General features: G+C 63.8%; 58 protein-coding genes, 1 tRNA gene and 2 pseudogenes (2 of these 61 only partly in view). 39 read left to right on the forward strand and 22 right to left on the reverse strand.

Annotation, left to right across the window (positions count from 1 at the left end; translation table 11 throughout):
• From ACVMIM_RS19665 to ACVMIM_RS19685, 5 genes are all read left to right on the forward strand, one after another.
• On the forward strand, positions 1-302 hold the final stretch of the coding sequence (locus tag ACVMIM_RS19665) for a riboflavin synthase (RefSeq protein ID WP_476114018.1). It extends 316 nt beyond the left edge of the window; the window shows 302 of its 618 coding nt (coding positions 317-618); its start codon lies off the left edge, out of view; its stop codon occupies positions 300-302.
• Positions 303-406: 104 nt separating this feature from the next.
• Positions 407-1,411: a methyltransferase gene (locus ACVMIM_RS19670; protein ID WP_476114019.1), complete on the forward strand. Its 1,005-nt coding sequence runs from the start codon at positions 407-409 to the stop codon at positions 1,409-1,411.
• A gap of 138 nt (positions 1,412-1,549) precedes the next feature.
• Positions 1,550-2,044: a 6,7-dimethyl-8-ribityllumazine synthase gene (gene ribH, locus ACVMIM_RS19675; RefSeq protein WP_476114021.1), complete on the forward strand. Its 495-nt coding sequence runs from the start codon at positions 1,550-1,552 to the stop codon at positions 2,042-2,044.
• Entirely contained in the window at positions 2,041-2,535 is a 495-nt protein-coding gene (gene nusB, locus ACVMIM_RS19680) for a transcription antitermination factor NusB (protein ID WP_476114022.1), read from the forward strand. Before ribH ends, nusB begins: the two co-directional genes overlap by 4 nt.
• Complete coding sequence (locus tag ACVMIM_RS19685; protein ID WP_476114023.1) at positions 2,532-3,752, forward strand: MFS transporter; 1,221 nt, start codon at positions 2,532-2,534, stop codon at positions 3,750-3,752. Before nusB ends, ACVMIM_RS19685 begins: the two co-directional genes overlap by 4 nt.
• 59 nt (positions 3,753-3,811) lie before the next feature.
• On the opposite strand, the gene ACVMIM_RS19690 is transcribed toward ACVMIM_RS19685, so the two are convergent.
• On the reverse strand, positions 3,812-4,384 hold the full coding sequence (locus ACVMIM_RS19690; protein WP_476114024.1) for an NADPH-dependent FMN reductase: 573 nt from the start codon (positions 4,382-4,384) through the stop codon (positions 3,812-3,814).
• A gap of 297 nt (positions 4,385-4,681) precedes the next feature.
• On the opposite strand from ACVMIM_RS19690, the pseudogene osmF reads away from it, so the two are divergent.
• The 4 genes and pseudogenes from osmF to ACVMIM_RS19710 form a co-directional block, all read left to right on the forward strand.
• Positions 4,682-5,533: pseudogene (gene osmF, locus ACVMIM_RS19695) on the forward strand (glycine betaine ABC transporter substrate-binding protein OsmF); the annotation flags it as partial.
• 145 nt (positions 5,534-5,678) lie between these two features.
• Positions 5,679-6,842: an ABC transporter permease gene (locus ACVMIM_RS19700; protein ID WP_476114026.1), complete on the forward strand. Its 1,164-nt coding sequence runs from the start codon at positions 5,679-5,681 to the stop codon at positions 6,840-6,842.
• Positions 6,839-7,774, forward strand: coding sequence for an ABC transporter ATP-binding protein (locus ACVMIM_RS19705; protein WP_476114027.1), 936 nt, complete (start codon positions 6,839-6,841; stop codon positions 7,772-7,774). Before ACVMIM_RS19700 ends, ACVMIM_RS19705 begins: the two co-directional genes overlap by 4 nt.
• Positions 7,771-8,520, forward strand: coding sequence for an ABC transporter permease (locus ACVMIM_RS19710; protein ID WP_476114029.1), 750 nt, complete (start codon positions 7,771-7,773; stop codon positions 8,518-8,520). Before ACVMIM_RS19705 ends, ACVMIM_RS19710 begins: the two co-directional genes overlap by 4 nt.
• Positions 8,521-8,536: 16 nt before the next feature.
• Here the strand turns inward: ACVMIM_RS19710 and ACVMIM_RS19715 are convergent, their stop codons facing one another.
• Positions 8,537-8,872, reverse strand: a complete 336-nt coding sequence (locus ACVMIM_RS19715) for a hypothetical protein (RefSeq protein ID WP_476114030.1) — start codon at positions 8,870-8,872, stop codon at positions 8,537-8,539.
• On the opposite strand from ACVMIM_RS19715, the gene ACVMIM_RS19720 reads away from it, so the two are divergent.
• Positions 8,844-9,344 (forward strand): DUF2165 family protein, encoded by a 501-nt coding sequence (locus tag ACVMIM_RS19720; protein ID WP_040999917.1) that lies wholly within the window; start codon positions 8,844-8,846, stop codon positions 9,342-9,344. The genes ACVMIM_RS19715 and ACVMIM_RS19720 overlap by 29 nt on opposite strands.
• A gap of 230 nt (positions 9,345-9,574) precedes the next feature.
• Positions 9,575-11,716: a sodium-translocating pyrophosphatase gene (locus tag ACVMIM_RS19725; protein ID WP_040999916.1), complete on the forward strand. Its 2,142-nt coding sequence runs from the start codon at positions 9,575-9,577 to the stop codon at positions 11,714-11,716.
• Positions 11,717-11,801: 85 nt separating this feature from the next.
• Here ACVMIM_RS19725 and ACVMIM_RS19730 read toward each other — a convergent pair whose 3' ends face one another.
• The 3 genes and pseudogenes from ACVMIM_RS19730 to ACVMIM_RS19740 form a co-directional block, all read right to left on the reverse strand.
• The gene (locus tag ACVMIM_RS19730) at positions 11,802-12,791 is read right to left on the reverse strand and encodes a glycosyltransferase family 2 protein (RefSeq protein WP_476114032.1); all 990 of its coding nucleotides are present in this window, start codon (positions 12,789-12,791) and stop codon (positions 11,802-11,804) included.
• A gap of 1 nt (position 12,792) precedes the next feature.
• Entirely contained in the window at positions 12,793-13,338 is a 546-nt protein-coding gene (locus tag ACVMIM_RS19735; RefSeq protein ID WP_476114034.1) for a dTDP-4-dehydrorhamnose 3,5-epimerase family protein, read from the reverse strand.
• 125 nt (positions 13,339-13,463) lie between these two features.
• Positions 13,464-13,989: pseudogene (locus tag ACVMIM_RS19740) on the reverse strand (outer membrane protein assembly factor BamE).
• 117 nt (positions 13,990-14,106) lie between these two features.
• Here ACVMIM_RS19740 and ACVMIM_RS19745 point away from each other — a divergent pair.
• The 7 genes from ACVMIM_RS19745 to ACVMIM_RS19775 all read left to right on the forward strand — a co-directional run bounded on the left by ACVMIM_RS19745 (position 14,107) and on the right by ACVMIM_RS19775 (position 18,900).
• Positions 14,107-14,649: a ubiquinol-cytochrome C chaperone family protein gene (locus tag ACVMIM_RS19745; protein WP_476114035.1), complete on the forward strand. Its 543-nt coding sequence runs from the start codon at positions 14,107-14,109 to the stop codon at positions 14,647-14,649.
• A gap of 11 nt (positions 14,650-14,660) precedes the next feature.
• The gene (locus tag ACVMIM_RS19750) at positions 14,661-15,209 is read left to right on the forward strand and encodes a YceD family protein (protein WP_476114037.1); all 549 of its coding nucleotides are present in this window, start codon (positions 14,661-14,663) and stop codon (positions 15,207-15,209) included.
• 130 nt (positions 15,210-15,339) lie between these two features.
• The gene (plsX, locus tag ACVMIM_RS19755; RefSeq protein ID WP_040999912.1) at positions 15,340-16,410 is read left to right on the forward strand and encodes a phosphate acyltransferase PlsX; all 1,071 of its coding nucleotides are present in this window, start codon (positions 15,340-15,342) and stop codon (positions 16,408-16,410) included.
• A gap of 9 nt (positions 16,411-16,419) precedes the next feature.
• Positions 16,420-17,391 carry a beta-ketoacyl-ACP synthase III gene (locus ACVMIM_RS19760; protein ID WP_476114039.1) on the forward strand — a complete coding sequence of 324 codons (972 nt, stop codon included), beginning with the start codon at positions 16,420-16,422 and terminating at the stop codon, positions 17,389-17,391.
• 103 nt (positions 17,392-17,494) lie between these two features.
• Positions 17,495-17,818, forward strand: a complete 324-nt coding sequence (locus tag ACVMIM_RS19765; RefSeq protein ID WP_040999910.1) for an integration host factor subunit alpha — start codon at positions 17,495-17,497, stop codon at positions 17,816-17,818.
• A 145-nt stretch (positions 17,819-17,963) separates the two neighbouring features.
• Entirely contained in the window at positions 17,964-18,503 is a 540-nt protein-coding gene (locus ACVMIM_RS19770; RefSeq protein ID WP_040983239.1) for a MerR family transcriptional regulator, read from the forward strand.
• A gap of 94 nt (positions 18,504-18,597) precedes the next feature.
• Positions 18,598-18,900: a glycine zipper domain-containing protein gene (locus tag ACVMIM_RS19775; RefSeq protein WP_476114040.1), complete on the forward strand. Its 303-nt coding sequence runs from the start codon at positions 18,598-18,600 to the stop codon at positions 18,898-18,900.
• Positions 18,901-18,977: 77 nt separating this feature from the next.
• Here the strand turns inward: ACVMIM_RS19775 and ACVMIM_RS19780 are convergent, their stop codons facing one another.
• The 3 genes from ACVMIM_RS19780 to ACVMIM_RS19790 all read right to left on the reverse strand — a co-directional run bounded on the left by ACVMIM_RS19780 (position 18,978) and on the right by ACVMIM_RS19790 (position 20,784).
• Positions 18,978-19,238, reverse strand: a complete 261-nt coding sequence (locus ACVMIM_RS19780; protein WP_476114041.1) for a hypothetical protein — start codon at positions 19,236-19,238, stop codon at positions 18,978-18,980.
• A gap of 525 nt (positions 19,239-19,763) precedes the next feature.
• Positions 19,764-19,952, reverse strand: a complete 189-nt coding sequence (locus ACVMIM_RS19785; protein WP_476114042.1) for a hypothetical protein — start codon at positions 19,950-19,952, stop codon at positions 19,764-19,766.
• 223 nt (positions 19,953-20,175) lie between these two features.
• Entirely contained in the window at positions 20,176-20,784 is a 609-nt protein-coding gene (locus ACVMIM_RS19790) for a hypothetical protein (protein WP_476117303.1), read from the reverse strand.
• Positions 20,785-20,993: 209 nt separating this feature from the next.
• Here ACVMIM_RS19790 and ACVMIM_RS19795 point away from each other — a divergent pair, with 209 nt between their 5' ends.
• From ACVMIM_RS19795 to ACVMIM_RS19825, 7 genes are all read left to right on the forward strand, one after another.
• Positions 20,994-21,347 carry a helix-turn-helix domain-containing protein gene (locus ACVMIM_RS19795; protein ID WP_476114043.1) on the forward strand — a complete coding sequence of 118 codons (354 nt, stop codon included), beginning with the start codon at positions 20,994-20,996 and terminating at the stop codon, positions 21,345-21,347.
• 148 nt (positions 21,348-21,495) lie between these two features.
• Positions 21,496-21,954 carry a YbaK/EbsC family protein gene (locus ACVMIM_RS19800; RefSeq protein ID WP_476114044.1) on the forward strand — a complete coding sequence of 153 codons (459 nt, stop codon included), beginning with the start codon at positions 21,496-21,498 and terminating at the stop codon, positions 21,952-21,954.
• A 258-nt stretch (positions 21,955-22,212) separates the two neighbouring features.
• On the forward strand, positions 22,213-23,541 hold the full coding sequence (locus ACVMIM_RS19805; RefSeq protein ID WP_476114045.1) for an NAD(P)H-dependent oxidoreductase: 1,329 nt from the start codon (positions 22,213-22,215) through the stop codon (positions 23,539-23,541).
• Positions 23,542-23,543: 2 nt separating this feature from the next.
• Positions 23,544-24,572 carry a thiamine pyrophosphate-dependent dehydrogenase E1 component subunit alpha gene (locus ACVMIM_RS19810; protein ID WP_476114046.1) on the forward strand — a complete coding sequence of 343 codons (1,029 nt, stop codon included), beginning with the start codon at positions 23,544-23,546 and terminating at the stop codon, positions 24,570-24,572.
• Complete coding sequence (locus ACVMIM_RS19815; protein WP_476114047.1) at positions 24,572-25,570, forward strand: alpha-ketoacid dehydrogenase subunit beta; 999 nt, start codon at positions 24,572-24,574, stop codon at positions 25,568-25,570. The genes ACVMIM_RS19810 and ACVMIM_RS19815 overlap by 1 nt, the downstream gene beginning before the upstream one ends.
• A 3-nt stretch (positions 25,571-25,573) precedes the next feature.
• Positions 25,574-26,959 (forward strand): pyruvate dehydrogenase complex dihydrolipoamide acetyltransferase, encoded by a 1,386-nt coding sequence (locus tag ACVMIM_RS19820; RefSeq protein WP_476114049.1) that lies wholly within the window; start codon positions 25,574-25,576, stop codon positions 26,957-26,959.
• A gap of 127 nt (positions 26,960-27,086) precedes the next feature.
• Positions 27,087-28,253 carry a DUF930 domain-containing protein gene (locus ACVMIM_RS19825; RefSeq protein WP_476114050.1) on the forward strand — a complete coding sequence of 389 codons (1,167 nt, stop codon included), beginning with the start codon at positions 27,087-27,089 and terminating at the stop codon, positions 28,251-28,253.
• A gap of 1 nt (position 28,254) precedes the next feature.
• Here ACVMIM_RS19825 and ACVMIM_RS19830 read toward each other — a convergent pair whose 3' ends face one another.
• The gene (locus ACVMIM_RS19830; RefSeq protein WP_476117304.1) at positions 28,255-28,911 is read right to left on the reverse strand and encodes an HAD family hydrolase; all 657 of its coding nucleotides are present in this window, start codon (positions 28,909-28,911) and stop codon (positions 28,255-28,257) included.
• 99 nt (positions 28,912-29,010) lie between these two features.
• A complete protein-coding gene (locus ACVMIM_RS19835; protein WP_476114051.1) occupies positions 29,011-29,652 on the reverse strand; it encodes a hypothetical protein in 642 nt (213 codons plus the stop codon).
• A gap of 191 nt (positions 29,653-29,843) precedes the next feature.
• Here ACVMIM_RS19835 and ACVMIM_RS19840 point away from each other — a divergent pair, with 191 nt between their 5' ends.
• Genes ACVMIM_RS19840 through ptsP form a run of 5 tightly spaced genes read left to right on the forward strand, consistent with a single transcriptional unit; the run spans position 29,844 to position 34,562 of the window.
• Positions 29,844-30,281, forward strand: coding sequence for a transcriptional regulator GutM (locus tag ACVMIM_RS19840; RefSeq protein ID WP_224509260.1), 438 nt, complete (start codon positions 29,844-29,846; stop codon positions 30,279-30,281).
• 53 nt (positions 30,282-30,334) lie between these two features.
• Entirely contained in the window at positions 30,335-31,102 is a 768-nt protein-coding gene (gene srlA / locus ACVMIM_RS19845; protein WP_476114053.1) for a PTS glucitol/sorbitol transporter subunit IIC, read from the forward strand.
• Positions 31,103-31,117: 15 nt separating this feature from the next.
• Positions 31,118-32,122 carry a PTS glucitol/sorbitol transporter subunit IIB gene (gene srlE, locus ACVMIM_RS19850; protein WP_476114055.1) on the forward strand — a complete coding sequence of 335 codons (1,005 nt, stop codon included), beginning with the start codon at positions 31,118-31,120 and terminating at the stop codon, positions 32,120-32,122.
• Between the two features lie 26 nt (positions 32,123-32,148).
• The gene (locus ACVMIM_RS19855) at positions 32,149-32,529 is read left to right on the forward strand and encodes a PTS glucitol/sorbitol transporter subunit IIA (RefSeq protein WP_278050774.1); all 381 of its coding nucleotides are present in this window, start codon (positions 32,149-32,151) and stop codon (positions 32,527-32,529) included.
• A 47-nt stretch (positions 32,530-32,576) separates the two neighbouring features.
• Positions 32,577-34,562, forward strand: coding sequence for a phosphoenolpyruvate--protein phosphotransferase (ptsP, locus tag ACVMIM_RS19860; RefSeq protein WP_476114057.1), 1,986 nt, complete (start codon positions 32,577-32,579; stop codon positions 34,560-34,562).
• 16 nt (positions 34,563-34,578) lie between these two features.
• Here ptsP and ACVMIM_RS19865 read toward each other — a convergent pair whose 3' ends face one another.
• Positions 34,579-35,364, reverse strand: a complete 786-nt coding sequence (locus ACVMIM_RS19865; RefSeq protein WP_476114059.1) for a hypothetical protein — start codon at positions 35,362-35,364, stop codon at positions 34,579-34,581.
• 152 nt (positions 35,365-35,516) lie between these two features.
• Here ACVMIM_RS19865 and ACVMIM_RS19870 point away from each other — a divergent pair, with 152 nt between their 5' ends.
• From ACVMIM_RS19870 to ACVMIM_RS19885, 4 genes are all read left to right on the forward strand, one after another.
• Entirely contained in the window at positions 35,517-36,536 is a 1,020-nt protein-coding gene (locus ACVMIM_RS19870; protein WP_476114061.1) for a sugar-binding transcriptional regulator, read from the forward strand.
• A 66-nt stretch (positions 36,537-36,602) separates the two neighbouring features.
• The gene (locus ACVMIM_RS19875) at positions 36,603-37,031 is read left to right on the forward strand and encodes a putative toxin-antitoxin system toxin component, PIN family (RefSeq protein ID WP_476114063.1); all 429 of its coding nucleotides are present in this window, start codon (positions 36,603-36,605) and stop codon (positions 37,029-37,031) included.
• Positions 37,028-37,279, forward strand: coding sequence for a toxin-antitoxin system HicB family antitoxin (locus ACVMIM_RS19880; protein ID WP_127237916.1), 252 nt, complete (start codon positions 37,028-37,030; stop codon positions 37,277-37,279). Before ACVMIM_RS19875 ends, ACVMIM_RS19880 begins: the two co-directional genes overlap by 4 nt.
• 181 nt (positions 37,280-37,460) lie before the next feature.
• Positions 37,461-37,537, forward strand: a tRNA-Pro gene (locus tag ACVMIM_RS19885).
• Positions 37,538-37,567: 30 nt separating this feature from the next.
• Here the strand turns inward: ACVMIM_RS19885 and ACVMIM_RS19890 are convergent.
• The 4 genes from ACVMIM_RS19890 to ACVMIM_RS19905 form a co-directional block, all read right to left on the reverse strand.
• A complete protein-coding gene (locus tag ACVMIM_RS19890; protein ID WP_476114065.1) occupies positions 37,568-38,851 on the reverse strand; it encodes an O-antigen ligase family protein in 1,284 nt (427 codons plus the stop codon).
• Positions 38,848-40,383 (reverse strand): undecaprenyl-phosphate glucose phosphotransferase, encoded by a 1,536-nt coding sequence (locus tag ACVMIM_RS19895; RefSeq protein WP_476114066.1) that lies wholly within the window; start codon positions 40,381-40,383, stop codon positions 38,848-38,850. The genes ACVMIM_RS19890 and ACVMIM_RS19895 overlap by 4 nt, the downstream gene beginning before the upstream one ends.
• A 99-nt stretch (positions 40,384-40,482) precedes the next feature.
• The gene (locus tag ACVMIM_RS19900) at positions 40,483-41,613 is read right to left on the reverse strand and encodes a glycosyltransferase (protein WP_476114068.1); all 1,131 of its coding nucleotides are present in this window, start codon (positions 41,611-41,613) and stop codon (positions 40,483-40,485) included.
• Between the two features lie 10 nt (positions 41,614-41,623).
• Positions 41,624-42,187, reverse strand: coding sequence for a polysaccharide biosynthesis/export family protein (locus tag ACVMIM_RS19905; RefSeq protein WP_040983193.1), 564 nt, complete (start codon positions 42,185-42,187; stop codon positions 41,624-41,626).
• A 262-nt stretch (positions 42,188-42,449) separates the two neighbouring features.
• On the opposite strand from ACVMIM_RS19905, the gene ACVMIM_RS19910 reads away from it, so the two are divergent.
• Positions 42,450-44,690, forward strand: coding sequence for a GumC family protein (locus ACVMIM_RS19910; protein WP_476114070.1), 2,241 nt, complete (start codon positions 42,450-42,452; stop codon positions 44,688-44,690).
• 58 nt (positions 44,691-44,748) lie between these two features.
• Here ACVMIM_RS19910 and ACVMIM_RS19915 read toward each other — a convergent pair whose 3' ends face one another.
• A complete protein-coding gene (locus ACVMIM_RS19915) occupies positions 44,749-45,978 on the reverse strand; it encodes a GNAT family N-acetyltransferase (RefSeq protein WP_476114072.1) in 1,230 nt (409 codons plus the stop codon).
• Positions 45,979-46,069: 91 nt separating this feature from the next.
• On the opposite strand from ACVMIM_RS19915, the gene ACVMIM_RS19920 reads away from it, so the two are divergent.
• Complete coding sequence (locus ACVMIM_RS19920; RefSeq protein ID WP_476117306.1) at positions 46,070-47,128, forward strand: polysaccharide deacetylase family protein; 1,059 nt, start codon at positions 46,070-46,072, stop codon at positions 47,126-47,128.
• Positions 47,129-47,218: 90 nt separating this feature from the next.
• On the opposite strand, the gene ACVMIM_RS19925 is transcribed toward ACVMIM_RS19920, so the two are convergent.
• Both ACVMIM_RS19925 and ACVMIM_RS19930 read right to left on the reverse strand, forming a co-directional pair.
• Entirely contained in the window at positions 47,219-47,545 is a 327-nt protein-coding gene (locus tag ACVMIM_RS19925; RefSeq protein ID WP_476114074.1) for a hypothetical protein, read from the reverse strand.
• A 95-nt stretch (positions 47,546-47,640) separates the two neighbouring features.
• On the reverse strand, positions 47,641-47,856 hold the full coding sequence (locus tag ACVMIM_RS19930) for a DUF2842 domain-containing protein (protein ID WP_040999884.1): 216 nt from the start codon (positions 47,854-47,856) through the stop codon (positions 47,641-47,643).
• A gap of 151 nt (positions 47,857-48,007) precedes the next feature.
• Between ACVMIM_RS19930 and ACVMIM_RS19935 the strand changes: the two genes are divergently transcribed.
• Positions 48,008-49,099, forward strand: a complete 1,092-nt coding sequence (locus ACVMIM_RS19935) for a COX15/CtaA family protein (protein WP_476114076.1) — start codon at positions 48,008-48,010, stop codon at positions 49,097-49,099.
• Here the strand turns inward: ACVMIM_RS19935 and ACVMIM_RS19940 are convergent.
• From ACVMIM_RS19940 to speB, 3 genes are read right to left on the reverse strand one after another with little or no spacing between them, the layout of a single operon-like run.
• A complete protein-coding gene (locus ACVMIM_RS19940) occupies positions 49,089-49,943 on the reverse strand; it encodes an aminoglycoside phosphotransferase family protein (protein WP_476114077.1) in 855 nt (284 codons plus the stop codon). The two genes, ACVMIM_RS19935 and ACVMIM_RS19940, sit on opposite strands and share 11 nt — an antisense overlap.
• A 6-nt stretch (positions 49,944-49,949) precedes the next feature.
• Positions 49,950-50,882: an N-acetyl-gamma-glutamyl-phosphate reductase gene (gene argC / locus ACVMIM_RS19945; RefSeq protein WP_476114079.1), complete on the reverse strand. Its 933-nt coding sequence runs from the start codon at positions 50,880-50,882 to the stop codon at positions 49,950-49,952.
• A gap of 29 nt (positions 50,883-50,911) precedes the next feature.
• Complete coding sequence (speB, locus tag ACVMIM_RS19950) at positions 50,912-51,913, reverse strand: agmatinase (protein ID WP_476114081.1); 1,002 nt, start codon at positions 51,911-51,913, stop codon at positions 50,912-50,914.
• Positions 51,914-52,038: 125 nt separating this feature from the next.
• Between speB and ACVMIM_RS19955 the strand changes: the two genes are divergently transcribed.
• Positions 52,039-53,253, forward strand: a complete 1,215-nt coding sequence (locus tag ACVMIM_RS19955) for an acyltransferase family protein (RefSeq protein ID WP_476114082.1) — start codon at positions 52,039-52,041, stop codon at positions 53,251-53,253.
• A gap of 95 nt (positions 53,254-53,348) precedes the next feature.
• Positions 53,349-54,404 (forward strand): glycerophosphodiester phosphodiesterase family protein, encoded by a 1,056-nt coding sequence (locus ACVMIM_RS19960; RefSeq protein WP_476114084.1) that lies wholly within the window; start codon positions 53,349-53,351, stop codon positions 54,402-54,404.
• Between the two features lie 199 nt (positions 54,405-54,603).
• Here the strand turns inward: ACVMIM_RS19960 and ACVMIM_RS19965 are convergent, their stop codons facing one another.
• Positions 54,604-54,657 carry the end of an aldo/keto reductase family oxidoreductase gene (locus tag ACVMIM_RS19965; RefSeq protein ID WP_476114086.1) on the reverse strand. It continues 819 nt past the right edge of the window, so 54 of the gene's 873 nt are visible here — the last part of the coding sequence; the start codon falls outside the window, past its right edge; it ends in the stop codon at positions 54,604-54,606.

A 54,657-nucleotide genomic window follows, 5' to 3' on the forward strand; every position in this document is an offset into this window, starting at 1 on the left:
ATGTCGACGGCACCGCCGAGATCGTCGAGCGTAAAGAGGAGGGCGATGCCGTGCGCTTCACGCTGGAAGCGCCGCGCCATCTGGCAAAATTCATCGCGCCTAAGGGATCGGTCGCGCTCGACGGCACCTCTCTCACCGTCAACAAGGTCGAAGGCACCCGCTTCGACGTGCTTCTCATCCATCACTCGCTGAGCGTCACGACCTGGGGCGAGCGCCAGGCCGGCGACCGCGTCAACATCGAGATCGACACCATGGCCCGCTACGCAGCGCGCCTGACGGAGGCGGCGAAAGAAGGGCTTTGAACACGGTCCGGCGAGGCGACGACCAAAGCAGGTCGTGAGGGCAGCGCCGTTCAGAACGGCTTCCCGCTTCACTTCTGCCCAGACCCCACGTAAGCTTTCCCCTGGTGGAGGGGAAAGCCATGAGCAGCCCATCGCAACAAGCAGCGAAGCTCGGCTTCGGATTTGCGGTGTCGCAGGCGCTGCGCGTCATTATCGAACTCGGCATTCCCGATCTTCTGGTTTCCGGCGAGCAGTCGGTTGAAGACTTGGCTGCCGCCTCGAAGGCGGATGCGGAGCCGCTCTACCGCGTGATGCGGCTTCTGGCACCGGAGGGGGTCTTCACTGAAAATCGCCCTCGTCATTTTGCCTTGACGGAGGTCGGCGCGGCGCTTCGTTCCGATCGGCCCGGGCCACGCGATTTCATCCGGATGATCAACAGCGAGGCTTACCTCGCCTTCGAGCAGCTTCTGCATTCCGTCCGCACCGGAAAGCCGGCCTTCGACAAGGTATTCGGAAGCCCGAGATTCGATTGGCTTTCGGCCCACCCGGAACAGGCCGCCCTGTTTCAACGCGCCATGGTCGCGTTGAGCCAAGGCACCAACGAGGCGATCGCCGACGCCTATGATTTCAGCCGATACACACGGGTCGTCGATGTCGGCGGCGGACATGGGCAGCTTCTCTCGGCTATCCTCGCCCGCAATCCCCATTTGAGCGGCGTTCTGCTCGATCTGCCGTCCGGGGTGGCGGCGGCGCGCCGGGGCGCGGGCGGCGATCTGCCGCGCACCGACTTCGTCGCGGGCGACTTCTTCGAGAATGTCCCATCTGGCGATATCTATGTGATCAAGAAGGTCATCCACGACTGGAACGATGAACGTGCGGGGCTGATCCTGCGACGTTGCCGCGAGGCCATGCCAGGCCATGGCAGGGTGCTCGTGGCCGAAACACTCGTGCCTCCGGGCGACGAGCCGGATCAGATCAAGGCCATCGATGTGGTCATGCTCGCGGTCACCGGCGGCCTTGAGCGGACCGAGGCACAATACGCCAACCTGTTCGAGAGCGCGGGACTGAAGCTCGAACGGGTGATCGGCACCCGCGCAGCGATCTCGATCCTCGAGGCTGCGCCTGCTTAGCCAAAGAAAGTTCCGATAGATCGTGCTGCGCGGGGTCTGAACCTGTCGAGAGACGCGGCGGCAGTGTCGGTTCGGCAATCTTGTGCTTGCGATCAATCCGGCTTCGGCCTAAGTCACCGGCAACCCCCGGAGACTTTTATGGCTGGCACATCCCAACACGGCAAAGCGTTCATTCGCCCGAAGGCGAAAGCGCATCTGCTCATCGTCGAAGCGCGCTTCCACGATGACCTTGCCGACGCGCTTCTGCAAGGCGCGACAGGCGCGCTCGATGAGGCCGGCGCCACCTATGACGTGGTGACGGTTCCCGGTTCGCTCGAAATACCGGCCGTTATCACCTTCGCGCTCGATGGCGCCGCCGAAGGCGGCACGCAGTATGACGGCTTCGTCGCGCTCGGCACCGTCATCCGCGGCGACACCTATCATTTCGACATCGTCGCCAATGAATCGAGCCGCGCGCTGATGGACCTTTCGGTGCAGGAGGCGATCGCGATCGGCAACGGCATCCTGACCACCGAGAACGACGCGCAGGCGTGGACGCGCGCACGAAAGACGGAAGGCGACAAGGGCGGCTTCGCCGCGCGCGCGGCGCTGACCATGATCGCGCTCAAAGAGAAATTCGGAGCCCGATCGTGACCGAGCCTGCCTCGACCGGAGCGATGCGCCACGCCAACAAACGTGGGGCCGCCCGTCTTGCCGCCGTCCAGGCGCTCTATCAGATGGACGTGGCCGGCAGCGGCGTCTTCGAGATCACGGCCGAATACGAAACCTTCCGTCTCGGCAAGGAAGTCGATGGCGCGCTCTATCGCGAGGCGGACGCGCAATGGTTCCGCGCCATCCTGACCGGCGTCGTCGAGAACCAGAAGACCATCGATCCCGTTATCCGCCAGGCGCTGACCGAGGACTGGCCGCTGTCGCGGCTGGATTCGACGCTGCGCGCCATCCTGCGCGCCGGCGTCTATGAGCTGATGAAGCGCGAGGACGTGCCGGTCGCCGTCATCGTGTCCGAATATGTCGATATCGCCAAGGCGTTCTACGAGGAAGACGAGCCGAAGCTGGTCAACGCCGTCCTTGATCGCGTCTCGCGCCGGGTACGCGGCGAGGGACGTGGCAAGGACGCTTCGTGACAACCGCGACGGCGGCGGTCGCCGAGGCCGGCAGGGAAGGGCGACGCACTGCTATCCTGCTCGCCGCCGCGCAGGCGATCGTCGGTTCGGCCGCTCCGATCGCCATTTCGCTCGGCGCGCTCGCCGGTCAATACCTGCTCGGTCCCGACAAGTCGCTGGCGACGGCTCCGATCACGGGTTTCAACATCGGCGTGGCGCTCGGAGCGTTGCCGGCCGCCGCCATCATCCGCAGCCTCGGCCATCGCGGCGGCTTCATGACCGGCACCGTGGTCACCGCGCTTGGCGGCCTGATCTCGACCCTCGCGCTCTTCCAGTCGAGCTTTTGGCTGTTCGCCTTCGGCCTCTGCGTCATCGGGGTCGGCGGCGCCTTTGTCCAGCAGTTCCGCTTCGCCGCCGCCGACAACGCGCCGCCCGAATTCAAGGCACGCGCCATCTCCTTCGTGCTGGCCGGCGGCATCATCACAGCCGTCCTCGGGCCGCAGATCGTCATTTACACGCGCGAATTGCTGGCCCCGGTCATGTTCGCGGGGTCCTTCGCCTCGATCCTGCCCCTGGCAGCGGTTGGCGCGGTCATCCTGTCGTTCCTGCGTGTGTCTTCAAGGGCCAAGGCCGTCACGGAGACCGCCGCAAGCGATGCCCGCCCGCTGATTGAAATCGTCACTCAGCCGCGCTTCGTCGCTGCACTTTTCTGCACCGTCGGCAGCTACGCGCTGATGAGCTTCGTCATGACGGGCGCGCCGCTCGCCATGGTCGGCTGCGGCCTGTCGGAGGACAATGCCACGCTCGGCATTTCCTGGCACGTCATGGCCATGTTCGGGCCAAGCTTCTTCACCGGCGCTTTGATTCATCGCTTCGGCGCCGAGCGCATCGTCGCCACTGGCCTTATCCTGTTGATCGGCTGCGCCGCCGTGGCGCTTTCCGGACTGGCTCTGTGGCAGTTCTGGACCGCGCTGATCCTGCTCGGGCTCGGCTGGAATTTCGGTTTTATCGGCGCCACGGCGATGGTCGCCGCCAGCTATCGGCCCTCCGAGAAGAGCAAGGTCCAGGGCTTCCACGACTTCGTTCTGTTCGGCTCCGTCGCCTTTGCCTCGCTGATGTCGGGCGCGATCTACAATGCCTGGGGCTGGACCATGTTGAACTGGATCGTCTTCCCGGTCGTACTGCTTTGCTTCCTCGCGCTCGGCACGTTGAAGTTCGTGGGCGTTCCCAAATTCTGAAGAAGGCGCCCGACCAGCTCTTTCCGGCCACTTGAACAACCTGCCTGCAACGACCAGCGTCAGGCATCCGGCGGGAGCACCTGCAGGACCCGCGCGATGAACATGTGGAACTCCTGCATATAGTTGCGCAGGAATGTCTTTGTTGACTCCACCGTCACCTCGCCATCATCGGTGATCAATCCCGGAGTGAATTGAATGTAGGCTTCGGGCGAATTCATCTGCGGTGCGTTGCAGAAGCTGAGCACGCTGCGCAGGCTCTGCTGGGCGACGGCGGTCGCGATCGCGCCGGGTGACGTTCCGATGACGGCAGTCGGTTTGCGGGCAAAAGAGTTCTTGCCGTAGGGGCGACTGGCCCAGTCGATCGCATTCTTGAGGCCGCCGGGAATGGATCGGTTGTACTCCGGCGTGACGAAAAGCACCGCCTGGACAGACCCGATGGCCTTCTTGAACTCCAATGCGACCGGCGGAAAGTTGGCATCATAGTCGTAGCTGTAGAGCGGCAGGTCCTTGAAGGAGATTTCCGTCATTTCAAGTTCGGGCGGCGCCAGTTTCACGAGGGCCTTCGCAAGCTTGCGGTTGATGGAGCCCTTGGCAAGGCTGCCGATGAGGTAGCCGACTTTATGTTTGGCCATGACACACTCCTGTTTTGGCCGCCGACCCGCCTTTCCTAATATTCCGCAGAACAGGACAAGCCGCCAGCCGGCCTTAGGTCGGCATTGCGCTATGTCGGGTGGAACAGCGCTTTTGTCGGATCGAACAAAATTATTGCGCCTTTCCCCTTGGTTATGAAACCGTGTACCCCGACTGCCCATTATAACCGTGCTCATATGCAGCCACCGGTCAATCGGTTCATAGCAAGGGATTTCACAATGTTTTCAATCGGAAAGCTCGCCGTAGCAGCCATCGCGCTCGGCCTTGCCACTGCCTCGGCCAGCGCCCAGGTGGTTGTCTCCTCGAAGATCGATACCGAAGGCGGCGTGCTGGGCAACATCATTCAGCTCGTGCTCAACGCCAACAACATCAAGACCACCGACCGCATCCAGCTCGGCGCGACGCCCGTGGTGCGCGAGGCGATCATCGCCGGCGAGATCGACATCTATCCCGAATACACCGGCAACGCCGCCTTCTTCTTCCAGAAGGCCGACGATCCGGTCTGGAAGGATGCCGCCAAGGCTTACGAAACCGCCAAGAAGCTCGACTATGACGCCAACAAGATCGTCTGGCTGTCGCCATCGCCGGCCAACAACACCTGGGCGATCGCGTTGCGCAAGGAAGTGGCCGACGAGAACAAGCTCGTCACCTTGACGGACTTCGGCAAATACGTCTCGGGCGGCGGCAAGGTTGTGCTCGCGGCCTCCGCCGAGTTCGTCAATTCTGCGGCGGCGCTCCCGGCCTTCCAGACCACATACGGCTTTACGTTGAAGCCCGACCAGCTGATCACGCTCTCCGGCGGCGACACCGCGGCGACCATCGCGGCTGCCGCCAACCAGACCAACGGCGCCAACGCCGCCATGGTTTACGGCACCGATGGCGGCATCCAGCCCTCCGGCCTTGTCGTTCTCCAGGACGACAAGAACGTGCAGCCCGTCTACCAGCCGGCACCGATCATCCGCGAGAAGGTGCTGAAGGAACATCCCGAGATCGAGACGCTGCTGAAGCCGGTCTTCGCCAAGCTCGACCTGACCACGCTGCAGCAGCTCAACGGCCGCGTGCAAGTGGGTGGTGAGCCTGCGAAGGGGGTGGCCGAGGACTTTTTGAAGAAGAACGGGTTCTTGAAGTAGATCGCGGAATATAAATGCGAGCCGGAGCGGTGCGGTCGGCGGAACTGCTGATCACCCCCCGCAAGGGGGGAGATTGGATGTCGCTTGGGCTTTCGCCAATCACCAAAGACGAAAAGCTTTCATCTGACTGTGGGGCGGGGCTTCGATGACGCCGCGCTTCGACAAGCTCGGCGTCGTTATCGCCGCGATCGTCGCTTACGCTGCCTTGGCGGCACCCTTCGCTACGTTTCGCGCCAACCGAATCGTGCCCGGACAGGCGCGCTCCATCCTCGAGGCCCTGCCGTCTCCGCTCGGCATCCTGCTGCTGGCGATAGTGATCGCCGGCGGCATGGTCGCGCTGCTGAGGACGCCGCTCGTCCTGAGGCTCGCTACCGGCATCGTCGGGCTTGTCGCTCTCGCGATCCTGATCGGCGTCGCCGGCGGTTTCCTGACGCCCGACGGTAACACGTTCGCCCGCATCGCGCCGGCCTCCGGTTTCTGGCTGCTGATCTTTGCCTTCGCCTTGCTTCTGGCCGATGTGCTGACCAGGCTGAGCCTGTCGCCTTTGGCGCGCATCGGCATTCTTGCCGTCGCCGCGCTCGCCATCGGCGCGTTGCTGGCGTCGGGGCTTTGGGACAGTCTTTCCATCCTCAAGGAATATTCCAACCGCGCCGATAGTTTCTGGGCCGAAGCGTCCAAGCACGTCACGCTGGCGCTCGGCTCGCTGGCGGCGGCGGTGGTCGTCGGAGTGCCGCTCGGTATTCTCTGCCACCGCGTCGAGCGGCTGCGGGATGGCGTCCTCAATGTGCTCAACATCATCCAGACCATTCCGTCGATCGCGCTCTTCGGTCTGCTGATCGCACCGCTCGGCTGGGTCGCTCTGCATGTGCCGGGTGCCGCAGCGATCGGCATTAGGGGCATCGGCACCGCGCCCGCCTTTGTGGCGCTCTTCCTCTATTCGCTGCTGCCGGTTGTGGCGAACACCGTCGTCGGGCTGGCTGGTGTACCCCGCGCGGCCAACGATGCCGCGCGCGGCATGGGTATGACCGATCGCCAGCGTCTGCTCGATGTCGAGTTCCCGCTTGCCTTTCCGGTAATCCTCACCGGCATCCGCATCGTTCTGGTGCAGAACATCGGCCTCGCCACGATCGCGGCGCTGATCGGCGGCGGCGGCTTTGGCGTGTTCGTCTTCCAGGGCATTGGCCAGACGGCGATGGACCTGGTGCTTCTCGGCGCGGTGCCGACCGTGGCGCTGGCCTTCGCCGCGGCCATCATCCTCGACGCGATTATCGAAATGACCTCCACCAAGTGCAGGACGGACTCCGAATGATCGAGATCCAAGGCATCACCAAGCGCTACAACGGAACGGCGGTCGTCGACGATGTTTCGATGGTCATCGAGCCGCGCACCATCGCGGCCATCGTCGGCACGTCGGGATCCGGCAAGACGACGCTGCTCAGGATGATCAACCGGCTGGTCGAGCCGACCTCCGGCGTCATCAAGATCGACGGCGCCGACAATCGCTCGCTGCCTGGATACGAGCTGCGCCGCAGCATCGGCTATGCTATCCAGGGCCATGGCCTGTTCCCGCATCGCACGGTGGCGCAGAACATCGCCACGGTGCCGCGGCTGCTCGGTTGGGACAAGGACCGCATCAAGGCGCGCGTCGAAGAACTGATGACGCTCTACCAGCTTGATCCGCAGGCCTATGGTCCGCGCTATCCCCATGAGCTCTCCGGCGGCCAGCAGCAGCGCGTCGGCGTTGCCCGCGCGCTCGCCGCGGAACCCAATGTGCTTTTGATGGACGAACCGTTCGGGGCGCTGGACCCGATCATACGCACCAAGGCGCAGGAGGATCTGCTGGCGATCCAGAAGCGTTTCGGCACCACCATCATCCTGGTCACGCACGACATGGAGGAAGCGGTGCATATGGGCGACAAGATCGCCGTCATGGACGCCGGCAAGGTGCTGCAATACGCCAAACCGGCGGAGATCCTGGCGAGGCCGGCAAATGGCTTCGTCGAGACCCTGGTCGGCTCCAGCGAGCGGCCGTTCCGGCTGCTTTCGCTCGGCCGCGCGCGCGATGCCGTGGAGCCCGGCGGCGCGGAGGGCGAGGCGATCCCCGCCGACGCCAGCCAGCGCGACGCTTTGGCCGAACTTCTGTGGTCGGGTCGCCCGGCGCTGCCGGTGAAGGACGGCAACGGCAAGCTCATCGGACGCATCACCATGGAAGGGCTGGTGAAGCGGGCGAGGCCGGCATGAAGGCCTGGCTGCCCGCGCTGCTAAGACTAGCCATTTTGGCGCTGCTGGTGGTCTTCATCACCAGCCCGAACTGGTTCGAGCCGCTGCTGAAACCGCTGACCGAGAACGGTGCGCCGGCGATCTATAACCAGGGCAGCCTGCTGACGCTGACCCTGCAGCATCTGCGCACTGTCTTGGTCGCGACGGTGGCGGCGACGATCGTCGCGGTGGCCCTGGCCATCCTGGTCACCAGGCCGGCCGGCGCCGAGTTCCTGCCCTTGTCGCGCAGCCTGGTCAATATCGGCCAGACCTTTCCGCCGGTTGCCGTGCTGGCGCTTGCGGTGCCGGCCGTGGGTTTCGGCGAGAAGCCGACGCTGATCGCGCTCTTCCTCTACGGCCTGCTGCCGATCTTCGAAAACGCGCTGACGGCGCTCACCACGCTGCCCGGCAATGTGATGGAAGCGGCGCGCGGCGCCGGCATGACCGGCTGGCAAAGGCTGGTGAAGGTCGAACTGCCGCTGAGCGCCCCGGTGATCCTCGGCGGCATCCGGCTCTCGGTGGTCATCGGGCTTGCCACCGCGACCATCGGTTCGACCGTTGCCGCCAAAACGTTGGGCGAGGTGATCATCGCCGGCCTGATCTCGAACAATCTTGCCTTCGTTTTGCAGGGCGGCCTGATCGTCGCGGCGCTCGCGGTGCTGATCTATGACGGGCTGTCGGCAATCGAGCGCTACGCCGCGCGGCGGATGGGCCAGGAAGCGGAGTAAGCCGCGAGGTTCTGGGTCAGAACGAGCGGGCAGGGTGGTCCAGCGTCAGCTCGAGCGTTGCGCCGGCTCCGCTGGCGATCCAGCGGCGACGGACGATGGCGAAGTCGTGTCCGGTGCCGGTGTCTTCCAGCGAAACAAGATCACCTACCGCGCAATCGCTATCGAGACGAAGCGCTGCCAAGATCCCGGCGATCGAATGCTTGCCGGCATAACGGCTTGCCGCCGATGTGAGTGTAATGATGACCGGCCGACCAGTTGCGCGATCTTCGGGACTCGGCGATTGATCTTCCCGATGCCCCGACCTTTCAGCAGGAGTTCTTGCCATGACCTTGCGTCTCTCCAAGATCGTCATGTGTCTGTGTCTTGCGGCGTTCGCCTTCCTGGTCGCCTTCGGCAACATCACCGATTACGGCTCAAACTTCGCCTTTGTCCAGCATGTGCTGAGCATGGATACGACCTTTCCGGGCAACGCCCTGATGTACCGCTCGATTACCAACCCGGCGCTGTGGACAGCCGGCTACTGGCTGATCATCCTCGGTGAGGCGTTGACCTGCCTGCTCTACCTCATCGCCGCCTCGGCGCTGTGGCGGACGCGCAAAGCCAGCGGGCAGGACTTCAACGACGCCAAGAAATTCGCCGTCATCGCCGCCACCATGGGCTTTCTGATCTGGTATTTCGGCTTCATGGTCGTGGGCGGCGAATGGTTCGCCATGTGGCAGTCGAGCATATGGAACGGCCAACAGAAGGCGTTCATGTTCTACATGACCATGCTCGCCGTGCTGATTTTCGTCATCCAGCCGGACGGCGATTTGCGCGCGCCCTGATTTACGCAGCGTGATTTCAATCGATCTAAAAGGACGGTGGCGTCCGCCCATAAGTTGCCGCCGTCCTCTTTTGGGCGAAAGCCGGGCAAAAACCGAACAATATCTTGACGTTCCGAGCCCTGTTTCGCATACACGCCAACGAAGGGGTGGAATCCGTGCGCGGCATCCATCTCCGTTCCAACGGCCCAGGGAGGGGTTCTTTTGGGCCAACAATCGAGGAAACTCCGGCAATGACCATCATTACCGCCGTCATCGCCTGCGGCTTGCTGTCAGTTCTGTACGCCATTTGGGCGACACGTTCGGTCCTTGCGTCCGATCAGGGCAATCAGCGCATGCAGGAAATCTCCGCGGCCATCCGCGAAGGCGCCCAGGCCTATCTGGCGCGCCAGTACACCACCATCGCCGTCGTCGGCATTGTCGTGCTCCTGCTCGCTTGGTGGCTGCTCTCGATCACCTCCGCGATCGGCTTCCTGATCGGCGCCGTGCTTTCGGGCGCCGCCGGCTTCATCGGCATGCATGTTTCGGTGCGCGCCAATGTGCGCACCGCGCAGGCCGCATCGAACAGCCTGGCCGCCGGCCTCGACATCGCCTTCAAATCCGGCGCCATCACGGGCCTGCTGGTCGCAGGCCTGGCGCTGCTCGGCGTCTCGATCTACTACGCCATCCTGACCGGCCCGATGGGCCTGCAGCCGAATGACCGCGTCGTCATCGACTCGCTGGTTTCGCTCGGCTTCGGCGCATCGCTGATCTCGATCTTCGCCCGTCTCGGCGGCGGCATCTTCACCAAGGGTGCGGATGTCGGCGGCGATCTCGTCGGCAAGGTCGAGGCCGGCATTCCGGAAGACGATCCACGCAATCCCGCCACCATCGCCGACAATGTCGGCGACAATGTCGGCGACTGCGCCGGCATGGCCGCCGACCTGTTCGAGACCTACGCGGTGACGGTTGTCGCCACCATGGTTCTGGCCGCCATTTTCTTCGGCGGCACGGCGGTTCTGGGTGCGGCAATGCTCTATCCGCTCGCCATCTGCGGCGCCTGCATCCTGACCTCTATCGTCGGTACCTTCTTCGTCAAGCTGGGCTCGAACGGCTCGATCATGGGCGCCCTCTATAAGGGCCTGATCGTCACCGGACTGCTGTCGATCGTCGGCTTGGCCATTGCCACCTCGGCGGTACTGGGCTGGGGTGAGATCGGCAATGTCGGCGGGCTCGCCATCACAGGGAAGAACCTGTTCATCTGCGGGTTGATCGGCTTGGCCGTGACCGGTCTCATTGTGGTGATCACCGAATACTATACAGGCACCAACAAGCGCCCGGTGAACTCGATCGCCCAGGCGTCGGTGACCGGCCACGGCACCAACGTCATCCAGGGCCTCGCCGTCTCGCTGGAGGCGACCGCCCTGCCGGCCATTGTCATCGTCGGCGGCATCATTGCCACCTACCAGCTTGGCGGCCTGTTCGGCACAGCCATCGCCGTCACGACCATGCTCGGCCTCGCCGGCATGATCGTGGCGCTCGACGCCTTCGGCCCGGTCACCGACAATGCCGGCGGCATCGCCGAAATGTCCGGCCTGCCCAAGGAAGTGCGCCATTCGACCGACGCGCTCGACGCGGTCGGCAACACCACCAAGGCGGTCACCAAGGGCTATGCCATCGGCTCGGCCGGCCTCGGCGCGCTGGTGCTGTTCGCGGCCTACTCGAACGATCTCCGGTTCTTCGCCGCCAATGGCGACAAGTACCCCTACTTCCAGGGCATGGGCGAGATCTCCTTCGACCTCTCCAATCCGTATGTCGTCGCCGGCCTGATCTTCGGCGGCCTGATCCCCTATCTGTTCGGCGGCATCGCGATGACCGCCGTCGGCCGCGCCGCGGGCTCCATCGTCGAAGAAGTGCGCAAGCAGTTCCGCGAGGACAAGGGCATCATGGCCGGCACGTCCAAGCCGAACTATGCCCGCGCGGTCGATCTTCTGACCAGGGCGGCAATCCGGGAAATGATCGTCCCGTCGCTGCTGCCGGTGCTTGCGCCGCTCGTCGTCTATTTCGGCGTGCTCTTGATCTCCGGCTCCAAGGCCTCGGCCTTCGCGGCGCTCGGCGCCTCGCTGCTCGGCGTCATCGTCAACGGCCTCTTCGTCGCCATCTCGATGACTTCCGGCGGCGGCGCCTGGGACAACGCCAAGAAGTCGTTCGAGGACGGCTTCACCGACAAGGACGGCGTCAAGCACCTGAAGGGCTCCGAGGCTCACAAGGCCTCGGTCACCGGCGACACCGTCGGCGACCCCTACAAGGATACCGCCGGCCCGGCCGTCAACCCGGCGATCAAGATCACCAACATCGTCGCGCTGCTTCTGCTCGCCGTGCTCGCGCACGGCTGATAGCGGCAACTGTTCCAGGACAAAGCCCGCGGGAGCGATCCCGCGGGCTTTTTTCGGCACCACATTCTGCGTCCCGCCAGGGCGCTTAACTGGCTTCCGGCCTTTCGCTGCCATGGCTGTAGCGGGCCAGCAACGCGGCGGCGTCCGGTTCTCGCTCTGGCATCGGCGGCAAGCCGCGTGTCTGGCGCAGCATGGCCATGAACGCGCCGCGGCGAAACTGGCGGCGGAAGGAACGCGCCCGCGGATGGACGCCGAGGGCAGCCAGCAGCCTGCGTTTAAGGTAGCGGGAGCGCTTGAGGGGAGCAGGTTCTTCGGCGTTGCCGAGAATCCTCACGCGCAACGCGTCAGGCGTATTCATCGCGTCCATCAGTTCTTGCTGCTCCCGCGCCGTGTCCCGCGCATAGCTGCCCTCGCGCTTGCCCGAATGCAGCATGAGCACGGTCAGATGAGGCATTGTCGCGATCACCGCACCCTTGCGCCAGGCACGGAACAGCCAGTCCTGGGAACTTTCGCAAACGCACTGGCTGGCCGGCCGCCATGGCCCAAGCCTTGCCAGCGACGTCCGACGTATCATTTGCGCGGAGCCGAATCCGACGGTGGTAACCGGGTCATAGAAGCCGTCCCGCCCCATCCCGAGGATCATATGCCTGGAACCTCTGCTCGCGGACGACTCGATGACTGCACCTCGGGCGATCACCACATCGGCGCCGGTGGCGTCGATCCAGCCGCTCATGGACGTCAGATGGTCGGGAAACCAGAGATCGTCATGGTTCAATATGGCAACGAAACGGCCGCGTGCTCTGGCAAAGCCGATATTGTTCGGCCCCGACTGCTCGCCAAAATTCACGGGAAGATCGATATAGGAGATGCGGCCGTCGCCGAAAGCGGCCACCGTTGTCGCGGTGTCCGGCCGGCAGGCGTCGCCAACGACTATGGCCTCCCAGTCCTGCAGAGTCTGACCGACGAGGCTCTTCAGCGTCTGGCGCAGGACCGCCGGGCGGTTGTGCGTCGCGACAATGACCGAGACAAGCGGTTCGATCCGCCCCGTTGGCGCGCCTTGACCGGCCTGTTCCACGCTACACCAGCTTGTAGGGAATCTGTTCCGTGTCCGGCGGCAGGCGCCAATGATCGGGCGCGTCATAGGCGTAGGCCTTGTCGACGAGGTTGAGCACCAACGCCGTTTCCGGTCCGAGCGCGACCACACCGTGCCAGACGCCCGGCGGAATGACGACGATCGCGGGCCTGACCGCGCCGACAATCTTGTGCCAAACCGTGCCGAATGTCGGCGATGCCTTGCGACCGTCGAACAGTGAGATGCGAACGCTGCCCACCGAGCAAAAAAGCCGGTCAGTTGTGACGCCATGGGCATGCCATCCCGTCACCGCGCCGGGATAAAGCGTGCGCTGAAACACCTGTCCGACGGGAAGTCCGTCGAGATCCCATTCTTCGCGAAAGACCTCAGTGAGGTAGCCGGTCGAAGTCGCGACAGGTCGGATTTCCTTGAGAGCGACGCCGTCGATTGTCGGCGCATCGACGACAAGCCAGTCAGGTGTCACGGTCTGCCGGTCAGGCGTGCCCGTCGCCATCCAGCCTTGCGGCACAGTGCGAGCGCTGTTGCTCATGATAGGTCCCCAATCCCCAGCAAATTGATAGGGGGACGCTGGAATATAAGCAAGTATGCGTCCTGGCAGCGCGTAAACAAAACCCGCCGACGAGGCGGCGGGTGCTGATTGTTCTGCAGATAGACTTAAGGCGTACCGCCGCTGCCGCCGCCGGGGACGCCGGGCGCCAGCTTGCTCGCACCGCTGATGATCTGGCTGAGGAAGTTCTGGTCCTTGCCGCCGGTCGGCGTCGTCCGCGAGATGAAGTCGAAGATCTTGCCGTCCTTGAGACCGTAATTGGCGATCTGGGTGACGCGGCCGTCGGCGCCGAAATAGACCGCCAGCACATGCTGGTCGATGATCCGGGGGTTGTCGAAGGCGACGTAGCGCTTGCGCGTTTGCGAGATGTAGTAGAAGGCCTCATTATCGAAGGTCGCCGTCGTCGACGGCGTGCCCAGCGCCAAAAGCACCTGTTCGCGGCTCGACCCCGACCGGTACCGAATCGATCGCCTGCTGGTCGATGACGTAGCCTTTCGTCAGCGTCTCGCTTGGATGGAGATCGCCGAACATCTTGGACGAGTTGCAGGCGGAAAGCGCTGATACCACGACCAGCAGCGAAGCCACGCCCACCGGGGCGGGCGCAAAGAACGACTTGAATTTCAGCGCACCCAACAACAATTCTCCATAACATCCCCGCAACTTGCGCTGGGCCGCAAAACCGGTAAACCAGCTTCGATGCCGATGCAACAAGGCCAAATTAAACAACAGGTCCCCGGGAGACCGCCCTCAATGTTCCAGCGCCTTTTTGGCCGCGAACGCAACGCCAACCGCGCTATCACCGACGCGCTCTACGCACAAATCGTGGCGGCGGCGCGGCAAACGGTGTTTTATTCCGACTGGAATGTGCCGGATACGCCGCTCGGCCGCTTCGAGATGCTGTCGCTGCACATGTATCTCGTCCAGCATCGGCTGCATGGCGACCAAGGTGCCGCCGCCGAGGTCGCGCAAGTGCTGATCGACGAGTTCTTTCTCGATGTCGAGCATTCGCTGCGCGAGCTTGGCATCAGCGACGTCGGCGTGCCCAAGCGCATGAAGAAGCTGGCAAAGATGTTTTACGGCCGCACGGCCGCTTACGACGACGCGCTCAGGCAGGACGATCGGGTGGCGCTTGCGGCGGCGCTTGCCCGCAATGTCAGGCCGGACGCCGGTTCCTGGCCGCAGGCGCCGCTGCTGGCGGACTATGTCCGCGAGGCCTCGCGGAAGCTTGCAGCGCAGCCGACCGAATCGATCGTGGCCGGCACCGCCGCGTTCCCGGCCGCCGGGACCACGTGAAGGAGGCGCTGATGAAAGACGCCGAATTGCAAAGCCCGGTATCCTTTGTCGCCAATGTCGCGCGGCTGCCGCAAAAGGGCCTGCCCGTCGTGGTCGAGGCCGATGAACGCCAGCGTCAATCGCTTGCCGCCGAACATGATCTGCTTTCGGTCGAAAGCTATCGCGCCGAGCTGCTCTTGACCTCCTGGAAACGCAATGGCGTCAAGGTCACCGGCCGCGTCGAGGCCGACATCACGCAAGCCTGCATCGTCACCCTGGATCCGGTCACCGCGCATATCGACGAGCCAGTCGAGGCGCTGTTTCTGCCCGAGCAGTCGAAGCTTGGGCGCGAAGGCTTCGAGGGCGGCGGCGAGATCATCCTCGACGCCGACGGACCGGACAGTCCGGAGACATTTTCCGGCGACACCATCGACGTCGGCGCGCTTGCGGAGCAGTTTTTCGGCCTGGCGATCGATCCCTATCCGCGCAAGCCGGGGGCCTCGCTCGAGGTTACCGGCGACGACCAGCCTGAGGAAAGCGAATTCCAGAAAAAGCTGCGTTCGCTGCTTGGAAAATCCTGAGAGTGGTCCGGATTTTGGAAAAGTTGGTTGTGCGTCAGCCCAAAACCGCTATTTTCGCCGAACCTTCGCGAGCCCCCTTACCTTGGCAGGCGTTCGCCGCAAGCCAGGCAAACCGTGAGAAAAATACCACGTGATCAGGATTTCCATCGATGCCATGGGCGGCGATCACGGACCGAGCGTGGTCATCCCGGCGCTGATGACGGTCGCCATCCGCCGTCCTGACATCCGCTTCGTCATCTACGGCCGCGAGGACGTGGTGCGTCCCGAGCTTGCGAAATTTCCGAAACTCGGCGAGGTGAGTGAGTTCGTCCATTGCGAGGTCGCCGTGCGCATGGACGACAAGCCGAGCCAGGCCCTGCGCCACGGCCGCTGGAAGTCGTCGATGTGGAAGGCCGTCGAGGCGGTCAAGAACGGTGGCGCGCAGGCCTGCATTTCGGCCGGCAACACCGGCGCGCTGATGGCGATGTCGAAATTCTGCCTACGCACCATGGCCACCATCGACCGCCCCGCGATCGCGGCGCTCTGGCCCACGACGCGCGGTGAAAGCGTGGTGCTCGATGTCGGCGCCACCATCGGTGCCGATGCGCATCAGCTTATCGATTTCGCCATTCTGGGTACCGGCATGGCGCGTTCGGTGTTCGGCGTCGAGCGGCCGAGCGTCGGCCTGCTCAATGTCGGCGTCGAGGAGATCAAGGGCCAGGAAGAGGTCAAGGAAGCCGGCCGCATGCTGCGTGAGGCCAACATGGCCTCAATGAACTATCGCGGCTTTGTCGAGGGCGACGATATCGGCAAGGGCACCGTCGACGTGGTGGTCACCGAGGGCTTTGCCGGCAACATCGCGCTCAAGACGGCCGAAGGCACCGCAAGGCAGATCGCCGGCTATCTGCGCGCCGCCATGAGCCGCACCCTCATGGCCAAGATCGGCTATGTCTTCGCCAAGGGCGCCTTCGACAGACTGCGCGAAAAGATGGATGTCGGTCGCTCCAATGGCGGCGTCTTCCTTGGGTTGAACGGCATCGTGGTGAAGAGCCATGGCGGCGCCGATTCGGATGGCTTCGCGGCAGCCATCGAGCTCGGCTACGACATGGTGCGCAACAATCTGCTTGACCGGATCGAGGCCGACCTCGATCTGTTCCATGCGCGCAACCCGACTGCGCAGGCAAACAGGAAATCCGGTGTCGCGGCCGACGCCGAGGAATAGGAACGAGCTTTGATCAGATCAGTCGTGCGCGGCAACGGTGCCGCGCTGCCCCGCCGCATCATGAAGAATGCCGATTTCGAAGGCATGGTCGAGACCTCCGACGAGTGGATCGTCCAGCGCACCGGCATTCGCCAGCGCCACGTCGCGGCCGACGACGAGACGACGGCCTCGCTCGGAGAGGCGGCCGCGCGCGCCGCGCTCGACAGCGCCGGCATGACGCCCGCCGATATCGACCTCATCATTCTGGCGACCTCGACGCCCAACAACACATTCCCGGCGACGGCCGTCGAAATCCAGAACCGGCTCGGCATGCATCACGGCTTCGCCTTCGACATGCAGGCCGTATGCTCGGGCTTCGTCTATGCCGTCGCCACCGCCGACCTTTATATCCGCGGCGGCCTCGCCAAACGCGTCCTGGTGATCGGCTCGGAAACATTTTCGCGCATCCTCGACTGGAGCGATCGTTCGACCTGCGTGCTGTTCGGCGACGGCGCCGGAGCGCTGGTTCTCGAAGCGGAAGAGGGCGCCGGGGCGATCGCCGATCGCGGCGTTTTGGCGGCAAGCCTGCGCTCGGACGGCGTGCACAAGGACAAGCTCTTCGTCGACGGCGGCCCTTCGACCACGGGAACCGTCGGTCATCTCAGGATGGAAGGTCGTGAAGTGTTCAAGCACGCCGTCGGCATGATTACCGATGTCATCGAGGCGACCTTCGGCCAGGCCGGCATAACGGCCGGGGACCTCGACTGGTTCGTGCCGCATCAGGCCAATAAACGGATTATTGACGCTTCCGCCAAGAAGCTCGGGATTGCCGAAGAGAAAGTGGTGGTCACCGTCGATCTACACGGTAACACCTCGGCTGCCTCGGTGCCGCTCGCTCTCTCGGTGGCCGTCGCCGACGGCCGCATCAAGAAGGGCGACCTTGTGCTTCTCGAGGCGATGGGTGGAGGTTTCACCTGGGGCGCGGTATTGCTCCGCTGGTAAGTGCCGAACGCGCTGGTTCGGTTCTTGACCTTGACGGATCAATTACTTAGGCTCTGCCTTTACCTGTATCGATTTACGTGTTGCGAGCAGATGGGACGGTCGCATGGGGGGAAAGACACTTACGCGTGCCGACCTAGCTGAAGCCGTTTACCGGAAGGTTGGCTTGTCGCGAACTGAATCGGCCGAGCTCGTCGAGGCCGTCCTGGATGAGATCTGCGAGGCTATAGTTCGAGGCGAGACGGTGAAGCTGTCTTCCTTCGCCACCTTCCATGTCCGTTCCAAGAACGAGCGCATCGGCCGCAATCCCAAGACGGGCGAGGAAGTGCCGATCCTGCCGCGCCGGGTGATGACGTTCAAATCGTCGAATGTGCTCAAGAACCGGATCCTGCGTTCGCACCAGAACAGCAAGGGCAAGGGCAGCAAGTAGTTTGCTGGAAGTAGTTTGCTGGCGAATGCGGTTGAAAAGCGCCGGCGGTTTTGACGCTGGGCTTGAATATCGTTTCATAAATCGCTGAAATAAGGGGCGATTCGGTATCATGCCCGGATCGTGGTCCAGTGTGGAGGATTGGCCCATGGACAAGAGCCCCGATGCGTTCCGCACCATCAGCGAAGTCGCGGAAGACCTCGATTTGCCGCAGCATGTGCTGCGTTTCTGGGAGACGCGCTTCACCCAGATCAAACCGATGAAGCGTGGCGGCGGCCGGCGCTACTATCGGCCTCAGGACGTCGAGCTCATCAAGGGCATCAGGCATATGCTCTATGATCAGGGCTACACGATCAAAGGCGTGCAGAAGCTGTTGCGCGAGAACGGCAATCATTTTCTGGTGGCCATCGGCAATGGCGACATGGCCGCCGTGGAGGCGATCGCCCAGCGCCGCCAGGCCGAGCAGGTGCCGCTTACGGCGGCCGCCCAGCCGCGCGGCGACGAGGACGCACTGGTCGGCCAGCCCAAGGTGAAGCCCAGCCGCCGTTTCTTCGGCCTCGGCAAGAGCGATGACGAAGGTCCCGTCCAACCCGACTCCTCGAAATTGTCGCGTGACAATCGGGCCCTGCTGCAGGAGGCGCTGTTCGATCTGCTGGAGTGCAAACGCCTGCTCGACCAGGTCCGTTGAACGGCCATCATGCCGCTTGATGCGGCGCGGTCGGCCCGCAGGAACTGGCTTGTCGTCCATGCGTTAGGTCTTCTCGAAGAGAAGGACAACAAGCATGGCATCGTTTTCGACCCTCTCCGACCTCGATATCGACAAGCAGGTCGCGGCGCTTTCGCGGCAATTGAACGATCTCAAGAAAGTTTTGGCCAGGCGCGGTGGCGCCTATTACGAGGACGGCAGCGAGATGGCGTCCGACTACTACACGCAACTTGCCGATCGCCTCCAGGAGGCGTTGCCGGCAATAAGGCGCAGGGGCAGGGCGATCGAGCGTACGGCGCGCGATCATCCGGCGACGGCGGTGGCCGTCGGCCTTGTCGTGGTCGGATTGCTCGCCGGGCTTCTCGTCAGCCGGCGCTGATCGATCGACGAGATTGAAACAGAAATGGCGGCCGTCCTCGACGGCCGCCATTTCCATGCAACTCGGCTTACAGACGATCAGTTCGCCAGCTTGAGCCGGGTCTTCGGGTCGACCTTCATGACCTGGCTGCACTTGCCGTAGACGGTGCCGTTCTTGTCGGTGGCGTCGGTATAGGTGCCCTTGCAATCGAGCTGCAGCACCAGACACGAGCCGTGGCCTTTACAGACCGCGCCGCCGTCGCCGGTCGGATGCGTGCCCGCGAAAGCCGGCGACGAGACCGAGCCGAACGCCGAGACGACGAGAGCGGCGGCGAGCGTGATACGCTTGAAGTTGGTCATTTTGAGCATTTCCTTCCATTGGTTGAGGGATCGCCGTCCAGGCGTCCCGTGGGGTTGAGGAGCGCCTTCGCAGCGCCCATGACCGCTTAGTGCTGCCATCAATGGAAAGGTTCATGTGCCGCGCGATTTTTTCGGTTGGCCGGCGATATCGGCGGACTGGACGGTCCGGGGTCCGTCTCTTGTTGGCGTTGCGCGGCACGCATTCCTGCGCGCTTCGCCCGGCATAGAAGCGGCTCACTTCGCCGCCAGCTTGTCGGTCAGCGCCACGACCAGCGGATTGCGGCGACGATCTTCCGCCACAACATTATCTGGTTGTAGTGCGTCGGGTGGCGGGATTTGGCAGATAGGCGATCTCCAGGCGAAGCGGGCAACGAAAGCCGGTTGGCCGGCGTCAGGACGACACAGCAGGCGGTGTCTGGCCGGCAGATCAGGGACATCGCTGGATGCCTAAAGAGAAAGATCCGACGGGAAGGCTGGTCCGCTCTGGCAGCGAAGGCCTGCCTTCCCATCGGCAAAACGGAAGGATCAGGCCTTCTTCGGAGCCATCTTGTGGTGGTGGCGATGATGATGGTGACGGTGGTGGTGCCTGTGGTGATGACGATGATGATGATGCTTCTTCATCGGAGCCGCGTCGGCACTGCTGGCGCCGAGGATCGGCATGGTGAAAGCCAGGGCCAGAGCGAGCCCGAGCGCGGAGAGAAGGGACTTCTTCATGACTTCGTTTCCTTTTTACGCGGGCGTTCCGAGATTCACCGGAGCAAAATCGGTGACCCAAGCCTCGCGATAGGAACTATCCTCCTGGTTTTTTTCGACAATTTTTCCCAAATGTAGATTTTTGTTTCTGGATTGTTTCTGAGAAGCCCCCTTGCGCTTCGTCCCCGCGCTGATGGGCGAAGATTGCGATCTTTTGGAACTCCGAAGATGCGGCCGCTTGGGTTCACATGGGCGGCGCGACACCGTGATTCCCGACCACGACGCGATTGGCGACGAGCTTGCCGTCGCCGCCGCGCTCGGCGTTGACGAACACTGCTACACCCGGCGTGAGATCCGCCGGTGTGGCGGTGGCGAACGTCACGATCGGTGTGGTTTGCGGGATCGCGATCCGTTTCTTCTGGCCATTGTCATAGGTGAGCGTGACCGTGCGGCCCTCGATTTCGGTGACGTCTGCGACGGTGCCGTTGGTCATGCGGCTGTTGGGCTGCAAATCCCAGTCGCGATCGCCTTCTCCCGTACCCTTCAGCGCGGCCGGGAAAATCACGACCTCCAACGCGCCGCTGCCGCCGTCGGCCTTGGATATCGAGGCGATGCCGAGGAAATCACCCTGCTTGATATCGGCCGCCGATGCCTTGGCGACACCGGAAATCTTCCAGCCGTCGGCAAGCGTAATCGTATCGGTCTTGCCGTTGCGATCCTTCACCGTCAGCGTCGATCCGGCAACGCTGACGACAGTACCTCGAACACGCACTGCATCCGCTGCCCATGCTTGCGTCGCGCCGATGATGCTTGAGATTGTGCCAAGCACAATTGCGAACGATTTCAAATTCATGGCATGCGATCCTTTCGAGAAGCTTCCGGCGCCGTCTGTCGGCAGCCGGTGACGGCAAGCTAACGAATCGGGATGTCGAAAATCCCGGTGAATCCGGTCTCGGACCCTCAAAAGAACTTGATCGAGCGCCACGCGACCTTACATGTGCAGAGCCTGAGGCATTTGGCCAAACCGCCGCTTCACGATGGCGTGACGCCGCATCGGTGCTCTTGGCAAATCATGTGTTAACGAGCATTCTCCCGCCCGTCTCAGGCAACACCATTTCATCAGACCCTGTTTCATCTCAAGGAGTTGCCATGCCCAACACCGCACGAAACACTGTTTCGAACGACGTCATTGCCGCGTCCGGCCTCAACCCATTGAAAGCCGCTCGCGAAACGAGGGGATATACGATCGAGGAGCTTTCTTTGACCTGCGGGCTGGCCGTGGGCGAGATCGTCGACATCGAGGACGGCAAGGACGCCGACCCCGCCAAGCTCCGCCGCATCGCTTCGGCGCTTCAGATGCCGGAAGATGAATTGATCAAAGTGCCGGCCGAAGAGAACCGGCCTATCCATCAATAGAGACGCAAAAAGCGTCCACCGAAAAGCCCGCCGGGATTTCGCCCGGTGGGCTTTTTAGTGCCTGTACGGCACAGGCTTCGGCTCTTGCCAAGATCGGTCGCATCATGCGATTCGCCGATCGCCGCTGTTCGACAGACGAGGGATCACCATGAGCTTGGAATCGGTTCGCACCTTCTTTGCCGAGCATGCGCCCGATATCGAGGTCATTGTCACCGAAGCCAGCTCGGCCACTGTCGCGCTGGCGGCGGAAGCGCATGGCGTCACCCCGGCGCAGATCGCAAAGACGATCTGCCTGCGCGTTGGAGACGAGACCATGCTGGTCGTGACCAGCGGCGTCGCCCGGCTCGACAATCGCAAATTCAAGGACAGGATGGGCGGCAAGCCTCGCATGCTGGGCGGCGAGGAGGTGCTGGCAGCCACCAGCCATCCGCCGGGCGGCGTCTGCCCGTTCGGCCTGCCGGCGCCGCTGCCGATCTATTGCGACCTGTCGCTCAAGCCTTTCGACGAAGTGGTTCCCGCCGCCGGCGCCACCAATGCCGCGGTGCGCATCACGCCGCAGCGCATGGCCGATCTGGTCGGTGCCGTATGGGTCGACGTTTGCCAGTAACAATTCCCGCCTAGATATCTTTTCGCGGCCCGCGAACGGCCTGCCGCGCAGCTTTGACCGGCGCCCTATGGCAAGCGCTCGCTTCCCATTTGGCTCTGCACAGGACGCTCGCCGTCGACGCGTTTCGTCGTTGCGCCCCGACCAATCCGAAAAGCGTCGACCGATGGCCAAATTCTGGACATTAGTCTTGACAGAAATACATATGTTCAATACCGGTCAAGCAACCGAACAGCATGCGATATGGGAGGGAATAACGGTATGGCATCCAATGTTTCGTTGACGGGTCTTGCCCGCGATCTCGAGGAACGAGCCAAGTCCGGCAAGCCCATCCGTATCGGCCTGATCGGCTCCGGTGAAATGGGCACCGACATCGTCACCCGCGTCGCCCATATGTCGGGCATCGAGATCGGTGCCATTTCCGAATTGAACCTTCCCGCGGCCAGCAAAGCCGTCGACATCGCGTTCCAGGAAACCGGACACGCGCGGGAAGTGTCGAACGCATCGGCCATGACAGCGGCCATGGAGGCCGGCAAGATAGCCGTCACCAGCGATTCCAGCCTGATCATCGGCAACGAGCTGATCGACGTCGTCATCGACGCGACCGGCGTTCCGGCCGTCGGCGCCGAGATCGGTCTGCGCGCCATGGAACACGGCAAGCATCTGGTGATGATGAATGTCGAGGCCGACGTCACCATCGGCGCCTATTTGAAGAGCGAAGCCGACCGCCTTGGCGTGACCTATTCGCTGGGCGCCGGCGACGAGCCGTCTTCCTGCATGGAGCTGATCGAGTTCGTCTCCGCCATGGGTCACCCGATCGTTGCCGCCGGCAAGGGCAAGAACAACCCGCTCAACATCGACGCCACGCCTCCGGACTATGAGGAGGAGGCGAAGCGCCGCCATATGAATGTGCGCATGCTGGTCGAATTCGTCGACGGTTCAAAGACCATGGTCGAGATGGCGGCGATCGCCAACGCGACCGGGCTGGTTCCCGACAAGCCCGGCATGCACGGTCCGTCCGCGACGCTCGGCGAATTGTCGAAGGTGCTGGTGCCCGAGAAGGACGGCGGCGTGCTGTCGAAAGTCGGTGTCGTCGACTATTCGATCGGCAAGGGCGTGGCGCCCGGCGTCTTCGTCGTGGCCGACATGTCGCATCCGCGCATTTCGGAGCGCATGGAAGACCTGAAGATGGGCAAGGGCCCGTACTTCACCTTCCACCGCCCTTATCACCTGACCTCGCTGGAAGTGCCGCTGACCTGCGCCCGCGTCGTGCTGTACGGCAAGGCCGACATGGTGCCGCTGGCCAAGCCGGTGGCCGAGGTCTGCGCGGTCGCCAAGAAGGATCTGAAGCCCGGCGACAAGCTCGATGCCATCGGCGAATATTGCTATCGCGCCTGGATCATGACGGCGTCGGAAGCCCATGCGGCGCGCGCCATCCCTTGCGGGCTGCTGCAGGGCGGCTCCGTCACGGCGCCCATCAAAAAGGGCGAGCTCATCACCTATGCCAACGCCGCGCCCGCGCCGGGTTCGAAGATCGCCGAACTGCGCGCCCGCCAGGATAAGCTCGTCTACGGCGCTGTGGAGGCGTGATCATGGCCGGAGCCAGCAAAGCCGTCCTGGATAGCCGGGCCAACCTGCCTTTCGTCTATCGCCAGTACAGTCCCGAGCAACTGAGGCAGGTGCTCCATAAGATGTACCTTATCCGCCGCTTCGAAGAGGGCGCGGAAGAGTGCTACATGCGGGGCCTTATCCACGGCACCATGCACCTGTCGATCGGCCAGGAAGCCAGCGCCATGGGCATCTGCATGCCGCTCGCCGAGGATGACCAGATCACCTCGACGCATCGCGGCCATGGCCATTGCATCGCCAAGGGTGCCGAGGTCAGCCGCATGTTCGCGGAGTTCTTCGGCAAGACCACGGGCTACTGCAAGGGCCGCGGCGGCTCCATGCACATCGCCGACGTCGCCAAGGGCAATCTCGGCGCCAACGGCATCGTTGCCGGCGGCATTCCGATCGCGGTGGGGGCCGCGCTTTCGTCCAAGATGATGAAGACCGGCAAGGTCGTGGTCTCCTTCTTCGGCGACGGCGCCAACAATGAAGGCGCCTTCCACGAGGCGCTGAACATGGCGGCGATCTGGAAGCTGCCGGTGATCTTCGTGTGCGAGAACAATGGCTACGGCATGTCGACCTCGACGGCGCGCTCGACAGCAGTGAAGAACATCGCCGAGCGGGCGGCCGCCTATTCGATGCCCGGGGTCATCGTCAACGGCAACATCTTCTCCGAGGTCGCCGAGGCGTCCTTCAAGGCGGTCGAGCGGGCGCGCGCGGGCGAGGGGCCGACGCTGATCGAATCCAAGACCTACCGTCATCGCGGCCATTCCAAGAGCGATCGCAACCGCTACCGCACCAAGGAAGAGATCGAGGATTGGATGGCGAACCGCGATCCGATCACGCTGTTCGAGACTGAGCTGCGCGATTTCGGCTTCATCGACGACCAGGGCATCCAGGCGATCCGCGACGCGGTTGCCAAGGAGATCGCCGACGGCATCGAGTTCGCCAAGGAGAGCCCGGCGCCCGAGATCGCCACCCTTGAGAACTATGTTTACACGGAGCATGCGTGATGGACGCCGCGGTGCGTGAACTGAGCTACGCCCAGGCGATCCAGGAAGCCATGGCGATCGCCATGGACATGGACGAGCGCGTCTTCCTGATGGGCGAGGATATCGGCGTCTATGGCGGCGCCTTCCAGGTGACCGGCGATCTGGTCGAGCGCTACGGCACCGACCGGGTGATCGACACGCCGATTTCGGAATTGGGCGGCGCCGGCGTCGCGGTGGGCGCGGCCGTCACCGGCATGCGGCCGATCTTCGAATTCCAGTTCTCGGATTTCGCCACGCTCGGCATGGAGCAGATCGTCAACCAGGCGGCCAAGATGCGCTTCATGCTCGGCGGCGAGGTCTCGGTGCCGGTGGTGATGCGGTTCCCGGCCGGCTCCGGCACGGGTGCCGCCGCGCAGCACAGCCAGAGCCTGGAGGCCTGGCTCGGCCATGTGCCCGGCCTCAAGGTCATTCAGCCGGCGACACCGCACGATGCCAAGGGCATGCTGTTGGCCGCGATCGCCGATCCGGACCCGGTCATGATCTTCGAGCACAAGCTGCTCTACAAGATGAAGGGCCATGTGCCCGAGGGCCACTATACCGTTCCGATCGGTAAGGCCGAGATTCGCCGCGAGGGCCGCGACCTCACCATCGTCGCCACCTCGATCATGGTGCAGAAGGCGCTCGACGCCGCGGCCGCGCTCAAAGGCGAGGGCATCGACATCGAAGTGGTCGACCTGCGCACGATCCGCCCGATCGACCGGCAGGCCGTCATCGACAGCGTGAAGAAGACCTCGCGCCTGCTCTGCGTCTACGAAGCGGTGAAGACGCTCGGCATCGGCGCCGAAGTGAGCGCGCTGGTCGCCGAGAGCGAGGCGTTCGACTATCTCGATGCGCCAATCGTGCGCCTCGGCGGCGCCGAGACGCCGATCCCCTACAATCCGGACCTGGAAAAGGCCACCGTGCCGCAGGTTCCCGACATCATAGCCGCCGCCCGCGACCTCGTGAAAGGGGTTCGCTGAGCGATGCCGACCGAAGTCATTCTTCCCAAGGTCGACATGGATATGGCGACCGGCCAGATCTCGCGCTGGTTCGCCGAGGAGGGCGCTCACGTCAAGAAGGGCGACGTGCTCTTCGAGATCGAGACCGACAAGGCGGCGATGGAGATCGACGCGCCGGCCAGCGGCACGCTGCGCAACGTCACCGGCAAGGAGCGCGTCGACATTCCCGTCGGTGAGCCCGTCGCATGGATCTATGCCGACGACGAAGTCTATGAAGCGGGCGCGACACAGAACGGCGCTCCAATCTCCCTCCATGAGGGGGAGATCTCGGCGAAGCCGACAGAGGAAGGCGCGGTTCCTCTGGCCTCTCAGCCTGATACGCCCCCTTCTGGCCTGCCGGCCATCTCCTCCGCAGGTGGAGAGATCAGCCAATCGCCGTCGGCCGCACGTGCAACGCCGCTCGCGCGCCGCTTGGCGCGCGAGGCGGGTTTTTCGATTACCGGCATAAAAGGCAGCGGTCCGCGCGGCCGCGTCGTGCGCGCCGATGTTGAAGCAGCAATCGCCGCGAAAGGCGCAGCCGTTGCTCAGCCTGCTGCCGAGGTCGTATCGCCGGGCCCGGCCGAGGCCCCACCATCCGCTCCGGCTCCTGCTGCGAAGCCGATGTCGGACGACCAGGTGCTGAAGCTGTTCGCCGACGGCTCCTACGAGCTCGTGCCGCATGACAACATGCGCAAGACCATCGCCCGCCGCCTGGTCGAGGCAAAGTCCACCATCCCGCATTTCTATCTGACGCTCGACTGCGAGCTCGACGCGCTGCTCGCGCTGCGCACGCAGTTGAATGCCGCGGCCCCGATGCGGAAGACCGACAAGGGCGAGGTTCCGGTCTACAAGCTCTCGGTCAACGACATGGTCATCAAGGCCATGGCCATGGCGCTGATGGCTGTGCCGGATTCCAACGCGTCCTGGACCGAGAACGCCATGGTCAAGCACAAGCACGCCGATGTCGGCGTTGCGGTGTCGATCCCCGGCGGCCTGATCACGCCGATCATTCGCAAAGCGGATGAAAAGACGCTGTCGGTCATCTCCAACGAGATGAAGGATCTCGCCAGCCGCGCCAGGAGCCGCAAGCTGAAGCCGGAAGAGTATCAAGGCGGCACAACGGCGGTGTCCAATCTCGGCATGTTCGGCATCAAGGACTTTGCCGCCGTCATCAACCCGCCGCATGCGACGATCCTGGCGGTCGGCGCCGGCGAGGAGCGGGCTGTGGTGAAGAAGGGCGAGATCAAGATTGCGACGGTCATGTCCGTCACGCTCTCGACCGATCATCGTGCGGTCGACGGCGCGCTCGGCGCCGAACTGCTGGGCGCCTTCAAGCGCATGATCGAAAATCCGATGGGCATGCTGGTGTAAGCCAGCCCAGCCGGCTGTTGATCCGGCTTGTTCTTACGCCTTTGATCACCGACTTGTCAGGCCGGCAGCTCTTGCGAATTCCGGCAAGTGCTTGAAGCCGCCTTCATTTCGTTCCACATCGGGCGCAATGAACGGCAAGATGCGGGAATGGTTTCGGAATTGGCGATGGGCCTTGGCCGCATCGCTATTCCTGCATGCGCTGATCGCAGCGTTCATGTTCTTTGGCCTGCCGAGACCCGACCAACTGCCGGATCAGCAGGAACAGCCGGTCAACGTCGCGATCGTGCCGCCGCCCGATCAGCCCAAGCCGAAGCCCGCCCCAAAGCCGCCGGAGCCGACGCCTGAAAAGAAGGCCGAGAAGCCGCCTGAGCAGCCCGTGCAAAAGCCGCCGCCTCCGCAGCCGCCGAAGCCGCAGGACATTCCGGTTTTGAAGCGGGTCTTTCAGTATGGCGACAAGGATACCGGCCCGCAGAAAGCTCCCGACGGCGGCAGCGCTCCAGCCAACACGTCGTCGCCGGCCAAGGATGAACCCGCGAAGCCTCCTGTCGCACCGAAACCCGCGCCCAATCAGGCCGCTCCACCTGCGACGCCCGAGCAGCAGGCGGATTCCAGCAAGGCTCAAGAAAAGCCGGTAACCGCCGCGCCGGTCGAAAAACCCGAGCAAAGCGAGGAGAAGCAGGCGACCGAGGACACCGATAAACAGCAGCCGGAAAAGCAGGAAGCCGCTCCGCAAACCACCGAAAAGCAAGCGGCCGAAAAGCCAAAGCCGCTGGCGGCCGAAGCTGGCAACAAGCCTGCGCCGGCCGAGAAGCCAAAGCCTAAAGCTTCCAAGGCGACGAAGTTCAAATCTGCAAGAGCTTTGAGAGCGCCAAGCGGAAACCCGGGAAGGTCAAACCCTGCCGACAGTGAAGTCGCGGGATCGCCGATCTATTCCGGCCTGCCGGGTGTCAGAAAGCTTTATTCGCCGGGTGCGACCGGCAACGCGCTGGCCACAAGTTCGATGGAGAACGTGCCGCGCGATCAGCGCGTTGCCAATCTTTGCGCCAATGTGCTGAACCAGGAATTGCAAAGCGCCGATTACTCGCCCAAATGGCTGCCGACCATTCCGCTGAAGCAAGGCAATGTTCTTAATCCTACCCAGACCGCTTTCAGCACGACAACTCAATGGTACGATCTGAGCTTTCGTTGCGAGGTCGACGCCGATGCGACGAGGGTCCTGTCCTTCAACTTCCGCGTGGGGGGATTGGTCCCGCCCGGTGAGTGGACCCGCCGTCGCTTCCCCAGTCTCCGCTAACTCAAGCCGGCACGCCCAGCCTGGCCAACTCCCGGCTGATATCGTGCCAGTCGGCGCAGACGAAATCGGCGCCGGCGGCCTTCAGCCGCGCGCCATGCTCGGGATAAGTATGCCCGCCTCCGGTATAGCCGATCGCGATCATGCCGGCCGCCACCGCGCCCTGGACGCCGAACGGCGAATCCTCGAGCACGATGCAGTCAGCCGGCTTTGCGCCCATTTTCTCGGCGGCGTAGAGGAAGATATCCGGCGCCGGCTTGCCGTTCTTGACCATCGAGGAGGAGAAGATCGCCTCGCCGAAGAAGCGCGACAGTCCGGTCACCGACAGGCTGTGGTTGATGCGCTCGACCGAGGATGAGGAAGCGACGCAACGGTCTCCGGCAAGCGCGCCCAGGAACGGCGCGATCCCGGGCGTCGGCTTCAACTCTTCGGAGAAGAGCAGCTTGGTCTCGGTCCAGATGTCGCCGTCGGCGGCGGGCGGGAACTGGTGGCCGGTCAGTTCCTTGATCTTCACGATGATGTCGGCCTGCTTCATGCCGATGCACTGAGCGATGATGCCGCCATGGACGCCGGGCATGCCGTGTTTCTCGTAAACGCGCTCATAGGCCTTGGCGGCCAGCGGCTCGCTGTCGACGAGAACGCCGTCGCAGTCGAAAATCATCAGTCTAGCCACGCGCCACTCCCGGCCTCGGTTCGAATCCGCACATCGCTATCGATAAAAAGTCAGATGTTCAATAGTAAGGCTGCTGCGACCAACCCCTCAAAGTTGGCGCAGCGCCTCGCTGACCGGCGAGGATCCAAGCGCGCGCTGCATGGCCTGGCGCGACTGGGCGCGGTCGGGTGTGATCCAGTTCGGCTCGGCGCCGAGGAAGCGATCGAGGAACGCCACGGCATAGGCGGGCATTTCCGTCGCGTTCTCGCGATAGGACCACCAGGTGCGCAGGTCGTCGGCGCATTTATCAATGCTGGGCGCCGTGCCGAACTCCTGCTCGTGCACGGCCAGGATCGCCGACACGCAGTAGTTGGTATAGAGGAATCCCTCCGGCCAGAAGCGCACGATTTCCGCCGTGCCGGCATTGGCTTCGGTCTCGATCATTTCGCCGAGACCTGAGACCTCCCGCGCCGGCGCCTGCCGGATCAGCTCGCGCAGCACCAGCCCGGCGGCGAAGACGATGAAGTCCGCGCGGTCGACCGCGGCGAATCGCTTCTGCGCTTCCATGACTTCGATCCAGTCGAGAAAGGCGCGCGTCAGCTTGGCCTCGTCGATCTCGAAACGAACGCCAAACGTTTCCGACACCACCTTCGCGCTGCTGCGGAAGGTGGCGCGAAACCAGCGCAACTGCCGCAGCCGGTGGCGAAGGTCCGGCATAAGCGCGAGTTCGTGCCTGAAAGGCAGATCCATATCCTCATATCCCGTTTGAAGACAGGCTAGCACAAGGGCCGCCGATGCCGAAATCGGCCAGCCGACTGTGGAGCGTTATAGCGGCTAATATAATACATGTTGACATTCTAGGAAACAAATGTTCTCACTTTCGGGTCCGCTCCGCTCCGTTCAATATGTGCCGGAGAAAGCGACTCGGGAGGAAAACCGAAATGGCGATCTGGCAGTGGGCGCTGCTTCTGCTGTTTGTTGTCTGGGCGCTGCAATCGCTCGGTGTCTGGCTGCAGATGCGGCATTATTCGGACGTCTTCAAAGGTGTCACCGGAGAGTTCAAGGACGGTTTCGTCGGCGCGGGCAATTTCCGCGGACGGCTGGCCAAGGGCACAATTGCGCTGATCGTCGTGACGCCGGATCTCATCGTGCGCCGCATGATGGTCATGAGCGGCCGTTCGGTGCTGACCAAGTTCAAGCGACATGAAGAATTCGAGGGCATCCCCCTCGATCGACTCCGGTCCAACCCTGCGATCATGGGGGAGGGGGAACCCGGTGTGGCCGAGGCCGTGAAACGGGCGATCGAGCAGATCGACCGCGCGCGGTCGGAGCCGGGGAAGAAGCCGGGCCTGTCCGGCTTGAACGTAGCAAGGGCATAAACGGACGCCGGCAGCCGGCTGGGAACGACCGGCGGGGGTCATAAGGAGGAGAAATGTCTGTAATCACATTATTGGCGCAGCATGCCGACCTGGCGGTGCATAACCTGCATGTCGCAGGCACCATGGTCTCCGATGCAGCCTGGCACGGCAAGCTCGGCGTCGAGCATGCCACCGATCATCTCGTGGTCCTGGCGCAGGCGACCACCGACAATGCGCCGGTCACCGCCGATCAGCTGAAGGAACAGCTGAAGAACGTGCAGCAGGAAGAGCAGCTCGGCTGGCTGACCGCGATCGGCAAGTATTTTATCGGCATCTTCCAGAAGGGCGGCGAAGTGTTCGCCGGCTTCGTCACCGGCATCATCCCGACGCTGGTGGTGCTGATGACCGCCTTCTATGCCGTCACCGAACTGGTCGGCGAGCAACGCGTCCACGGTCTCGCCCGCGGCGCCGGTCGCATCGCGCTGACCCGCTATACGGTGCTGCCGGTCCTGTCCGTGTTCTTCCTCACCAACCCGATGGCCTATACCTTCGGCTCCTTCTTGGAAGAAAAGCACAAGCCTGCCTTCTACGACGCGGCGGTGTCCTACGTGCATCCGCCGCTCGGCCTTTTCCCGCATATCAACCCCGGCGAATATTTCGTCTGGGGCGGCATGCTGGTCGCGCTGCTCGATCTCGAGAAGCGGGGCGTCATCGCCAACGGCTATCACGTCAAGGTGGCGATCTGGTACGCCATCGTCGGCCTCGTGGTCATACTGCTGAAGGGCATCCTGACCGAGCGCATCACGGCCATCATGGCGCGCCGCCAGGGCGTCGATCTCTAAGGGCGGGAGGACACCATGGCCAAGACATACAAGGCAGTAAAGATATCGAAGGGCTCCACTGGTTGGGGCGGCCCTCTGGTCATCGAGCCGACCGAGCAGCGCAGCAAGGTCGTGTCCGTGACCGGCGGCGGCATTCATCCGGTGGCGCAGCTCATCGCCGACATGACCGGCGCCGAGGCCGTCGACGGCTTCAAGTCGCCGCCGGTCGAAAGCGAGATGGCGGTCGTCGTCGTCGACTGCGGCGGCACCGCGCGCTGCGGCGTCTATCCGCGCAAGCGCATCCCGACCGTCAACCTGACGCCGGTCGGCCAGGCGGGTCCGCTCGCCCAGTTCATCACCGAAGACATCTACGTTTCGGGCGTGAAGCCGGCCAATATCACAATGGCGGACGGATCCGAAGCGGTCACCACTGCGGGGGGAGCAGCATCGATGAGTTCAAGCAACAACACTACTGCCAGGGCGGCCGAGCCGCTGCCGAGCGAAGGCGGGCTTATCGGCCTGATCAGCTCCATCGGCCGCGTCATGGGCCGCGTGGTCGGCATCTTCTTCAACTCCGGCCGCCGCACCATCGATCAGGTTGTCCGCAACGTGCTGCCCTTCATGGCCTTCGTGACCATGCTGATCGGCCTGATCCTCTATACCGGCATCGGCGACGTGCTGGCGCAGCCGATGGGTCCGCTGGCCAACAACATCGTCGGCCTGCTGGTCATCTCGGCCATCTGCGGCCTGCCGTTCCTGTCGCCCATCCTGGGGCCAGGCGCGGTCATCGCCCAGGTCATCGGCGTCGCCATCATCGGCCCGCAGATCGCCAACGGCACCATCTCGCCCGCAATGGCTCTGCCGGCGCTGTTTGCCTACAACACCCAGGTGGGTTGCGATTTCGTCCCCGTCGGTCTGGCGCTCGGTGAGGCCAAGCCGAAGACGATCGAAATCGGCGTGCCGGCGGTGCTCATCAGCCGCCAGATCATGGGCCCGGTCTCCGTGCTGATAGCATGGGTCGTCTCCCTGATCGTGTTCTAAATCACAGGTAAAACGAGGTTCGCCATATGTCGGTTCTTCTCAAGACACGGGTCACAGCCATCGGACCCGAAGTGGCGGACCTCGCCGAGGGCGGCGTGATCATCCTTTTCGCGGATGGCTCGCCTCCCGAACTGGCCGAAGTTTCCGTGCTGCACAAGACGGAGGAAGGCCCAAGCGACGAGGCGCCGGCGACGGGCGCCTCGATCACGCTCGGACCGGTGTCGGCGACGATAACGGCGGTCGGCTCCACGGCCTGGAGCAAGGTCCGCGAGATGGGTCATGTCGTGATCTCCTTTAATGGAGCATCCGAGGCCGAAAGGCCGGGCGAGGTTTGCGCATCCGAGGTCGATACCGGAGCGCTCGTGGCTGCCCTGACACCGGGCGCTGTCATCACCATCGCCGCCTGATAATATCCGCGCCGTCTGTCGACGGCGCCCAAACCTAGAGTATTGCCATGGAACGCTCGACCATCGTCAGAGTGCACGAAGGTTTGCACGCCCGTCCCGCCACGCGGTTCGTGAAACTCGCCAAGGGTTTCGAATCCGACGTCGAGCTGGTCAAGGACGGCAAGGCGGTCAGCGCCAAGAGCTCGGTCAAGCTGATGCTCCTGGCGGTCAAGGAAAACCAGGAAGTCACCGTGCGCGCCAACGGCGCCGACGCGATCGAGGCGATCGAGGCGCTGATCGGCTATCTGGAGAACCCGCGCGCCGGCCTCGACGACGAGGACGAGGCGGGTGAAGCTGGCTCGGAAACCGCAGCCGCGGCGCCCGCTCCCGAGGCCGCGCCGACCGCCGCCGCAGCGACGGATGGAACCCCGAAACTTAAAGGCGTCGCCGCCAGCGAGGGCGTGGCGATCGGGCCGGCCTTTGCCCATTTCCCACCGGAGATCGAGGGACCGGGCAGGCGCCTGCAGGCCGATGAGATCGAAGGCGAGCTCGAGCGCTTCCGCGGCGCCGTCGCCAGCGTGCAGGCGCGCATGGACCGCACGCTTGCCGAGAACAATCTCTCCGCCGGCGACCGTGGCATCATCGCGGCCTTGCGCGACATTGCCGCCGACGACAGCCTGACCGGCGAAGTCGAAAGGCTGATCAAAGGCGGTGACGATGCGGTCTCGGCGGTGATTGCGGCCGCGGCCATCATTGCCGCCGATTTCAGCGCTGTCGACGACCACTATCTCAACGCCCGGGCTGACGACGTCCATGCCGTCGGTCGGCAGATCTGCCTGGTGCTGCTCGGCCAGGACGAGGTCGGCCTGGAAACCATCCCGCAAGGCGCGATCCTCATCGCCGACGACATCGGCGCCTGGGACCTGGCGCGCGCGCCGCTGAAGCGCATCGGCGGCGTGGTCTGCGGCCACGGCGGCGCCACCTCCCATATCGCCATCATCGCCCGCTCGCACGGCATCCCGGCCGTGCTGGGTCTGGGCGACAAGGTCAATGAGCTGCGCACCGCCAGAGAGGTGGCGATCGACGGCAATGCCGGCCATGTGATCGTCGATCCGGACCAGGCGACGCGCGCTGATTTCACCCGGCGTGTCGAGGCAGCGGCGCAGGAGCGTGCCGGCCTCAAGGTATTCAAGAGCGTGACGCCTACCCGCGCGGACGGCACCGTGATCGAAGTAGCGGCCAATATCGGTTCGCTGGAGGAGATCGAGGCGGCACAGGAAGCCGGCGCCATGGGCGTCGGGCTGTTCCGAACCGAGCTGCTCTTCATGCGCCACATGCATCTGCCGTCGGAAGACATGCAGGCCGAGACCTACAGCGCGCTGGCCAAGGCGTTTGCGCCGCATTCGGTCATCGTGCGCACGCTCGATATCGGCGGCGACAAGCCGATCGCCGGTATCGAATTTCCCGACGAGGAAAATCCCTTCCTCGGCTGGCGCGGCATCCGCATGTGCTTGGACCGGCCTGACATCTTCAAGCGCCAGCTGCGGGCGCTGCTCAGGGCCGCCGTGCATGGCAACATCAAGGTGATGCTGCCGATGGTCTCGGAGATTGCCGAGGTCACCCGCACCCGCGCCTTGGTCGCGGAATGCACGGCTGAACTGAAGGCCGAAGGCGTGCCGCATGCCAATTTCGATCTCGGCGTCATGATCGAGACGCCGGCCGCCGTGCTGATCGCGCCGGCTCTGGCGAAGGAAGTGGCGTTCTTTTCGATCGGCACCAACGACCTGACGCAGTACATCATGGCCGCCGACCGCCTCAACCCGACGGTCGCCAAGCTCAACGACGTCACGAATCCGGCGGTGATGTCGGCGATCGAGCTGACGGCCAAGGCTGGCGTCGGCGCCGGCATCATGGTGGGCATGTGCGGCGAGGCTGCCGGCCGCCCGGACCTGATTCCGGCCTTCATCAAGATGGGTTTGACCGAGCTCAGCATGAGCCCGGCCTCGATCCAGCGTGCCAAGAAGACCATCGCTGCAATGGCGACCGAGCGGTAGCGGTTGCTGTCGGCGGTTACGTCAGATGCGCGAGCAGGGTGGCGAGAACCGGTGTCAGCTCCTGGACGGCATTGGCATGGGCGCAAGCCTGCCGGATGCGATCCTCCCGCACCTCGGCCGCCAGCACCGCGATCTCGAGAATATCGGGCTCGGGCGTACCGCCATCCGCCTTGGTCGCCAGTCCGCAGGCCAGCACCACGGGCGCAAGGCACCTGATGTCGAGAGACCGGTCACCGGCTATCGCCGGGCCTGCCCCGATTTCGCCAGGCTGGACCGGGCGGTGGTTGAGGCATTCGACGAGGAGAGCCGCGCAGGCCGCCGCGACCTGATCCGTGGATGCCGTTTCCGCCGCCGCGGCAGCCAGAAGATCCGCATGGCGCTTGCGCATCGCGACATGGACGGCGGAAAAACTCGCCTCGTGAATGCGGGGGTTGTCGATGCCGTAGCCGGCGAGAACCGCCCGGGTCAGGTAATACATGTCACGCCTGAACTGACGCTCACCGCCGATCTGCCGGTCTTCATCGCCTTGCGGGAAATAGGCCCGCAGGCTTTTCACGGTCGTGCCGTCGACCTTGAGAGGCCGGGAATGCGGAACGAAGGATTCGGCGATCGTCAATGCCTCGTCGACGGCGCTTGCGGCATGACCGAGCAAGCTGCGGCCCGGAAAGAGCGGCAAATTGCCGACGACGTCATGAAAGCTGTCGCCGGCGCTGTCGTGACGGCTTTGGCGGATCGCATCGCGCAGTTCCCGAAGGCGGTCCTTCAGGTTGGCGCGGACGTCCTCGGAGATTTGTCGCAGCATCGCCAATCGCCTCGAAATGCTGAAGCCGCTCGCGGCTTGGGGCGCCAGTCGCCCTCTCTAGATTGTTCGTCTCGCTTGGTAGATCAATAGACGATATTTAACCAGCATGCAGAATCGGCGAGGCGGTATCATCGCCGGAGTTGGAGGGGAACTTGGGCAGGCGACGGCAGGGCGAACCAGAAAACGGCAGGGCGGCGGCCGAAGCATCGGAGCAGGTCGTCAGCGAAAGCCGGACCGACCGCCTCAGGATCCGCGCCGCCTGGATGTATTTCGTCGAGCAGATGACGCAAAACGAGATCGCCGACGTGCTCGGCGTCGGCCGCGTCACTATCGTGCGCATGCTGGCGGAGGCGAGGGCACGCAATGAGGTGAAGATCACCATCGAGAGCGAGCTTTTGGAGATCGTGCGGCTGGAGCGCGCGCTGGAAAGGACCTTCGGCCTGCAGCAGGCACTGGTCGCGCCGCTCTCCGACCCCAAGGCCGATCCGATCCCGGCGATCGCCGCCAAGACCGGCATGTTCCTGTCCGATGCGATGAAATCCGGCATGCGGGTCGGCGTCGGCTGGGGCGTGACGTTGTTCAACACCTTGCCCTTCATCAGCGCCAAATCGCTCACCGATTTCAGCGTGATTTCGTTGCTTGGCGGCGTTGGCGTCGCGCGGCGTGTCAATCCGGCGGAATTCGCCTGGCGCTTTGCCCAGATCTTCCAGGGCGACGGCTATCTGATGCCGACGCCGGCCGTCGTCGACAGCGTCGAGACCAAGATCGCGCTGGTCGAGCGCTGCGGCCTGCAGGAGATCTTCGAGATGGCCGACGCGCTCGATGCCGTGCTGCTTAGCGTCGGCGGCATCGCTTCGGCCACCACCTTCTCGCGCGGCGGCTTTCTCAAGGAAGCGGACCGCGAGGCCCTGCTGGCGCGCGGCGCCGTCGGCGACCTCCTGTTCCATTTCTACGACCGCAACGGCGATCTGGTCGACCATCCCGTCAACAGCCACGTGATGTCGGTGGATGTCGACCGCCTGCGCAAGGCGCCGATCCGCATCCTCACCTCCGGCGGTGAGGAGAAGACCGACGCGCTGCTCGGTGCCATGAACCTGATTGCGCCGACCATCCTGATCACGGACGAGGAAAGCGCGCGGCGCATGCTGGCGGCGCATGGCGCGTCGAGGTAGTTGCCGCAAATTTCAATTTGATGCAATATTGCTTGCAATATCACTTCTGCAACTCGATATAGTCGCATGAGGTTGGTTCTCGACACAGCGGTTATGGTGGCTGCCGTCCGCAGCGATGCCGGCGCGTCTCGTCGGTTGTTGGCGGCGGCGCTTGAAAGGCGGTTCACGCTGCTTGCCTCCGTACCACTCGTTATCGAGTACCAGGCGGTGATGACGCGGCCTGAGCATTTGAAGGCATCCGGCTTGTTGATCGACGATGTTAACGTCTTGCTGGACGCAGTGGCGGCTGTTGCCGAGCCGGTGAGGCTTGCGTTTTTATGGCGACCAGTGGCTCGTGATCAGGACGATGATATGGTGCTCGAGGCCGCGGTCAACGGACAAGCCGACGCTATCGTGACGTTCAACACCCGTGACTTTAGCGAAGCAGCGGTCCGCTTTGGAATAGATGTTCTGGTACCCGGTCAGGCCTGGAAACGAATGGAGAAACATAAATGAGGAAAAGCAATTTTGCGCTGCGGCTTCAGCCTTCGCTCCTAGACGAAGCACGTAAGGTGGCGGAAGACGAGGGTGTGGCGCTTAACCAGTTCATCAACGTGGCTGTGGCCGAGAAGCTATCGGCGCTCAGGGTCGAAAGCTATTTCCAGGAGCGCGCGGCGCGCGCCGACATTCCCGCAGCGCTCGATATTCTTAAGCGCGCCGGCAAGGGTAAGCCGCCGGTCAAAGGTGACGAATTGGCAAAGTAACCGAATTCCGGCCGGCTTGGAGTGGGCACGGCTTGCCTCGCGCTATACGCTGCTGTGCGTTCGCCGCCGTAATCGCTCGAGAAAGTGGAATAACGTGAAATACAGATAGAAAGCCCGGCATGATTTTGTCCGATTGGCCTCTTGCGTCGGAAGCCTTGAGAATATAGGGCTTTGCGCGGTCCGGAGTGTAGCGCAGCCCGGTAGCGCACTTGACTGGGGGTCAAGGGGTCGTCGGTTCGAATCCGGCCACTCCGACCATTTTCAACCTGAGACTTGGCCCCAAAGCTTTCATCGACCGGGAGCGACCGCTTCGTGTCGGTTCGTTCGGCCGCTTGGCGGAGCTGCCAGCCGCAATTCCCGCTGGTGCCGGTACTCCAGCGCGATCGCGCCCCAGACCAGGCCGACCAGCAGGTAGAGATGGCGCCAGTGGTCGATGTCGATGAAGGTGCCGAGGCCGATATTGCCGAGATAGGCGACATAGGCGCAAAGCAGATAGGGCTGCCATGGCCGGTCGCGCAACAGGATGCGGAAGCCGGCGCCGATCGTCCATAACGTCAGCGTCAGGAACGAGACGAAGCCGAGCCAGCCATAATCCATCAGCGCCTTCAGCCAGATATCGTGCGTGTCCTCGCCATAGATCGTGCCGAAGACCAGCGGGCCGATGCCGAACGGGTGCTCCATGGCTAGCTGGAAGCCGATCGTGTAGCGGGCGAAGCGGCCGAGTCGCGCCGAATCGTAGCTCTGCTCGAGCTGCGCGCGCTGGGTGAACATATCCGACACGCCGGGCAGTTGCAGGATGATGAGGAAGGCGATGACCAGCAGCGCCAGGGCCGCAATCGTCATAACCACGACCCGCAGCCGGAACTTGCCGCTGGCGCTCTGCAGGAACAGGCACGCGGTGAGCAGCACCGCCGACACCGCGAACATGCCCCACGCGCCGCGCGAGAAGGAGAAGAAGATGCCGGCGGCGATGATGAGCAGCGGCACGGCCAGAAGCGGCATACGCGATACAGGGCCGGTCAGGAGCAGATAGAGCAGGTAGGTGCCGGGCAGCACCAGGAACGGGCCGAACACATTGGGGTCCTGGAAGGCGCCGGCGGCGCGGTCGTATTTGGTGAAGATTTCCGCGCCGGGAAAGGCATGGAAATAGCCGGCGATGCCGAGCAGCGACGTCGCCACAGCGGAGGCGACATAGGCGATGAAGATCAGCCGGTAGAGGCTGGGCTGGACCGAGGTCACCGAGGCGAAGAACACCGCGCTGAAGGCGAGAAACAGGGAGACGGCGAGATAGAGCGGCGTGTTGGCGAGATCCGCCATCTGCGTCATGGCGATCATGCCGCCGATGTTCATCGTCACCAGAAGCACCAGCAAGGGCACGATCGCGCGCGAGATTCGAAGCCCGAACAGCGCCCACACCGCGATCAGCCCGGCCATATAGATTTCGTAAGGCGCGGGCTCGCTGATGACGAAGCCGGAGAGCAGGATGCCGATGCCGATCGCCGCCGACGCGATCAGCGAAATCAGCTTGGCGTTGATCGCCGACGCCGGCAACTCATGGGCGACGGCGCTCAATAGGCGTTTTCCGTATTGAGCAGGCGGATCGGCGTCAGGAACAGGATGCGCAGGTCGAACAGCATCGACCAGTTCTCGATGTAATAGAGATCGTATTCGGTGCGCATGCGGATCTTTTCATTAGTGTCCATCTCGCCGCGCCAGCCGTTGATCTGCGCCCAGCCGGTGACGCCGGGCTTGACCTTGTGACGGGCGAAATAGCCGTCGACCACCTCGTTGTAGAGCAGGTTGTGCGACTGTGCGGCGATGGCATGCGGGCGCGGCCCGACCAGCGACAGGGAGCCGAGGAGCGAATTGAAGAACTGCGGCAGCTCGTCGATCGAGGTCTTGCGGATGAAGCGGCCGACGCGGGTGACGCGGGGATCGTTCTTGGTCACCGTCTGCTTGGCGGTCGGGTCGGACCGGTCGGCATACATCGACCGGAACTTGTAGACCTCGATGATCTCGTTGTTGAAGCCGTGCCGCTTCTGCTTGAAGAGCACCGGACCCTTGCTGTCGAGCTTGATGGCGATCGCGGTGGCGAGCATCACTGGCGAGAAGAGGATGATGCCGACAAGCGAGAAGACGATGTCGAAAGCGCGCTTGGCGACCGAATCCCAGTCGTTGATCGGCTTGTCGAAGATGTCGAGCATCGGCACCGAGCCGATATAGGAATAGGCGCGTGGCCTGAACTGCAGCGCGTTCGAATGCGCCGAGAGCCGGATGTCGACCGGCAGCACCCAGAGTTTCTTCAGAAGCTGCAGGACGCGCGATTCGGCGGTCAGCGGCAGCGACACGATCAGCATGTCGATGCGCGCGATGCGGGCGAATTCGATGAGCTCCGAGATCGTGCCGAGTTTCGGATAGCCGGCGACGATCGGCGGCGAGCGCCTGTCGTTGCGGTCGTCGAAGATGCCGCAAATGCGGATGTCGTTGTAAGGCTGCTTCTCGACCGAGCGGATCAGCTGTTCGGCTGCCTTGCCGCCGCCGACGATGAGGGCGCGGCGCTCCATGCGCCCGTCGCGCGCCCAGCGGCGGATGAGCCTGGACATCACGAGTCTCAGGCCGAAGATCATTACGAAGCCGATCACGAACCAGGTGCCGAACAGCAGGCGCGAATAGTCTTCCGACGCCTTGATGGCAAAGGCCGTCAGCGCCATCAGCGCGAAGCTGCCGGCCCAGACAAGCAGCACCCGGCCGAAATTGGCGAGCGGGCGCATCAGCGCCGCGATCTGGTAACTGTCGGTTACGTCGAGCAGCACCACGGCCAGGAAAGACGTCGCGGCGATCGCGAGCGGATATTGCCAGGCCAGATAGTTGAAGAAGCCGACATAATAGAAATAGACGCCGAGCCCCGACAGGAAGAGCACCGCGAACTCGATCATGCGCAGCACGCCGCTGACCATGATCGGCGACATGGTATCGCGCCGGTATTGCGAGGCGACCTGGCGCGCCACGTCGTTGATGCCGCCGGCCTTTTCGCTCTCGGCGGGAGCGTCGTAGTTGCGTACCGCATCCATGGAAAAGCGGTGCGCGGGGTCGATCTCATTCATGGGAACTGTCCGCGAGCTTCGCGAAACTGCATAGCAAATGAGAGCTAAGAAAGCCTTGAAACAACCGGTGGTTTTGAAGCTGTCGGGCCTGCCGCGTGCCTACTTGTCCAGCGCGGCGAAATAGGCCTTCTCGATCTCGGCCGCCATCACATCGGCTCCGAATCGGGCCTTGAGCTCATCCGTCTGCGGCATCGCCTTCCGGTACGCGCCGCGGTCGCCGAGGGCCGTTTCCATTTTGCCCGCAAGCTGCGCTGGATCCGGCCTGATCAGGGCAGGGGAGCCGTCGCCGAAGATTTCGGGAATGCCGCCAACCGCGGTCGCGATCATCGGCATGCCGGCGGCCAAAGCCTCGAGCACGACATAGGGCATCGCCTCCGCACGGGACGGCACGACTATCAGCCCGGCCAGCGCGAAAGCGTCCCTTGCCGGCATGGGCGGCAGGAAACGGACATGGCTCTTCAAGGCGAGTCGTTCCACTTGCGTATGGTAGCGCGGCAGGTCGTCGCCGTCGCCGACCATGACGGCGCTCAACGGACGGCCCAACGCGCTGCCGGCCAAGGCCAGGGCATCGATGAAGATATCCGGGCCTTTCAGGTCGCGCATCATGCCTATGTAGAGAAAATCGGCGGCATTCGCCGCCGTCGCCACGGGTTCGAATTCGGCGGCGCGCAGGCCGTTATAGACAAGCATGTTGGGTATGGGCGGCTCGCCGACCTTGCGGCAGTAGGTGTTGCGCTCATAGTCGGAAACGAACAGCAGGCAGTCGGTGAAGCGCGCCATGAAGCGCTCCAGGCCGAAGAACAACTTTCCCGTCGCCGTCGTTTCGTCATAGTGGAGGGAGCCGCCATGCGGCGAATAAAGGCGGGCAACGCGAGACCTTGACACCCGCAACAGTGAGCCGAACAGCCGGGCATAGGCGCCACCCTTGGCGCCGTGCCCATGCAGCACGTCCGGCCGCAATTCCTTGATGATTCTATAGGTGCGCCAGGCCGAGGCGAGGTCGCCCGGCCCGACATGGCGCTGCATCGGCGTACGATGGATGCCGAGCGCGAGGCTGTCCTTCATCGCCTCGAAGAACCGCTCCTCATAGTCGCCGCCGGTCGTCGAGTCGCAGACGATTCCCACCGCATGGCCGGCGGCGACCTGCGCCTCGGTCAGGTCGCGCACGTGCCGGAAGATTCCTCCGACAGGTGAGCGAAAGCAGTGGACGATCCTGAGATTCACCGCCACGACGGATTTTTCAGAACAGGCGTTCGCGGACGTAGACGGTGTCGCCGGGCAGGAGCGGATCGGATGTCAGCACCCGTCCGGTCATCACCTTGCCGTTGATGTCGCGGGTGATGTCGACGCTCTCCTGGTTGGCGCGCGGCGTGAAACCGCCGGCAATGGCGACAGCCTTTTGCACCGTGAGTCCCGGCACATAGGAATACTGGCCTGCGGCGCCCACTTCGCCCATGACGAAGATCGGCCGGTAGCGGTCGATTTCGACCGAAACGTCGGGGTCGCGCAGATAGCCTTGGCGCAGCTTGTCGGCGATCTCCTTTTCCAGCTGCTGCGCGGTGTGGCCGCGCGCCGGCACCGCACCAACCAGCGGGAAGGAGAGATAGCCGGACTGGTCGACGCTGTAGGTGTTGGTCAACCCGTCCTGCTCGAACACCGTGACGCGGACACGGTCGCCCGCACCGAGCCGATAGGGCTGGTCGAGCACCTCGTGAAAGGCGGCGGGTGTCGGGCGGTAGCTCGAGCAGCCGGTGAGCAGCGACAGGGCAAGCAAAGCGCGAAAGAGGGAAGCAGTGCTTTTCATGACCGGCCAGGAACCTTCATCGCTCTTGCCGCAAGCCGCGGCACAACCCTAGGAAAGTGGGATCGTTATCATCCTGTTAGGGTTAATGGGCGGTAAAGGAGTGCGGTCCGGGGCCGCCCTGATGGCAAAAAGTGCAATTGTTCTATTGCTTTCGAGCAATCTTCTTTGAGCGCCCTCTAATAAGCATGCGTTCTGATCTTAACGGGTGAGTTACCATAATTGTTTACGGTCCATCCTCGACTCAAAGTTCGGAGCAGGATGCATGTCCGTTCAGTCCGCGGCCGCAGATGTCGACGTCGATCTGAGACAGCTTTTCGCCAGCCTGGCGCGAAACTGGCTGCGCATTGTTCTGGTGACCCTCGTGGTCACCGGGCTCGCTTTCGCCTTGGCCTGGCTCGCGACCCCTTATTATAAGGCGACGGCCAAGCTGGAGATCGGCTCGCGCGAATCGGAATACACCCGGCCGCCGGGCACCAACGACGACGAGAAGCCGATTCTCGACGAACAGGGCGTGGCCACCCAGGTCCAGATCATTTCCTCGCCCGACATCCTCAAGCAGGTGGCGACCAAGCTCAACCTGGACAAGCTGCCGGAGTTCGACGAAACGCTGAAGATGTCGGCGCTGGGACGCATGCTCGTTCTTGTCGGCTTGAAAAGCGATCCCTTCGATATTCCGCCGGAAGAGCGCGTGCTGAACGCCATGCACGACAAGCTCAACGTCTATGCTGTTGAAAAGACGCGCGCCATCGCCATCGAGTTCGCCTCGAAGGACCCCAAGCTCGCCGCGGCGATCGCGAACGGCATTGCCGAGGCCTATATCGCCTCGAAGGGCGACGCCAAGCTCGAATCGAACGCCGCCGCCACCGACTTCCTGGCGCCAGAAATCGCCGACCTGCAGAAGCGGGTGAAGGACGCCGAAGCCAAGGTCGCGGCTTTCCGTGCCCAGTCCGACCTTCTGATGGGCGGCAACAACGCGGTGCTGCCGACTCAGCAGCTCGCCGAGCTGTCGAGCGAGTTGTCGCGCGTGCGCGCGAGCCGTGCCGCTGCCGAGGCGAGTGCCGAGAGCGTGCGCCGAGCGCTGCAGAATGGCGGTTCGCTGGACAGCGTGCCGGAAGTCCTGTCCTCGGAGCTGATCCAGCGCCTGCGCGAGCGCCAGGTAGAGCTCCGCGCCAATATTGCCGATCTTTCCACGACGCTGCTGGACAACCATCCGCGCATCCGTGCGCTGAAGTCGCAGCTTGCCGACCTCGACGGCCAGATTCGAAACGAGGCGCAAAAGATCATCCGGGGGCTGTCGGCCCAGGCTCAGACGGCCAAGGCCCGCGAGGACCAACTGGTCGCGGATGTCAACACGCTGAAAGCCGCCGCGGCGCGCGCCGGGGAGCAGCAGGTGCAGCTGGACGCTTTGCAGCGCGACGCGAATGTTCAGCGCCAACAGCTTGAATCCTATATGGCAAGTTACAATGCGGTGGCCTCGCGCAAGGACCGCAGATATTCGCCCGTCGCGGCGAGCCTGATTGCAAGCGCCCAGGTGCCGTCCCAGCCTTATTTCCCGAAGATCGGGCCGATCACCGGCGCTGCCGCTGCCGCTTCGCTGCTGCTGATGGCAATCGGCACGCTGCTGGCGGAGCTGTTCTCGGGCCGCGCCATGCGTCCGGCCGCCGGCGCCCGGTTCGCCGATATCGAGCAGGTGGCGATGCCTGCGGCCAGGGTCGAACCCGCGGTCGCCGAGGAACGTGATGATGGTCGGGCTTTTGCGCCTTACGAGGAAGCCGCGGCAGGATATTCAATCGCTGAAGCGGAGCTCCCGACACCGCCCGAGAGCGAGCCGACGGAGGATCGTGCAACCGCAGTGGAGGCGTCCGAGCCAAGCGAATCGATGCCTGAGCCAAGGCCGTCCAGGCTGGGCGAAATCGATGTTGAAAAGGCCGCGGAGAAGCTGATTGCCTCTGGCGCCGCGCGCGCGATCTTCGTATCGCCGGAAGGCGACGAGGCGGCCGCGTCCGCCGTGCTCGTGGCGCGCGAAGTATCCGACGCCGGCCTGCGTGTGCTGCTGCTCGATCTGACCGCGTCGGGTGCTGCGTCGCGGCCGATGCTGGACTCGGGCCTGTTCCCGGGTATCACCAATCTGCTCGCTTCCGAAGCGCAGTTCAGTGACGTCATCCATCCCGATCTCTATTCGGATGCGCATGTCATTCCGGTCGGCACCGCCGATCCGGTCCGCGCCATGCGCGCCGCCGACAGGCTGCCCATCATCATGCAGTCGCTGACCACCGCCTACGACCTCGTCGTGGTCGAATGCGGCCCGGCCGATGCGCAGGGCATCAGCCGCCTGGTCGGCAACGGCACCGAAGTCTTCCTGTCGATGCTTGAAGCCGACGACCAGGTGACCCACGCCGCCGTGAAGCTGATCGAGAACGGCTATCCGGACGTCACGCTGGTCACACCGGTCGGCCATGAACCACCGGGAACGCCGGTTCCGGGCAACCGGTCGGCCGCCTAAGCAATAGGGCGAAAGTGCGACAGTGCTGAAGCCGCGTCGTCCGTTTCAAGCGTGACGATCAGTTATCGTCCTCGGCTGCGGCAGGTGCTGCCTGTCCGGCAGCCTTGCGGCGCAGCATCTTGGTCAATTTCCAGACCGTCGGATGGTTCTTGATGAAGGCCTTCGCCCGCGCGCCTTGCCGCAGCCCTGTCGCCAGCACCCGGCCCTTTAGCGTCAGCGGCGCAAGCACCTCGAAATGCCGGGCCTCGATATCGCACCAGAGCCGTTTGTAAGGCTCGTCGCCAACCGAGAAGTCGTAGACGTCGAAGCCAAGCTCGCAGGCTTGCTGGATGTTGTCGAAGAACAGGAAATCGCCAGGGCTGGTGAAGGCGAGATCGTCGTCGGCTATGGCGCCGAATTCGCAGATCAGCCGCTTGCCGGACCGGCTGGAGCCGGTGACGGCGCGCAGTTTCCCCGCCACCTCCAGGCCATGCAGCAGGAAGGGCGGCTTTTGCTCGGACAGCGCGTCGGTAAACAGCGCCCGGAAGAAGTCGCGTACGTGGCTGTCGCCGAAGACATTGGCGATGCCCATCTTGGCGAAACGCACTTCCTTCATCTCGAGGAAGGCATCGAGCAGCCTGTCGACCTCCTCGCGGGTGCCGGCCTCGATGCGGCGGAAGGTTCCGACGGCCTCGAACTTGCGCGTCTGCGAGCGGTGCTTTTTGCGCTTGCGCTTGCCGCTCGCGCGCGACAGCAGCGCGTCGAACCCGCCGTTGAGATCGACCGCGAGAGCGAGGTTCGGACTTGGGAAGCCGGGCAGCATGGCGAGCGGATTGGCGAGGCCGTCTAGGTCGGGCAGCAGCCTCTCCAGCGAGATAAGGTCGATGTCCGGCCGCGCTCGGGCGATTGCGTTGAACATCGAGCGGATCGCCGGGGCGTCGATGGCGGGCAGGAAACGCGGATCGGCGGCGGCGAAATTGCCGTTGGCGTGCCGACCGCCGGCGAAACGGGCAACCTTGAACGGGCCGCGTCGTACCACTTCCAATGCCAGCCAAAGCGCCGGACGGCCGTCGCAGGCAAGCGTGGCTACAATCATGTCGGCGCCGGTTGCTGTCGCCCAGTTGCTCACCCAGGATGCGCTTTGCGCCGGCGCGTACAGCGCCGAAGCGCAGAATTGAACGTAACCGGCAAGGCCGGCGCCGTCGCTTGCGGTCGCAGCCCACCGGCTCGGATGGGCTCCAATCGGTCGTGCGGAAGCCTCGTTGGCCGCGACCCGGTTGCCGTCAAATGACGCAGCGGCGTCAACCATCCCTCAATCCTTAAGACGTATTGGTTCCGACTTTGGGGTTCGCATAGGCGAATGTCGTGCTTGGTTGAGCCTAGGCGCAAAAGGTGAAGGAATGATCGACGGGGGCGAGGCAATCCGGAAACTGGCGCTGAACCTTGCCCGCTACTCCGGTCTCGCGCCCCTGGCGCGGCCGTTTGTCGGCGGCATCGGCGCGATCCTGATGCTGCACCGCGTCACCGCCGCACCGGAGAAGCCGAACAGTGTCAATCGGCATCTGAACATCGCTCCCGCCTTCCTCGACAGGTTGATCGCGGACATGAAGGGGCGGGGATATGCCTTTGTTTCCCTTGATGAAGCGATCGAGCGCATCAGGACGGGCGGCAAAGGCGGCCAGTTCGCGACGATCACCGCGGACGATGCCTATCGCGACAACATGACCGAGGCGCTTCCCGTGTTGGAAAAGCACGGCGCGCCGATCACCATCTACGTCGCCCCCGGCCTGATCGATGGCGCCGTCGAACTCTGGTGGGACGTGATCGAGGACATCGTCGACACCAGTTCGCGCCTGATGCTGACGATGGCGGGCACGCCGACGGTGATCGATTGCTCGACACCAGGCAGGAAGATCCAGGCCGTCGCGCGGCTGAATGCCTGGCTGACGTTGGAAGTCTCCGAGGAAGAGCAGGGTACGGCATTGCGCAATCTGGCCCGTTCGAACGGCTATCAATTCGACGCAGGCCGCCCATGCACCTTGATGAATTGGGATGAGCTCCGCGCCATGGCCGCCCACCCGCTGGTGACCATCGGCGCGCACACCGTCAATCATCGGAACTTGAAGCGGCTGTCCGAAGCCGATGCGCGCCATGAGATCGGCGACGTCCGCCGCATCCTCGCGGAAAAGCTCGGGGAGGAGCCGCATCATTTCGCCTACCCCTATGGTTATGCCAGCGCCGTCGGCTGCCGCGAGGTGGGCTTTTCCCGCGACGCGGGCTATGCCTCGGCGGTGACCACGCGGCATGGCGTGCTGCGCGCCGAGCATGCCGGCTTCCTGCACGCGCTGCCGCGCATATCCGTCAACGGCCGATACCAGAGCCTGGCGCATATCCGCACGATGCTGTCCGGCATCACGACGCCGCTCGCCAATGCGGGCAAGATGGTGGTCACCGTCTAGCCGGCATCCATCGTCAGCACCTATGGAAGTATCGGTAAGTGTCCGGCGCGCTCACCCATTTGAAATTCGCCGAGAGTCCGCCATGCGCGTTTATCCACCCCCTGTGTCGGATGCATAGGCATTCCAGAGCATCCCGGTCGCGTCGGTGCGGTGCGCCAGGTGGAAGCCGAAGCTCGCCGCCGGCGTCACGCAGATGCGGCTGCGCGGAATATAGCCGAGCAGCACGGTGCAGGCCGACTGGCACTTGCCGACAATCCGCACATCGACGCCGCGGGCGGCAAGCGCCTGCCAGCGCCGGCTGTAGGCGGCGACGCTGCCGCCATGTGCGTCCGAGACATTGATGGTTTCCGCTGTCGCGACCGAAGCGGCGAGCGAGCCGATCAGAACGATCAGCCCCGCAAACATGGTTCTCAGCATGCCAAGCCTCCCTGCCGAGCTATAAGCCAGGCAAAGTAGGCGCGTGCCCGATCACGTCTGAATCACATTCGCGTTTTGCCTGACGCCGGCGAGGGTCAGCCCTTCGGGCGCGGCTCGATGATCAGCCATTTGATGATGGCCATGGCCGGCAGAACCCAGAGAAAGCCGCTGAGCAGGAAGAACAGGAGATGCGCCGTGGGCCCGTATTCGGCGAGTCTGGTGACCGCGACGGCCGACGCGATCAGCGCATAGATGACGACCAGCGCCACCAGCAATATGGTTCCGATCAGCTTTTTCAGGCGAATGGGCATGTCGCGGTTCCGTTGACCCGCCCCGCTTAGGCCGAATGACGAGAGCGCGCAACCGTCGCAGCGCGGCGCGACGGCGTGCCGCGCTGTCCAGTCTTGCCAGTTGGGCGGCCTTGGTCCACCAATCGCGCGTTTCAACCGCCGGGAAAGCGAAATGGCTGCCATCACCGCTACAGCCCCCTATGCAGCACGCGACCGGGACCTCCACAACCGCGCTTTGGTGCGCGGCTGGCTCTATGTCGTGCTGCTGGTGCTATTCGCGCTGGTGCTGGTCGGCGGCTCCACGCGTCTCACTGGCTCGGGGCTGTCGATCACGGAATGGCAGCCGATACACGGCGTCATCCCGCCGCTCAACGACGCCGAATGGCAGGAGGAGTTCCAGCGCTACCAGCAGATCCCGCAATATACCGAGATCAACAAGGGCATGAGCGTCGAGAACTTCAAGTCGATCTTCTGGTGGGAGTGGGCGCACCGCATCCTGGCGCGTAGCGTCGGCGTCGTCTTTGCCCTGCCGCTGCTGTTCTTCTGGGCGACGCGCCGTATCGAACGCGGCCTCGGGCCTAAGCTCCTCGGCATATTGGCACTCGGCGGACTTCAAGGTGCCATCGGCTGGTGGATGGTGGCTTCTGGCCTTGTCGAGCGCGTCTCCGTCAGCCAATACCGGCTGGCGACGCATCTGACGCTTGCCGCGCTGATCTTCACCGCCACCATGGTGGTCGCGCGCGGGCTGGCGCCGCATTCGGAGCCCGCCGCCGACCGATCGACGCAGCGGCTCACCGGCTTCATCGTGCTTTTGGCGCTGATCCAGATCTATCTCGGCGGGCTGGTCGCCGGGCTGCATGCGGGTCTTTCCTACAACACATGGCCGCTGATGGACGGAAAGGTGATCCCGTCCGATCTGCTTCTCCTGAAACCCGCCTGGCTGAATTTCTTCGAAAATCCGAAGACGGTACAGTTCGTCCACCGGCTGGGCGCTTATACCATCTTTGTCGTGGCGCTCTGGCATATGATCGCGACGTGGCGGCGCCAGCCCGGTACCACCCATGCCCGCCGGGCCACGCTTCTGTTCGCGCTGGTGGTCGTCCAGGCCTCGATCGGCGTCGGCACGCTGCTGATGCAGGTACCGCTGCACATGGCGCTGACGCACCAGGCGATCGCGCTTGTGTTGCTCGGCTTCGCCGCCGCGCATTGGCGCGGCACCAAGGGCGCCTATCCGCTGCCGACCGAGATAAACGTCAGAAGTTGACGACCGGCGATCGGTACTGCGATCGAACCTTTCGAACGGCCTCGGCGACGGCCAGTTCCCGATTCTCGTCGACTGCGTTCTTGTCCTCGCGATGCCATGCGGCCGACAGGCAGCCATAGGCGATCGCATGGTCGAGAATGGCGCGCGGCGACTGTCGGAGCGTCTTTCCAAACGCTTCGGCCATATGCGCGATCCGGCGCGGATCGAGGCAGAGATCGTCGCGGTCGAGCGGATTGTAGAACATGTTGGCCGCATCGAAGCCAGGATCGCCGAGCACCCCCTTCGGATCGATCGCCAGCCACCCGCGCGGGCCGAAGAGGATGTTCTCGTGATGCAGGTCGCCATGCAGCGGCTTGATCTCGTGCGGATCGGCAAGCAGCCGCTCGGCGATGCCTGCGGCGTGGACATAGAGGCTGGTTCGCCCGGCAGCGCGGTCGGCCTTGGCCACCCGAAACAAGCTGACATACCGTTCCCGCAGCGGCTGCAGGTCGGGCGGAGGCGTATGCTCGGACGCCGACAGCAGCCTCGCCATCAAGTCGGCGGCAATCGCGGTCGCGGCATCATCGCTATGCTCTGCAAGATGCTCGGAGAGCAGCCTGTCGCCGGCATATTCGAGCAGCATGCGATTGCCGTCACGGCCGAGCAACCGCACCACGCCTTCGCCGCCCCGCAAGGCGAGGTAATGTTCGCCGCGCAACTCGTCCGCGACGTCGTCGAAGGGCTTCAGGTCCTTGACGATCGCCGGCGAACCATCCTCGCGCATCACCTTCCAGATCCGGCTGGAAAAGGTCTCGGCAATGAGTTCGGGAGCGCTGACCTTCCAGCGCTCGGGTAACGCTTGCATTGCCGCTCAGTGCTTGATGCCGAGCATCAGGTCGAGATTTTGCACCGCGGCGCCCGACGCGCCCTTGCCGAGATTGTCGTAGACGGCCATCAGCAGCGCCTGCGCCCTCTCGTCATTGGCGAACACATAGACCTTCATCCGGTTGGTGCCGTTATAGATCTCCGGATCGATCTCCGGGATGCGCTCCATATGGGTGTATGGCGCGACCTCGACCACGCCGCCCTCGATCGAGGCATAATGGTCGGCGATCGCCGCATGGAGTTGCGCGCCAGTCGGTACGCGATCGAGTGCGCCGAGCTGCAGCGGCACCACCGTGATCATGCCCTGCGCGAAATTGCCCACCGCCGGCTGCATGATCGGGTCGTGCGACAGCTTCGCATAGGTGCGAAGCTCCGGCACATGCTTGTGCTGCAGCGTCAGCCCGTAGGGCAGGAACTCGGGCGCGTCCTCGCCCTTGCCGACATAATCCTCGATCATCGGCCTGCCGCCGCCGGAATAGCCGGAGATGCCGTTGACGGTGACCGGGAAGTCGGCCGGCAACAGGCCCGCGGAGATCAGCGGCCGCAGCGTCGCGATTGGCCCTTGCGGCCAGCAGCCCGGATTGGCGACGCGTTTCGCGCTGCCGATCTTCTTCGCCTGGTCCTTGTCCATTTCGGCGAAGCCATATTCCCAGCCCTCGGTGACGCGATGCGCCGTCGAGGCGTCGATCACCTTGGTCGTGTCGTTCGTAATCAGCGACACGCTTTCCTTCGCTGCCGCATCCGGCAGGCAAAGGATCGCGACATCGGCCGCGTTGAGGAATTCGGCGCGGGCGGCGGTCTCCTTGCGGCGCTCGGTCGGGATGGAGATGATCTCCAGGTCGCCGCGGTCGGCAAGCAGCGCCCTGATCTGCAGGCCCGTCGTTCCGTGTTCGCCGTCAATGAAGATTTTCGGTTTCATCGCTTACCAAATTCCCTGCAATTCCAATACTATATAGCGTGAGCATGATTTATCACGGCATGACTGCCGTTGTTCAACTCTTCCGCCCGGGCCTTTCGCTCCGCCAGCAAGCCGAGATAATGCATGGCGATGATCGATCCTGCGATTGCCGTTATATCGGCATGATCATAGGCGGGCGCAACCTCGACGATATCGGCGCCAACAATGTCGATCTGGCCGAGCTGGCGCAGTGTCGACAGCATCTTTGCCGAGGAGGGGCCGCCGGCAACCGGCGTGCCGGTGCCGGGTGCGAAGGCCGGGTCGAGGCAGTCGATGTCGAAGGTGAGATAGGTCTTCTTGCCGCCGGTGCGCTCGACGATCGCATAAGCGATGTCGGAGGCCCGCATTTCCTCGACCTCGTGGCCGTAGAGGATCTTGATGCCGAACGTGTCGGGCGCATGGGTGCGGATGCCGATCTGGATCGAGCGGTCGGGATCGATGATGCCTTCATTCACCGCCCGGGCGACGAAGGAGCCGTGGTCGATGCGCCTGCCGTCATCCGGCCAGGTGTCCTGATGCGCGTCGAACTGCACGAGCGCCAGCGGCCCATGGATCGCGGCATGCGCCTTGAGCAGCGGCCAGGTGACGAAATGGTCGCCGCCGAGCGTCAACAGGAAAGCGCCTGATTTCAGGATCTTGGCCGCCTCGCGCTCGATCGCGCCCGGCGTCTTCTGGTGATTGCCGCTGTCGAGCAGGCAATCACCGTAATCGACCACCGAGAGGTGCTCGAACAGATCGCGCGAGAACGGATATTGCGGGTCGTTGTCGAGGATCGCCGAGGCGCGACGGATCGCCTGCGGCCCGAAGCGCGCGCCCGGCCGGTTGGTGACCGCGGCGTCGAAAGGAATGCCCCACACGACCGCGTCCGCGCCCTTCACGTCCTTCGTGTATCTGCGCCGCATGAACGACAGCGCGCCGGCATAGGTCGGCTCGAACGACGCGCCCGTCTTGGAGCGGGCGGTGAAGGCGTGGTCGATCTCTTTGTTCGCCATTAGGGATCCTCGGTGTTCATCGGGGCAGCCACAACTACAGAACCGGCACGCAACATGCCAGTCATAGCTTGCGGAAAGGAAGCGGCGCTCGGCGAGTGCCACGGCAGCACAGGATCTGTATCATTATGGCTGAGACGGCTCTGCTTAACCTTGCGCCCGCAGCCGCGGCGACCCGTGTCGGCACGATCGCCGGCGAGCGCTTCCTGGTGCTGGATTCCTGGCGCGGCATCTGCGCGCTGCTGGTGGCGCTGTTCCACTTCCCGACCACCTCGGCGATTTCGCAAAGCGCCTTTGTCGGCGGCTCCTATCTGTTCGTCGATTTCTTCTTTGTGCTTTCCGGCTTCGTCATCGCCAGCGCCTATGGCGGCCGGCTGAACGAGCAGGACGACCTTGCCCGGTTCGCGCTGGTGCGCTTCGGCCGCATCTATCCGCTGCATGTCCTGATGCTTGGCGCTTTCGCCGGCTTCGAGGCGCTGCGGCTCGTCCTGCCGGCGCTGCACGGAACAGGTCCGGCACCCCTCACCGCCGGCTTCGACCTGAAAAGCCTCGTCGCCAACCTGTTCCTCCTGCAAGGCATGGGCGTTGAGGACCATCTGAGCTGGAACGCGCCGAGCTGGAGCATTTCGGCCGAGTTCTTCACCTATCTGCTCTTTGCCGCTGTCGTCTTCACCGCCGGCCAACGCGCCTGGATATGGTTCGTCGCCGCCGCCGTGACGGCGCCGCTTTTCCTGCTCACGGTCTCGACGCGTCATATGGACGTGTCCTTCGATTTCGGCTTCATCCGCTGCCTTTACGGCTTCTCGCTCGGCGCGTTGCTCGCCTGGTTTCAGCACGATTCCATTGCAGGGGCGCGACAGGCGCTCAGCGGCGGGGCAGGGCGCCTGGCCTGGACGCTTGCCGAACTGACGATGATCGCAGTGATCGCGCTGTTCGTCTCCATTGCCGGCACCAGCGACATCGGCATCGCGGCGCCGGTCGTCTTCGCTCTGGCGCTTTACCTGTTTGCGCATGAGGGCGGTCTGGTCAGCGCCCTGCTGCGCAGCCGGCCGATGCTGCTGCTCGGCTCGCTCTCCTATTCGATCTACATGGTCCATATCTTCGTCCAGGCCCGCATGATCAATGTCGGCGGCCTGATCGAGCGTAAGCTCGGGCTCCGCATTGTCGGCGACCTGATGCTGCGCGGCGACCACGCGACCGGCTTCGGCACCGGCTCGCCCTGGATCGGTTTCGCGGCTTTGATCGCGATGCTGATCGCTGTCATCGTCGCTTCCTGGTTCACCTGGCGCTTCGTTGAAATGCCGGCGCTGGCCTGGTTCCGGCACCTCGCGAAGCGAATTTGACGGACTTCAATGCGAAACAGCTAGCCGGCTTCGTTCACCGGCCTGTCATGGGCATCGCCTAACCGGGTCCCGACCCGGAACGGAGCGATTCCCTGATGCGAACACTCTGGCTGAGCCTTCTTCTGTCCGCGCTTGCCGCCATCCCTGGCCAAAGCTTAGCCGGCGAGACGCGCGCGTCCCAAATCCTCGACCGCTTCGAGCACGCCAACCAGTGGTGCGACCATGTGATGATCGCCGCGCATCGCGCCGGCAGCATGCAGGCCGGCAAGACGCTTTATGCCGAGAATTCGTTGGCCGCCGTCGAAGGTTCGATCGCGATCGGCGCCGAGATCGTCGAGGTCGACGTTCGGCGCGCGAAGGACGGTACCTTCGTTATTATGCATGACAGCTGGCTCGACCGCACGACCACGTGCAAGGGCGAGGTGGTGAACTACACGCTTGCCGAGCTGAAGAAGTGCCGGCTGGTGATCGAAGGCACGGGCGCCGTCACCAACGAGACCGTGCCGACGTTGCGCGAGATGCTGCTGACGACCAGGGACAGGATCCTGATCAACCTCGATAACAAGCTGGAGGTGACGGACCTGCCTGGCATGATCGCGGAGGCGCGCGATCTCGGCATGGCCGATCAGGTGATCGTCAAGGAGAACCTCTGGAACCGGCAGCGCATCGATGCAGCGAGCGCTGCACTTGCCAAGGCCGGCGGCGGTTTCCAGTTCATGCCGATCCTCGCCGACGACGCCGTGCATGACGCCGCCTTCGCCGGTGAAGTCGACAAGGCTTTCGCGCCGCGCGCCATCGAACTGATCAACTGGCGCAACGGCGCCGAGACGCTGACGTCGACCGGCGGGCCGCTGTTCAGCAACCATATGCGGGCGGAAGCGGCCCGCGGCGACTGGCACCTTTGGGCCGACACTTATGCGATCGTCAAAAAGCCGGGCGGCTTCCTCGCCGGCGGCCGCGGCGACGAACTGGCCGTCGCCGCCAGCCTGCCGCGCGAAGCCTGGGGTTTCTGGGTCGACCGCGGCGCCACCATCATCCAGACCGATGAGCCGAAGGCGGCGATCGAATGGCTGGCGGCGAATGGTTATCGCGTGCCTTACACGACGGATATCAAGCCAGCCGAGCCGGCGCATACGGCGAGTATTAATTAGCTGGCGTCGGCGGTTCACCCCGCCCGGCGCTTCGCGCCGACCTCCCCATCGAGGGGAGGTAGAGCGTCGTGCCAACCTGCCGTCGCTGCATGCCTGCAACATCCATGAATGCGAAACCAGCGTTTGAAGCGCGGCGCCTTACCTCCCCTTGATGGGGAGGTCGCGCGCCGCAGGCGCGGGCGGGGTGACAGCACCGATCTCACGCCGCTTTCGCCACGCCGTCCAGCTCGTTCAGCTCCTCCGCCGATAGCTC

The organism is Mesorhizobium sp. USDA 4413 (assembly GCF_056280365.1).

Coding starts and splice junctions, on each gene's coding strand:
- ribH (WP_476114021.1), top strand. CDS start 1,550: ATGGCTGGCACATCCCAACACGGCAAAGCGTTCATTCGCCCGAAGGCG.
- ACVMIM_RS19690 (WP_476114024.1), bottom strand. CDS start 4,384: ATGGCCAAACATAAAGTCGGCTACCTCATCGGCAGCCTTGCCAAGGGC.
- ACVMIM_RS19700 (WP_476114026.1), top strand. CDS start 5,679: ATGACGCCGCGCTTCGACAAGCTCGGCGTCGTTATCGCCGCGATCGTC.
- ACVMIM_RS19705 (WP_476114027.1), top strand. CDS start 6,839: ATGATCGAGATCCAAGGCATCACCAAGCGCTACAACGGAACGGCGGTC.
- ACVMIM_RS19710 (WP_476114029.1), top strand. CDS start 7,771: ATGAAGGCCTGGCTGCCCGCGCTGCTAAGACTAGCCATTTTGGCGCTG.
- ACVMIM_RS19720 (WP_040999917.1), top strand. CDS start 8,844: ATGACCTTGCGTCTCTCCAAGATCGTCATGTGTCTGTGTCTTGCGGCG.
- ACVMIM_RS19715 (WP_476114030.1), bottom strand. CDS start 8,872: ATGACGATCTTGGAGAGACGCAAGGTCATGGCAAGAACTCCTGCTGAA.
- ACVMIM_RS19725 (WP_040999916.1), top strand. CDS start 9,575: ATGACCATCATTACCGCCGTCATCGCCTGCGGCTTGCTGTCAGTTCTG.
- ACVMIM_RS19735 (WP_476114034.1), bottom strand. CDS start 13,338: ATGAGCAACAGCGCTCGCACTGTGCCGCAAGGCTGGATGGCGACGGGC.
- ACVMIM_RS19745 (WP_476114035.1), top strand. CDS start 14,107: ATGTTCCAGCGCCTTTTTGGCCGCGAACGCAACGCCAACCGCGCTATC.
- ACVMIM_RS19750 (WP_476114037.1), top strand. CDS start 14,661: ATGAAAGACGCCGAATTGCAAAGCCCGGTATCCTTTGTCGCCAATGTC.
- ACVMIM_RS19765 (WP_040999910.1), top strand. CDS start 17,495: ATGGGGGGAAAGACACTTACGCGTGCCGACCTAGCTGAAGCCGTTTAC.
- ACVMIM_RS19770 (WP_040983239.1), top strand. CDS start 17,964: ATGGACAAGAGCCCCGATGCGTTCCGCACCATCAGCGAAGTCGCGGAA.
- ACVMIM_RS19775 (WP_476114040.1), top strand. CDS start 18,598: ATGGCATCGTTTTCGACCCTCTCCGACCTCGATATCGACAAGCAGGTC.
- ACVMIM_RS19780 (WP_476114041.1), bottom strand. CDS start 19,238: ATGACCAACTTCAAGCGTATCACGCTCGCCGCCGCTCTCGTCGTCTCG.
- ACVMIM_RS19785 (WP_476114042.1), bottom strand. CDS start 19,952: ATGAAGAAGTCCCTTCTCTCCGCGCTCGGGCTCGCTCTGGCCCTGGCT.
- ACVMIM_RS19790 (WP_476117303.1), bottom strand. CDS start 20,784: ATGAATTTGAAATCGTTCGCAATTGTGCTTGGCACAATCTCAAGCATC.
- ACVMIM_RS19800 (WP_476114044.1), top strand. CDS start 21,496: ATGAGCTTGGAATCGGTTCGCACCTTCTTTGCCGAGCATGCGCCCGAT.
- ACVMIM_RS19805 (WP_476114045.1), top strand. CDS start 22,213: ATGGCATCCAATGTTTCGTTGACGGGTCTTGCCCGCGATCTCGAGGAA.
- ACVMIM_RS19810 (WP_476114046.1), top strand. CDS start 23,544: ATGGCCGGAGCCAGCAAAGCCGTCCTGGATAGCCGGGCCAACCTGCCT.
- ACVMIM_RS19815 (WP_476114047.1), top strand. CDS start 24,572: ATGGACGCCGCGGTGCGTGAACTGAGCTACGCCCAGGCGATCCAGGAA.
- ACVMIM_RS19820 (WP_476114049.1), top strand. CDS start 25,574: ATGCCGACCGAAGTCATTCTTCCCAAGGTCGACATGGATATGGCGACC.
- ACVMIM_RS19825 (WP_476114050.1), top strand. CDS start 27,087: ATGAACGGCAAGATGCGGGAATGGTTTCGGAATTGGCGATGGGCCTTG.
- ACVMIM_RS19830 (WP_476117304.1), bottom strand. CDS start 28,911: ATGATTTTCGACTGCGACGGCGTTCTCGTCGACAGCGAGCCGCTGGCC.
- ACVMIM_RS19835 (WP_476114051.1), bottom strand. CDS start 29,652: ATGGATCTGCCTTTCAGGCACGAACTCGCGCTTATGCCGGACCTTCGC.
- ACVMIM_RS19840 (WP_224509260.1), top strand. CDS start 29,844: ATGGCGATCTGGCAGTGGGCGCTGCTTCTGCTGTTTGTTGTCTGGGCG.
- srlA (WP_476114053.1), top strand. CDS start 30,335: ATGTCTGTAATCACATTATTGGCGCAGCATGCCGACCTGGCGGTGCAT.
- srlE (WP_476114055.1), top strand. CDS start 31,118: ATGGCCAAGACATACAAGGCAGTAAAGATATCGAAGGGCTCCACTGGT.
- ACVMIM_RS19855 (WP_278050774.1), top strand. CDS start 32,149: ATGTCGGTTCTTCTCAAGACACGGGTCACAGCCATCGGACCCGAAGTG.
- ptsP (WP_476114057.1), top strand. CDS start 32,577: ATGGAACGCTCGACCATCGTCAGAGTGCACGAAGGTTTGCACGCCCGT.
- ACVMIM_RS19865 (WP_476114059.1), bottom strand. CDS start 35,364: ATGCTGCGACAAATCTCCGAGGACGTCCGCGCCAACCTGAAGGACCGC.
- ACVMIM_RS19875 (WP_476114063.1), top strand. CDS start 36,603: ATGAGGTTGGTTCTCGACACAGCGGTTATGGTGGCTGCCGTCCGCAGC.
- ACVMIM_RS19880 (WP_127237916.1), top strand. CDS start 37,028: ATGAGGAAAAGCAATTTTGCGCTGCGGCTTCAGCCTTCGCTCCTAGAC.
- ACVMIM_RS19895 (WP_476114066.1), bottom strand. CDS start 40,383: ATGAATGAGATCGACCCCGCGCACCGCTTTTCCATGGATGCGGTACGC.
- ACVMIM_RS19905 (WP_040983193.1), bottom strand. CDS start 42,187: ATGAAAAGCACTGCTTCCCTCTTTCGCGCTTTGCTTGCCCTGTCGCTG.
- ACVMIM_RS19910 (WP_476114070.1), top strand. CDS start 42,450: ATGTCCGTTCAGTCCGCGGCCGCAGATGTCGACGTCGATCTGAGACAG.
- ACVMIM_RS19915 (WP_476114072.1), bottom strand. CDS start 45,978: ATGGTTGACGCCGCTGCGTCATTTGACGGCAACCGGGTCGCGGCCAAC.
- ACVMIM_RS19920 (WP_476117306.1), top strand. CDS start 46,070: ATGATCGACGGGGGCGAGGCAATCCGGAAACTGGCGCTGAACCTTGCC.
- ACVMIM_RS19925 (WP_476114074.1), bottom strand. CDS start 47,545: ATGCTGAGAACCATGTTTGCGGGGCTGATCGTTCTGATCGGCTCGCTC.
- ACVMIM_RS19930 (WP_040999884.1), bottom strand. CDS start 47,856: ATGCCCATTCGCCTGAAAAAGCTGATCGGAACCATATTGCTGGTGGCG.
- ACVMIM_RS19935 (WP_476114076.1), top strand. CDS start 48,008: ATGGCTGCCATCACCGCTACAGCCCCCTATGCAGCACGCGACCGGGAC.
- ACVMIM_RS19940 (WP_476114077.1), bottom strand. CDS start 49,943: ATGCAAGCGTTACCCGAGCGCTGGAAGGTCAGCGCTCCCGAACTCATT.
- argC (WP_476114079.1), bottom strand. CDS start 50,882: ATGAAACCGAAAATCTTCATTGACGGCGAACACGGAACGACGGGCCTG.
- speB (WP_476114081.1), bottom strand. CDS start 51,913: ATGGCGAACAAAGAGATCGACCACGCCTTCACCGCCCGCTCCAAGACG.
- ACVMIM_RS19955 (WP_476114082.1), top strand. CDS start 52,039: ATGGCTGAGACGGCTCTGCTTAACCTTGCGCCCGCAGCCGCGGCGACC.
- ACVMIM_RS19960 (WP_476114084.1), top strand. CDS start 53,349: ATGCGAACACTCTGGCTGAGCCTTCTTCTGTCCGCGCTTGCCGCCATC.